50 protein-coding genes, 1 tRNA gene and 1 other RNA gene (2 of these 52 running past the window's edge) are annotated in these 55673 nt (G+C 70.4%); 31 read left to right on the top strand and 21 right to left on the bottom strand.

Translation table 11 applies throughout. The features are described from left to right. Together HHL10_RS04355 and HHL10_RS04350 are read left to right on the top strand one after the other, a co-directional pair. Positions 1 to 25: the final stretch of an FKBP-type peptidyl-prolyl cis-trans isomerase gene (locus tag HHL10_RS04355; RefSeq protein WP_169159117.1), read on the top strand. Its footprint begins 506 nt before the window's first position; only the last 25 of its 531 coding nucleotides appear in the window; its start codon lies beyond the left edge, outside the window; the stop codon is at positions 23 to 25. A gap of 16 nt (positions 26 to 41) precedes the next feature. Then, positions 42 to 668 carry a LysE family translocator gene (locus tag HHL10_RS04350; protein ID WP_169159116.1) on the top strand — a complete coding sequence of 209 codons (627 nt, stop codon included), beginning with the start codon at positions 42 to 44 and terminating at the stop codon, positions 666 to 668. A gap of 70 nt (positions 669 to 738) precedes the next feature. Here HHL10_RS04350 and HHL10_RS04345 read toward each other — a convergent pair whose 3' ends face one another. From HHL10_RS04345 to coaBC, 4 genes are all read right to left on the bottom strand, one after another. Next, positions 739 to 3843, bottom strand: a complete 3105-nt coding sequence (locus tag HHL10_RS04345; RefSeq protein WP_169159115.1) for an efflux RND transporter permease subunit — start codon at positions 3841 to 3843, stop codon at positions 739 to 741. An 8-nt stretch (positions 3844 to 3851) separates the two neighbouring features. Then, entirely contained in the window at positions 3852 to 5183 is a 1332-nt protein-coding gene (locus tag HHL10_RS04340) for an efflux RND transporter periplasmic adaptor subunit (RefSeq protein WP_169159114.1), read from the bottom strand. A 137-nt stretch (positions 5184 to 5320) separates the two neighbouring features. Continuing rightward, entirely contained in the window at positions 5321 to 5782 is a 462-nt protein-coding gene (gene dut / locus HHL10_RS04335) for a dUTP diphosphatase (RefSeq protein ID WP_169159113.1), read from the bottom strand. Positions 5783 to 5952: 170 nt separating this feature from the next. After that, a complete protein-coding gene (gene coaBC, locus HHL10_RS04330; protein WP_169159112.1) occupies positions 5953 to 7182 on the bottom strand; it encodes a bifunctional phosphopantothenoylcysteine decarboxylase/phosphopantothenate--cysteine ligase CoaBC in 1230 nt (409 codons plus the stop codon). A gap of 93 nt (positions 7183 to 7275) precedes the next feature. Between coaBC and HHL10_RS04325 the strand changes: the two genes are divergently transcribed. After that, positions 7276 to 8052: a ChaN family lipoprotein gene (locus HHL10_RS04325; protein WP_169159111.1), complete on the top strand. Its 777-nt coding sequence runs from the start codon at positions 7276 to 7278 to the stop codon at positions 8050 to 8052. A gap of 198 nt (positions 8053 to 8250) precedes the next feature. Here the strand turns inward: HHL10_RS04325 and alaS are convergent, their stop codons facing one another. Next, positions 8251 to 10878 carry an alanine--tRNA ligase gene (alaS, locus tag HHL10_RS04320; RefSeq protein ID WP_169159110.1) on the bottom strand — a complete coding sequence of 876 codons (2628 nt, stop codon included), beginning with the start codon at positions 10876 to 10878 and terminating at the stop codon, positions 8251 to 8253. Positions 10879 to 11118: 240 nt separating this feature from the next. Between alaS and HHL10_RS04315 the strand changes: the two genes are divergently transcribed. Together HHL10_RS04315 and HHL10_RS04310 are read left to right on the top strand one after the other, a co-directional pair. Continuing rightward, entirely contained in the window at positions 11119 to 12606 is a 1488-nt protein-coding gene (locus tag HHL10_RS04315; RefSeq protein WP_169159109.1) for an NAD-dependent succinate-semialdehyde dehydrogenase, read from the top strand. An 85-nt stretch (positions 12607 to 12691) separates the two neighbouring features. Further along, complete coding sequence (locus HHL10_RS04310; RefSeq protein ID WP_169159108.1) at positions 12692 to 13606, top strand: aspartyl/asparaginyl beta-hydroxylase domain-containing protein; 915 nt, start codon at positions 12692 to 12694, stop codon at positions 13604 to 13606. A 100-nt stretch (positions 13607 to 13706) separates the two neighbouring features. Here HHL10_RS04310 and HHL10_RS04305 read toward each other — a convergent pair whose 3' ends face one another. Then, positions 13707 to 14612, bottom strand: coding sequence for a GGDEF domain-containing protein (locus tag HHL10_RS04305; RefSeq protein WP_169159107.1), 906 nt, complete (start codon positions 14610 to 14612; stop codon positions 13707 to 13709). Between the two features lie 87 nt (positions 14613 to 14699). Further along, positions 14700 to 14774: transfer RNA gene (locus HHL10_RS04300), tRNA-Gly, on the bottom strand. A 147-nt stretch (positions 14775 to 14921) separates the two neighbouring features. Between HHL10_RS04300 and trmB the strand changes: the two genes are divergently transcribed. Continuing rightward, entirely contained in the window at positions 14922 to 15635 is a 714-nt protein-coding gene (gene trmB / locus HHL10_RS04295; protein ID WP_169159106.1) for a tRNA (guanosine(46)-N7)-methyltransferase TrmB, read from the top strand. An 8-nt stretch (positions 15636 to 15643) separates the two neighbouring features. Here trmB and HHL10_RS04290 read toward each other — a convergent pair whose 3' ends face one another. The 3 genes from HHL10_RS04290 to HHL10_RS04280 all read right to left on the bottom strand — a co-directional run bounded on the left by HHL10_RS04290 (position 15644) and on the right by HHL10_RS04280 (position 17879). Continuing rightward, entirely contained in the window at positions 15644 to 16321 is a 678-nt protein-coding gene (locus HHL10_RS04290; RefSeq protein WP_169159105.1) for a glutathione S-transferase family protein, read from the bottom strand. 62 nt (positions 16322 to 16383) lie between these two features. Continuing rightward, a complete protein-coding gene (locus HHL10_RS04285; RefSeq protein WP_169159104.1) occupies positions 16384 to 17241 on the bottom strand; it encodes an undecaprenyl-diphosphate phosphatase in 858 nt (285 codons plus the stop codon). A gap of 77 nt (positions 17242 to 17318) precedes the next feature. Further along, complete coding sequence (locus tag HHL10_RS04280) at positions 17319 to 17879, bottom strand: hypothetical protein (RefSeq protein WP_169159103.1); 561 nt, start codon at positions 17877 to 17879, stop codon at positions 17319 to 17321. Positions 17880 to 17991: 112 nt separating this feature from the next. Here HHL10_RS04280 and HHL10_RS04275 point away from each other — a divergent pair, with 112 nt between their 5' ends. The 3 genes from HHL10_RS04275 (at position 17992) to HHL10_RS04265 (ending at position 20394) form a co-directional block, all read left to right on the top strand. After that, positions 17992 to 18657 (top strand): protein-L-isoaspartate O-methyltransferase family protein, encoded by a 666-nt coding sequence (locus tag HHL10_RS04275; RefSeq protein ID WP_169159102.1) that lies wholly within the window; start codon positions 17992 to 17994, stop codon positions 18655 to 18657. After that, a complete protein-coding gene (locus tag HHL10_RS04270; RefSeq protein WP_205832905.1) occupies positions 18657 to 18992 on the top strand; it encodes a rhodanese-like domain-containing protein in 336 nt (111 codons plus the stop codon). The genes HHL10_RS04275 and HHL10_RS04270 overlap by 1 nt, the downstream gene beginning before the upstream one ends. A gap of 64 nt (positions 18993 to 19056) precedes the next feature. Beyond that, on the top strand, positions 19057 to 20394 hold the full coding sequence (locus HHL10_RS04265; protein WP_169159101.1) for a TolC family outer membrane protein: 1338 nt from the start codon (positions 19057 to 19059) through the stop codon (positions 20392 to 20394). A 180-nt stretch (positions 20395 to 20574) separates the two neighbouring features. Here HHL10_RS04265 and HHL10_RS04260 read toward each other — a convergent pair whose 3' ends face one another. Together HHL10_RS04260 and HHL10_RS04255 are read right to left on the bottom strand one after the other, a co-directional pair. Beyond that, positions 20575 to 21861: a 3-deoxy-D-manno-octulosonic acid transferase gene (locus HHL10_RS04260; protein ID WP_310734519.1), complete on the bottom strand. Its 1287-nt coding sequence runs from the start codon at positions 21859 to 21861 to the stop codon at positions 20575 to 20577. Positions 21862 to 21878: 17 nt separating this feature from the next. Further along, on the bottom strand, positions 21879 to 23267 hold the full coding sequence (locus HHL10_RS04255) for a phosphomannomutase/phosphoglucomutase (RefSeq protein ID WP_169159100.1): 1389 nt from the start codon (positions 23265 to 23267) through the stop codon (positions 21879 to 21881). 253 nt (positions 23268 to 23520) lie between these two features. On the opposite strand from HHL10_RS04255, the gene HHL10_RS04250 reads away from it, so the two are divergent. Continuing rightward, positions 23521 to 24423, top strand: a complete 903-nt coding sequence (locus tag HHL10_RS04250; RefSeq protein ID WP_169159099.1) for a DMT family transporter — start codon at positions 23521 to 23523, stop codon at positions 24421 to 24423. Positions 24424 to 24503: 80 nt separating this feature from the next. Here HHL10_RS04250 and HHL10_RS04245 read toward each other — a convergent pair whose 3' ends face one another. Beyond that, a complete protein-coding gene (locus HHL10_RS04245; protein WP_169159098.1) occupies positions 24504 to 24644 on the bottom strand; it encodes a hypothetical protein in 141 nt (46 codons plus the stop codon). Positions 24645 to 24754: 110 nt separating this feature from the next. Here HHL10_RS04245 and HHL10_RS04240 point away from each other — a divergent pair, with 110 nt between their 5' ends. Further along, positions 24755 to 25459: an SGNH/GDSL hydrolase family protein gene (locus HHL10_RS04240; RefSeq protein ID WP_169159097.1), complete on the top strand. Its 705-nt coding sequence runs from the start codon at positions 24755 to 24757 to the stop codon at positions 25457 to 25459. Positions 25460 to 25558: 99 nt separating this feature from the next. Next, the gene (locus HHL10_RS04235) at positions 25559 to 26263 is read left to right on the top strand and encodes a class I SAM-dependent methyltransferase (RefSeq protein WP_169159096.1); all 705 of its coding nucleotides are present in this window, start codon (positions 25559 to 25561) and stop codon (positions 26261 to 26263) included. Between the two features lie 109 nt (positions 26264 to 26372). On the opposite strand, the gene HHL10_RS04230 is transcribed toward HHL10_RS04235, so the two are convergent. After that, positions 26373 to 26882 (bottom strand): DUF2231 domain-containing protein, encoded by a 510-nt coding sequence (locus HHL10_RS04230; RefSeq protein WP_169159095.1) that lies wholly within the window; start codon positions 26880 to 26882, stop codon positions 26373 to 26375. A gap of 241 nt (positions 26883 to 27123) precedes the next feature. Here HHL10_RS04230 and HHL10_RS04225 point away from each other — a divergent pair, with 241 nt between their 5' ends. Further along, positions 27124 to 27807 carry a L,D-transpeptidase family protein gene (locus HHL10_RS04225; RefSeq protein WP_205832904.1) on the top strand — a complete coding sequence of 228 codons (684 nt, stop codon included), beginning with the start codon at positions 27124 to 27126 and terminating at the stop codon, positions 27805 to 27807. A 114-nt stretch (positions 27808 to 27921) separates the two neighbouring features. On the opposite strand, the gene HHL10_RS04220 is transcribed toward HHL10_RS04225, so the two are convergent. Both HHL10_RS04220 and HHL10_RS04215 read right to left on the bottom strand, forming a co-directional pair. Further along, a complete protein-coding gene (locus HHL10_RS04220; RefSeq protein ID WP_169159094.1) occupies positions 27922 to 28440 on the bottom strand; it encodes a hypothetical protein in 519 nt (172 codons plus the stop codon). A 153-nt stretch (positions 28441 to 28593) separates the two neighbouring features. Continuing rightward, positions 28594 to 28977, bottom strand: a complete 384-nt coding sequence (locus HHL10_RS04215) for a cupin domain-containing protein (protein ID WP_169159093.1) — start codon at positions 28975 to 28977, stop codon at positions 28594 to 28596. 143 nt (positions 28978 to 29120) lie between these two features. Between HHL10_RS04215 and HHL10_RS04210 the strand changes: the two genes are divergently transcribed. After that, the gene (locus HHL10_RS04210; RefSeq protein WP_169159092.1) at positions 29121 to 29900 is read left to right on the top strand and encodes an SDR family oxidoreductase; all 780 of its coding nucleotides are present in this window, start codon (positions 29121 to 29123) and stop codon (positions 29898 to 29900) included. A 99-nt stretch (positions 29901 to 29999) separates the two neighbouring features. Here the strand turns inward: HHL10_RS04210 and ssrA are convergent. From ssrA to ompA, 4 genes are all read right to left on the bottom strand, one after another. After that, positions 30000 to 30359, bottom strand: a transfer-messenger RNA (tmRNA) gene (ssrA, locus tag HHL10_RS04205). A gap of 21 nt (positions 30360 to 30380) precedes the next feature. Then, entirely contained in the window at positions 30381 to 31046 is a 666-nt protein-coding gene (gene gph, locus HHL10_RS04200; protein ID WP_169159091.1) for a phosphoglycolate phosphatase, read from the bottom strand. A 57-nt stretch (positions 31047 to 31103) separates the two neighbouring features. Then, the gene (ubiG, locus tag HHL10_RS04195) at positions 31104 to 31805 is read right to left on the bottom strand and encodes a bifunctional 2-polyprenyl-6-hydroxyphenol methylase/3-demethylubiquinol 3-O-methyltransferase UbiG (protein WP_169159090.1); all 702 of its coding nucleotides are present in this window, start codon (positions 31803 to 31805) and stop codon (positions 31104 to 31106) included. A gap of 77 nt (positions 31806 to 31882) precedes the next feature. Beyond that, complete coding sequence (gene ompA / locus HHL10_RS04190; RefSeq protein WP_169159089.1) at positions 31883 to 32527, bottom strand: outer membrane protein OmpA; 645 nt, start codon at positions 32525 to 32527, stop codon at positions 31883 to 31885. A gap of 275 nt (positions 32528 to 32802) precedes the next feature. Between ompA and gyrA the strand changes: the two genes are divergently transcribed. From gyrA to HHL10_RS04105, 17 genes are all read left to right on the top strand, one after another. Further along, on the top strand, positions 32803 to 35469 hold the full coding sequence (gyrA, locus tag HHL10_RS04185) for a DNA gyrase subunit A (protein WP_169159088.1): 2667 nt from the start codon (positions 32803 to 32805) through the stop codon (positions 35467 to 35469). Then, on the top strand, positions 35469 to 36023 hold the full coding sequence (locus tag HHL10_RS04180) for a DUF2059 domain-containing protein (protein ID WP_169159087.1): 555 nt from the start codon (positions 35469 to 35471) through the stop codon (positions 36021 to 36023). Before gyrA ends, HHL10_RS04180 begins: the two co-directional genes overlap by 1 nt. Positions 36024 to 36030: 7 nt before the next feature. After that, positions 36031 to 37131 carry a 3-phosphoserine/phosphohydroxythreonine transaminase gene (gene serC, locus HHL10_RS04175; RefSeq protein WP_169159086.1) on the top strand — a complete coding sequence of 367 codons (1101 nt, stop codon included), beginning with the start codon at positions 36031 to 36033 and terminating at the stop codon, positions 37129 to 37131. Further along, positions 37124 to 38224 carry a prephenate dehydratase gene (gene pheA, locus HHL10_RS04170; RefSeq protein WP_205832903.1) on the top strand — a complete coding sequence of 367 codons (1101 nt, stop codon included), beginning with the start codon at positions 37124 to 37126 and terminating at the stop codon, positions 38222 to 38224. The genes serC and pheA overlap by 8 nt, the downstream gene beginning before the upstream one ends. A 1-nt stretch (position 38225) precedes the next feature. Continuing rightward, positions 38226 to 39110 (top strand): prephenate dehydrogenase, encoded by an 885-nt coding sequence (locus HHL10_RS04165; protein ID WP_169159085.1) that lies wholly within the window; start codon positions 38226 to 38228, stop codon positions 39108 to 39110. A gap of 52 nt (positions 39111 to 39162) precedes the next feature. Further along, the gene (locus HHL10_RS04160) at positions 39163 to 41208 is read left to right on the top strand and encodes a bifunctional 3-phosphoshikimate 1-carboxyvinyltransferase/cytidylate kinase (protein WP_169159084.1); all 2046 of its coding nucleotides are present in this window, start codon (positions 39163 to 39165) and stop codon (positions 41206 to 41208) included. 171 nt (positions 41209 to 41379) lie between these two features. Next, complete coding sequence (gene rpsA / locus HHL10_RS04155; protein ID WP_205832902.1) at positions 41380 to 43095, top strand: 30S ribosomal protein S1; 1716 nt, start codon at positions 41380 to 41382, stop codon at positions 43093 to 43095. Between the two features lie 21 nt (positions 43096 to 43116). Continuing rightward, positions 43117 to 43437: an integration host factor subunit beta gene (locus tag HHL10_RS04150; RefSeq protein ID WP_169159083.1), complete on the top strand. Its 321-nt coding sequence runs from the start codon at positions 43117 to 43119 to the stop codon at positions 43435 to 43437. Between the two features lie 142 nt (positions 43438 to 43579). Then, positions 43580 to 43891 carry a LapA family protein gene (locus HHL10_RS04145; RefSeq protein ID WP_169159082.1) on the top strand — a complete coding sequence of 104 codons (312 nt, stop codon included), beginning with the start codon at positions 43580 to 43582 and terminating at the stop codon, positions 43889 to 43891. 2 nt (positions 43892 to 43893) lie between these two features. Beyond that, positions 43894 to 45039, top strand: a complete 1146-nt coding sequence (gene lapB, locus HHL10_RS04140) for a lipopolysaccharide assembly protein LapB (RefSeq protein WP_169159081.1) — start codon at positions 43894 to 43896, stop codon at positions 45037 to 45039. A 33-nt stretch (positions 45040 to 45072) separates the two neighbouring features. Further along, positions 45073 to 45804 (top strand): glycosyltransferase, encoded by a 732-nt coding sequence (locus HHL10_RS04135; protein WP_169159080.1) that lies wholly within the window; start codon positions 45073 to 45075, stop codon positions 45802 to 45804. Next, positions 45801 to 46955, top strand: coding sequence for a glycosyltransferase (locus tag HHL10_RS04130; RefSeq protein ID WP_235971071.1), 1155 nt, complete (start codon positions 45801 to 45803; stop codon positions 46953 to 46955). Before HHL10_RS04135 ends, HHL10_RS04130 begins: the two co-directional genes overlap by 4 nt. Beyond that, entirely contained in the window at positions 46952 to 47692 is a 741-nt protein-coding gene (locus HHL10_RS04125) for a glycosyltransferase family 25 protein (protein ID WP_169159079.1), read from the top strand. Before HHL10_RS04130 ends, HHL10_RS04125 begins: the two co-directional genes overlap by 4 nt. 103 nt (positions 47693 to 47795) lie before the next feature. Then, complete coding sequence (locus tag HHL10_RS04120) at positions 47796 to 48560, top strand: hypothetical protein (RefSeq protein WP_205832901.1); 765 nt, start codon at positions 47796 to 47798, stop codon at positions 48558 to 48560. A 646-nt stretch (positions 48561 to 49206) separates the two neighbouring features. Further along, positions 49207 to 51237, top strand: coding sequence for a glycosyltransferase (locus tag HHL10_RS04115; protein WP_169159077.1), 2031 nt, complete (start codon positions 49207 to 49209; stop codon positions 51235 to 51237). Between the two features lie 263 nt (positions 51238 to 51500). Beyond that, positions 51501 to 53585, top strand: coding sequence for a glycosyltransferase (locus HHL10_RS04110; RefSeq protein ID WP_169159076.1), 2085 nt, complete (start codon positions 51501 to 51503; stop codon positions 53583 to 53585). Positions 53586 to 53654: 69 nt separating this feature from the next. Further along, positions 53655 to 54665 (top strand): acyltransferase family protein, encoded by a 1011-nt coding sequence (locus tag HHL10_RS04105; protein ID WP_169159075.1) that lies wholly within the window; start codon positions 53655 to 53657, stop codon positions 54663 to 54665. A gap of 48 nt (positions 54666 to 54713) precedes the next feature. Here the strand turns inward: HHL10_RS04105 and msbA are convergent, their stop codons facing one another. Beyond that, positions 54714 to 55673, bottom strand: the 3' portion of a protein-coding gene (gene msbA, locus HHL10_RS04100) for a lipid A export permease/ATP-binding protein MsbA (protein ID WP_169159074.1). It continues 780 nt past the right edge of the window; 960 of the gene's 1740 nt are visible here — the last part of the coding sequence; the start codon falls outside the window, past its right edge; the stop codon is at positions 54714 to 54716.

The following is a 55673-nucleotide window of genomic DNA, read 5'->3' as shown; positions in this document are numbered from 1 at the left end:
ACCGCGCGACGAGACGCTGCACTGAGCGGCGCGAGCCCGCGATGGGTGAAGGCATCCAGTGGGGCCTGTTCCTGGCCGCGTGCCTGGCGCTGGCCTGCACGCCGGGGCCGGACATGATCTACGTGGTCTCGCGCGCCCTGGCCCAGGGGCGCAAGGCCGCGCTGATCTCCGCCGCCGGGCTGTCGCTGGGGCTGGCGGCGCACACGCTGTTCGCGGCCTTCGGCGTGTCGGTGCTGCTCCAGAGCTCGGAGCTGGCTTTCACGGCGCTGAAGGTGGCGGGCGCCTGCTACCTGCTGTGGATGGGCATCCAGATGTGGCGCGCGGCGCCGCGCATCGACATCCACGCCGCCGGCGACCGGCTCGACCCGAAGGCGCTGTTCCTGCAGGGCTCGCTGTCGGCCCTGCTGAACCCCAAGCTGGCGCTCTTCTTCCTGGCCTTCCTACCGCAGTTCGTGCCCGCCGAGAGCGCCTCTGCGGCGCTGGACACCGTGCTGCTGGGCCTGGCCTTCAGCGTGATCGGCATCGGCGTGCAGGGCATCGCCGGCTGGGTGGCGGGCTCGCTGACCCAGGCGCTGCGCCGCAACGAGCGCGCGGTGTGCAGCGCCTTCCGCTTCAGCGGCGCGCTGATGCTGATCCTGGGCCTGCGGCTGCTGGTGGCGCCGCGCTGAACAAGTCCCGCTGACAACGAAAACGCCGGCCCAGGAGCCGGCGTTTCTCATTGAGGGCGTCCCGGAGCGTTCACGCCGCCGTCGTCCCCGGCGCCCGCTCTCCCTGCTCCGGCGCCGTGATCGGCCCCTTGCCGCTGAAGCGGTCCAGCGCCAGGTAGATCACCGGCGTGATGTAGAGCGTCACCGCCTGCGAGAACAGCAGGCCGCCCACCACGGCCAGGCCCAGCGGCTGGCGCAGCTCGGCGCCGGCGCCGATGCCCGCGGCGATGGGCAGCGCGCCCACCAGCGCCGCCAGCGTGGTCATCATGATCGGCCGGAAGCGCAGGATGCAGGCCTCGCGGATCGCCTGCAGCGGCGCCATGCCCTGCTCGCGCTGCGCCTCCAGCGCGAAGTCGATCATCATGATCGCGTTCTTCTTGACGATGCCGATCAGCAGCAGGATGCCGATGGTGGCGATCAGCGTCAGGTCCTGCCCGAAGAACTTCAGCATCAGCAGCGCGCCCACCGCCGCCGAGGGCAGGCCGGCCAGGATCGTCAGCGGGTGGACGTAGCTCTCGTAGAGCACGCCCAGCAGCACGTAGATCACCAGCAGCGCCGCCACGATCAGGATCGCCTGGCTGCCCTGCGAGCTCTTGAACACCGCCGCGTCGCCGCCGTAGCGCGTGATGATCGACTCCGGCATGCCCAGCGCCGCGCGGTACTGCTCCAGCCGCTCGGTGGCGTCGCCCAGCGCCGCGCCGGGCGCGAGGTTGAAGGACACCGTCACCGCCTGCAGCTGGCCGACGTGGTTGATGGCGATCGGCCCCACCGTGCGCGACACGGTGGCAAAGGCCGACAGCGGCACCAGCCCGCCGTTGGACGAGCGCACGTAGATGCGCGAGAGGTCGCCCTCGTCCTGCTTGGCCTCGGGCGCCGCTTCCATGATCACCTGGTAGCTGTCGGCGCTGGTGTAGATGGTGGACACCTGCCGCTCGCCGAAGGCGCTGTACAGCGCGGTGCGCACCGCGTCGATGGACACGCCCAGGGTGTTGGCGCGGTCGCGGTCGATGGACAGCGAGGCCTGCAGCCCGCGCAGCTGCGCATCGCTGGTGACGTCGCGGAACAGCGCGTCGGCGCGCAGCTTCTCCTGCAGCTTCGCGGCCCAGTCGTTGAGCTCGCCGGCCTGCACGCTCTGCAGGATGTACTGGTACTGCGCCTTGCTGGAGCGGCCGCCGAGCTGCAGGTTCTGCACCGGGCGCATGAACACGTTGATGCCCGCCACCGCGCGCACCTTGCGCCGCAGCCCGTCCACCACCTCCTTCATCGGCCGGCGCTCGCCGCGCGGCTTGAGGTTGATGAACATGCGCCCGGTGTTGCTGGCGTTGCTGCCGCCCAGGAAGGAGTTGACGCTCAGCACGTTGGGATCGTCGCGGATGATGCCCGCCACCCGGTCCTGCAGCTGCACCATGGCGGGGAAGGAGATGTCCTCCGCGGCCTCGGTGCTGATGCTGATCTGGCCGATGTCCTCCTCGGGGAAGAAGCCCTTGGGGATGGTGATGAACAGCCAGGCCGTGGCGGCGAAGGTGCCCAGCGCCACCAGCATCACCACGCCGCGGTGGCGCAGCGCGGCGTCCAGCGTGCGGGTGTAGACGCGCAGCACCGCGTCGAAGCCGCGCTCGAAGCTGCGCACCACCAGCCCGGGCGGCTTCTTGTGCGCCTCGTCGCTGAGGAAGCGGCTGGCCATCATCGGCACCAGCGTCAGCGACACGAAGGCCGACACCACGATCGCCAGCGACACCACCACGGCGAACTCGTGGAACAGCAGCCCGATGACGCCCGGCATGAAGAACACGGGGATGAACACCGCGATCAGCGAGGTGGAGATGGAGATGATGGTGAAGCCCACCTCGCGCGAGCCGCGCAGCGCCGCCTGGAACGGCGGCACGCCCTCCTCCACGTGCCGGATGATGTTCTCCAGCATGACGATGGCGTCGTCCACCACCAGGCCCACCGCCAGCGTCAGGCCCAGCAGCGAGATGTTGTCCATCGAGTAGCCCAGGCCCCACAGCAGCGACACCGCGCCCAGCAGCGACACCGGCAGCGACAGCGAGGGGATGACGGTGGCAATGAAGCGGCGCAGGAACAGGAAGATCACCAGCACCACCAGCACGACGGTGCCCAGCAGCGTGAGGTTGACGTCGTGCAGCGCCTCGCGGATCGACACCGAGCGGTCATTGACGAGGTTGACCTTGACCGACTGCGGCAGCTGTTCCTGGAAGGTGGGCAGCGCCGCGCGCACCGAGTCCACCACGCGCACGGTGTTGGCGTCGGGCTGGCGCTGGATGGCCAGCGTGATGGAGCGCTCGCCGTTGAAGCTGGCGTAGGTGCGCAGCGTCTCGTAGCTGTCCTCGACCTGCGCCACGTCGCGCAGCCGCACCGGGTTGCCGTTGCGGGCGGCGACGATCACTTCCGCGAACTCCGCCGCGTTGCGCAGCTGGCGGTTGGCCTGCAGGGTGAGCGTCTGGCTGGGCCCTTCCAGCGTGCCCACGGGCGTGTTGGCGTTGGCCGCGCGCAAGGCGCCCGCCACCTCGTCCAGGCCGATGTTGCGCGAGGCGAGCTGGTCGGGCAGCACGCGCACCCGCACCGCGAAGCGCTTCTGGCCGTAGATGTTGACCTGCGCCACGCCCGGCAGCGTCGAGAGGTTGGGCGCGATCAGGTGCTCGGCGTAGTCGTTGAGCTCGGAGAGGCTCATGGCCGGCGAGGTCAGCGACAGCAGCAGCACCGGGGCGTCGGCCGGGTTGACCTTGCGGTACGAGGGCGGCTGCGTCATGTCCTGCGGCAGCTGGCGCTGCGCGCGCAGCAGCGCGGCCTGCACGTCCACCGCCGCGGCGTCGATGTCGCGGCCCTCGTCGAACTCCAGCGTCACCGAGGTGCTGCCGAGCTGGCTGGTGGAGCTGATGACGGCCAGGCCCGGGATGGTCTGGAACTGCTTCTCCAGCGGCAGCGCCACCGAGGTGGCCATGGTCTCGGGGCTGGCGCCGGGCAGCGAGGCCGAGACGTTGATGACCGGCGTGTTGTAGCTGGGCAGCGCCGCCACCGGGATGCGGCCGTAGGCCAGCACGCCGGCCACGATGATGGCCAGGTTGAGCAGCACCGTCATCACCGGACGGCGGATGAACAGTTCCGACAGGTTCATCGCAGCGCCTATTCCTTCGAAGCCGCCGTGGCCACTGTCACGCCCTGGCCCGGCGCCGCCGCACCACTGCCGTTGCCCGGGCCGGCGCCGCTGCCCGCCCCGCCGCCGCTGCCGGCACCGTTGCCGCCACCCTGGCCGGCGCCGCCGCCGGGCTGGCCGCCCTGGCCGCCGGCACCGCCGCTGCCCGCGGCCGCGCCGCCGGAGCGCTCGGCCACGCTGGCGCCGGGACGCAGGTTCTGCTTGCCCTCCACCACCACGCGCTCGCCGGGGCGCACGCCCTCGACCACGGCCTCGGTGCCGGCCGAGTGCAGGACCTGCACCTGCCGCTGCGCCGCCTTGTTGTCGGCCTCGACCACGAACAGCGTGGGCCCGCGCGGGCTCTGGATCAGCGCGGCCTGCGGCACCACCACCACGCCCTGCAGCGTGCGCACGGTCAGGCTCACGTCCACGAAGGCGCCGGGCCACAGCGCCCGCTGCGGGTTGTCGAACACGGCCTTGACGCGCACCGTGCCCGAGGCCAGATCGACGGCGTTGTCCACGAAGTCCAGCCGGCCTGCCAGCGGCTTGCGGCCCTCGGGCAGCACCGCCTGCACCTGGCCACCGCCGCTGCCCAGCAGCTGCAGCAGCGCGGGCAGCTCACGCTGCGGCAGGTTGAAGGACACGGCGATGGGATCGATCTGCGTGAGCGTGAGCAGCGCCGCTCCGGTGGGCGACACGGAGCTGCCGGGATAGACGCTGATGGCGCCGATGCGCCCGTCCCCCGGCGCCGCGATGCGGCTGTAGGACAGCGCCACGCGCGAGGCCTCCAGCGCGGCGCGGTCGGCCGCCACCAGCGCCGCCTGCGCCTCGGCCTGTGCCCGTGCCGTGTCCACCGCGCCCTGCGACACAAAGCCCTTCTCCAGCAGTTCCAGGCTGCGCGCGAGCTGGCGCTGGGCGTCGGCGGCGGAGGCCTGGTCGCGCAGCAGCTGCGCCTGGGCGCGCGCGACGTTGGCCTCCTCGGTGCGGGCGTCCAGCGTGAACAGCAGCTCGCCGCGCTTGACGTTCTGGCCCTCGCGCACATGCACCTGGCTGACCACGCTGGCGATCTGCGGCTTCACCTCGACGCTGCGCAGCGCCGTGACGGTGCCGGGCGCCTGCAGCTGCACCGGCACGTCGCGCTGCTGCGCCGCCACGCTGGTGATGCTCACCGCCGGCGCCGAGGCCGCGCTGGCGGGCGCGCCGGCGGCGGCGACCTGCGCCCCCGCGGGCGCCTCCCGGCGGCTGCTGTTGAACCACCAGGCACCGGCCAGGCCGGCAACGACAAGGACCGCCGCGAGGGCAGCCGCTCTGGGCTTGGACATGGATCGCAACGGTCCGTGGGAAGAGAAGAAATTGCCGGTTTGCGAGGCTGTCAGCAAGCCGACAGCCCGGGTCGGCGTGGGTGTTTATCGGCCGGCCGGTCGGTGGATTCAAGCGCCCGCGCCGTGCCGCCGGCCGCTCAGGCCCGACCGGTGGAACCGAAGCCGCCCTCGCCGCGCTGCGAGGCGCCGAACTCCTCGACGCGGCGGAACCGGGCCTGCACCACCGGCACGATCACCATCTGCGCGATGCGCTCCATCGGCTGCACGGTGAAGGACTCCTTGCCGCGGTTCCAGCAGCTCACCATCAGCGGGCCCTGGTAGTCGGCGTCGATGAGGCCGACCAGGTTGCCCAGCACCAAGCCGTGCTTATGGCCCAGGCCGGAGCGCGGCAGCAGCATGGCGCACAGGCCCGGATCGCCGATGTGGATGGCGATGCCGGTGGGAATCAGTGCCGCGTCGCCCGGCGCCAGCACCAGCGGCGCGTCCACGCAGGCGCGCAGGTCCAGCCCGGCGCTGCCCGGCGTGGCGTAGCGGGGGGCAAGCTCGTCATAGCGCTCGGCCACGCGGGGGTCGAGGATCTTCAGGTCGATGGTGGTCATTCGGGTTCTGAATCAAGGAAAGACTTCGTCATGCCCGTATAGGCGGGCATCCACGATCACCGAAGCGCGGCCCAGGAGCGAGATTCCGGGGCCGACATCACGGCATGCGTGGATGCCCGCCTGCGCGGGCATGACGGGGAAACGTTGTGGCGCTGGCGCGGCGACAGCCGTCAGCCTCGGGCTGCGAGCCGCCCCGCGATCTCCCGCACCAGCTCCTGCGCCAGCGCGCGCTTGGAGGCGCAGGGCACTTCGCGCTCGCCCTGGGCGTCCACCAGCAGCAGCGCGTTGTCGTCGCGGCCGAAGGTCGCCGGGCCCAGGTTGCCCACCACCAGCGGCACATTCTTGCGCTGGAGTTTTTCTCGCGCGTGTCTGGCCAGGTCGTGGCTCTCGGCGGCGAAGCCCACGCAATAGGGCGCGTCGGGCAGCCGCGCCACCGCGGCCAGGATGTCGGGGTTCTCGACCAGTTCCAGCACCGGCACGGCACGGTCGGCCTGCTTCTTGATCTTGGCGTCCGAGGTGCCCGCCGGGCGCCAGTCCGCCACCGCGGCGGTGGCGACGAAGACGTCGTGCTGGGCGGCCAGCGGCAGCACCGCGTCGAACATCTGCTGCGCGGTGCGCACGTCGATGCGGCGCACGCCGGCCGGCGTGTCCAGGTGCACCGGGCCGGCCACCAGCGTGACCTGCGCCCCCGCTTCCTGAGCGGCGCGGGCCATGGCGAAACCCATCTTGCCGCTGGAGAGGTTGGTCAACCCGCGCACCGGGTCGATGGGCTCGAAGGTCGGGCCGGCGGTGATCAGCAGGCGCCGGCCTTGCAGCAACTTCGGCTGGAAGAAGGCAATGAGCGCGTCGCGCAACTCGACCGCTTCGAGCATGCGCCCGTCGCCGACCTCGCCGCAGGCCTGGTCGCCATGGGCCGGGCCCAGCAGCACCGCGCCGTCGGCCGCCACCTGCGCCGCGTTGCGCTGCGTGGCCGGGTGCGCCCACATCTCGCGGTTCATGGCCGGGGCCAGCAGCAGCGGCACGCGCTCGTGGCCGGAGGCGAAGGGCCGCGCCAGGCACAGCAGGCTCAGCAGCTCGTCGGCGCGGCCCTGGGCCAGCTGGGCGATGAGGTCGGCGCTGGCCGGGGCGATGAGGATGGCGTCGGCCTCGCGGCTGAGGTTGATGTGCGCCATGTTGTTGGGCTCGCGCGCGTCCCACTGGTCGCGCACCACCGGGCGTCCGGAGAGGGCCTGCATCGTCACCGCGGTGATGAACTGCTCGGCCGCGGGCGTCATCACCACCTGCACCGTGGCGCCGGCGCGGGTGAGCTCGCGCACCAGCTCGGCAGACTTGTAGCAGGCGATGCCGCCGGAGAGGCCGAGCACGATATGCCGGCCGGCGAGATCGGGGGATTGCTTCATAAGGCGCGCACTCTAGCAGGGGCATGCCGCTCGCTATGCTGGGCCGATGCCGGCCCTTTTCCCGCTGAAAAGCTCTTCCCTGGAGAGGCTTTGATGAAGCTGCTGCTGCGCCTGTCCCCGCTCTTCCTGTCGCTGGCCGCCTGCGCCGGCATGCCGCCGCCGCAGGCGCGCGTGCTGCTCTACGGCGAGCAGCACGACCAACCCGACCAGCAGCGCCAGGTGGCGCAGGCGGTGCGCGACCTGGCCGCGCAGCAGCGCCTGGCCGCCGTGGTGCTGGAGATGGCCGAGCAGGGCGGCAGCACGGCGCGGCTTGCCGCCGGTGCCGACGAGGCCGCCGTGCAGGAGGCATTGCGCTGGAGCGCCGCGGCCTGGCCCTGGGACAGCTACAAGGACGTGGTGATGGCGGCCGTGCGCGCCGAGGTGCCGGTGCTGGGCGGCAACCTGCCGCGCAGCGGCATGCGTGCAGCGATGCAGGACGAGGCGCTGGACGGCCTGCTGCCCGCGGCCGTCAATGACCAGCTCAAGACCGCCATCCGCGAGGGCCACTGCGGGCTGCTGCCCGCCGAGCACGAGGGCGGCATGCTGCGCATCCAGCTCGCGCGCGACCAGAGCATGGCGCGCGCCGTGGCGCAGGCCGCGCACGACGCCTCGCCCGGGCAGCAGGTGCTGCTGCTCTCCGGCGCGCAGCACGCGGCGCGCGACCGCGGCGTGCCGCTGCACCTGCAGCGCCTGGGCTTCAAGGCCGACGAGCTGTTCGTGACCATGTTCGGCGCGAGCGACGGCGCCCTGCCCTCCGACCGGCTGCTGCCGGCGACCCACTCGCCCGGGCCGGACCCGTGTGAACCGTTGCGCAAGAGGCAGAAGGATTGAGGGTGCGCCTTCTGGACGACCGGAAAAGCCTCTCCCAACAAAAAACCCGTCCGCACCAGCGAGACGGGTTTTTTCATGCAGCGACCTGATGGGGTGTCACCCGTTCAGGCGCGACGCATTGTTCACTAGTAGTTCACAGCCCACTCACTTGAGGCATCCGAGTGAGAGGACTGTTGCACTGCAGCCAACAATCCCGGCTTACAGCCGCTCGGCCACCCAGCCCTGCACCGAGGCCAGGGCCTGGGGCAGCCGGGCGGCGTCGCTGCCGCCGGCCATGGCCATGTCGGGCTTGCCGCCGCCCTTGCCGCCCACCTGCTGGGCCACGAAGTTCACCAGCTCGCCGGCCTTGACCTTGGCAATGGCGTCGGCCGTCACGCCTGCGGCCAGCTGCACCTTGGCGCCCTCGACCGCCGCCAGCACGATGGCCGCGCTCTTGAGCTTGTCCTTGAGCTTGTCCATGGTGTCGCGCAGCGTCTTGGCGTCGGCGCCGTCCAGCGTCGCGGCCAGCACCTTCAGGCCCTTCACTTCCACGGCGCGCGCCAGGAGCTCGTCGCCCTGCGAGGAGGCGAGCCGGCCCTTGAGCGCGGCGATTTCCTTCTCCAGCGTGCGCACCTGGTCCAGCACCTGGGTCAGGCGCGGCGCCACGTCGGCGGGCGTCACCTTCAGCGTGCCGGCCACGGTGCCGACCGTGGACTCCAGCGACTGCAGGTAGGCCAGCGCGCCCTCGCCCGTGACGGCCTCGACGCGGCGGATGCCCGCGGCCACGCCACCCTCGGCCACGATCTTGAACAGGCCGATGTCGCCGGTGCGCTGCACGTGCGTGCCGCCGCACAGCTCCTTGGTGGAGCCGATGGTCAGCACCCGCACCTGCTCGCCGTACTTCTCGCCGAACAGCATCATCGCGCCCGACTTCTGCGCGTCCTCCAGCGCCATCACGGTGGCGTCGGTGGCGTGGTTGGCCAGGATCTCGGCGTTGACGATGGCCTCGACCTTGCGGATCTGCTCCGCCGTCACCGGCGCGTTGTGGGTGAAGTCGAAGCGCGTGCGCTCGGCGTTGACCAGCGAACCCTTCTGCTGCACGTGCGCGCCCAGCACCTCGCGCAGCGCCTTGTGCATCAGGTGCGTGGCGCTGTGGTTGCGCATGGTGCGCGCGCGCTGCTCGGCGTCCACGCGGGCGGTGAACACGTCGCCCACTTCCACCTCGCCCTCGACGATGCGGCCGTGGTGGCCGAAGACGGCGGCCTGGATCTTGAGCGTGTCCTCCACCAGCACATGCGCGCGCAGGTTGCGCAGCTCGCCGCGGTCGCCGACCTGGCCGCCGCTCTCGGCATAGAAGGGCGTGTGGTCCAGCACCACCACCACGTCGTCACCGGCCACGGCGCGGTTCACGGGCGTGCCGTCCACGTACAGCGCCACCACCTTGCTCTGCTCGGTCAGCAGCGCCTCGTAGCCGCGGAACGTGGTGTCCGCACCGCTGTACTCCAGGCCCTGCGCCATCTTGAACTTGCCCGCGGCACGGGCCTGCTCGCGCTGGCGCGCCATGGCGGCGTTGAAGCCGGCCTCGTCCACGCTCACGCCGCGCTCGCGGCAGACATCGGCGGTGAGGTCCAGCGGGAAGCCGTAGGTGTCGTGCAGCTTGAAGGCCAGCTCGCCGTCGAGCACCGCGGGCTTCTGGGCCAGCGCGGCTTCCAGGATCTCCATGCCGTTGGCGATGGTCTGGAAGAAGCGCTCCTCCTCCTGGCGCAGCACCTCGGTCACGCGCAGCTGGGCCTGGCGCAGCTCGGGATAGGCGTCGCCCATCTGGAACACCAGCTCCTCCACCAGCTTGTGGAAGAACGGGGTGCGCGCGCCGAGCTTGTAGCCGTGACGGATGGCGCGGCGCGTGATGCGGCGCAGCACGTAGCCGCGGCCGGCGTTGCCGGGGATCACGCCGTCGGTCACCGTGAAGGCGCAGGCGCGGATGTGATCGGCGATCACCTTCAGCGAGGGCGACTCCGGGTCGCAGTTGCCCGCGCCGGCGGCGTCCACGATCTGCTTGGCCGCCTTGAGCAGGCTCACGAACAGGTCGATCTCGTAGTTGGAGTGCACGTGCTGCAGCACCGCCGCGATGCGCTCCAGGCCCATGCCGGTATCGACGCTGGGCTTGGGGAGCTTGTGCATCACGCCCGCCTCGTCGCGGTTGAACTGCATGAACACGTTGTTCCAGATCTCGATGTAGCGGTCGCCGTCTTCATCGGGCGACCCCGGCGGGCCGCCGGCGACCTCGGGGCCGTGGTCGTAGAAGATCTCGGTGCACGGGCCGCAGGGGCCGGTGTCGCCCATCATCCAGAAGTTGTCCGAGGCGTAGCGCGCGCCCTTGTTGTCGCCGATGCGCACGATGCGCTCGGCCGGCACGCCCACCGTCTTGTTCCAGATCTCGTAGGCCTCGTCGTCCTCGGCGTACACCGTCACCCAGAGCTTGTCCTCGGGCAGCTTGAACACCTTGGTCAGCAGCTCCCAGGCGTAGCTGATGGCGTCGCGCTTGAAGTAGTCGCCGAAGCTGAAGTTGCCCAGCATCTCGAAGAAGGTGTGGTGCCGCGCGGTGTAGCCCACGTTGTCGAGGTCGTTGTGCTTGCCGCCGGCGCGGATGCACTTCTGGGCCGTGGTGGCGCGGGTGTAGGGCCGCTTGTCGAAGCCCAGGAACACGTCCTTGAACTGGTTCATCCCCGCGTTGGTGAACAGCAGCGTGGGATCGTCGCCGGGCACCACCGGGCTCGACGCCACGATGGTGTGACCCTTGGACTCGAAGAACTTCAGGAACGACTGGCGGATTTCGGCGGCTTTCATCCGGTGCTTTCTGGTCAGCGGGCGACTCTGCCCGGGACATGCGTGCGTTGTGGCGGCCCCCGTCGGAAGCCGCCGCCCCGGCCGGCGCCGGCGACCGGCTGCGGGTCGCCAAGTGCTTGATTCGGCTGGTATTTCGAGGAACCGGCAATTATAGGTCGGCGCTATCGGCCCTTGGCCGGCGCGGCGGACGGGCCGCGGGGCGCGCCTATCATGTTTGTCCCATTGCGCACAACCGCCGCCATGAACGACAACACCCCCCTGCAAGCCCTCCAGGACCCCAGCCTGCTCAAGACCGACGCGCTCATCAACGGCCAGTGGATCGTCGGCGAGGCGCGCTTCGAGGTGCTCGATCCCGCCACCGGCCGCGCGCTGGCCAGCGTGCCGAATCTGGGCGCGGCCGAGACGCTGTCAGCGATCCAGGCCGCCGAGCGCGCCTGGCCGGCTTGGCGCGCCAAGACCGCCAAGGAGCGCGCCGCCATCCTCATGCGCTGGTACCAGCTGCTGCAGCAGCACGCCGAGGACCTGGCCCGGCTGATGACCGCCGAGCAGGGCAAGCCGCTGACGGAGGCGCGCGGCGAGGTCACCTACGGCGCCAGCTTCATCGAGTGGTTCGCGGAAGAGGCCAAGCGCGTGTACGGCGAGACGGTGCCCACCACCGACAACGGCAAGCGCTACCTGGTGCTCAAGCAGCCCGTGGGCGTGTGCGCGGCCATCACGCCCTGGAACTTCCCGATCGCCATGATCACGCGCAAGGTCGCGCCCGCCCTGGCCGCCGGTTGCCCGGTGGTGATCAAGCCGGCCGAGGCCACGCCGCTGTCGGCGCTGGCGGTGGCCGAGCTGGCGCAGCGCGCGGGCATGCCCGCGGGCGTGCTCAACGTCATCACCGCCGACGCGCAGCGCTCCATCGAGGTCGGCCAGGTGCTGTGCGACAGCGACGTGGTGCGCCACCTCTCCTTCACCGGCTCCACCGAGGTCGGCCGCATCCTGATGAAGCAGTGCGCGCCGACCATCAAGAAGCTCAGCCTGGAGCTGGGCGGCAATGCGCCCTTCATCGTCTTCGACGACGCCGACCTGGACAGCGCCGTCGAGGGCGCGCTGGCCAGCAAGTACCGCAACGCCGGCCAGACCTGCGTCTGCGCCAACCGGCTGTACGTGCAGGACGGCGTCTACGACGCCTTCGTCGCCAGGCTGGCCGAGCGCGCCGGGCAGCTCAAGGTGGGCAACGGCTTCGAGCCCGGCGTGCAGGTGGGCCCGCTGATCGAGCCCGCGGCGCTGGAGAAGGTGGAGGCGCATGTGGCCGACGCGCAGGCCAAGGGCGCGCGGCTGCTGGCCGGGGGCACGCGCGTGGCGGGCCTGGGCAGCGAGCTGTACTACGCGCCCACGGTGCTGGCCGACGTCACCAGCGAGATGCTGTGCACGCGCGAGGAGACCTTCGGCCCCGTGGCGCCGGTGCAGCGCTTCGGCACCGAGGCCGAGGCCATCGAGCTGGCCAACGCCACCGAGTTCGGCCTGGCGAGCTACTTCTACAGCCGTGACATCGGCCGCATCTTCCGCGTCGGCGAGGCGCTGGAGTACGGCATGGTGGGCGTCAACACCGGCATCATCTCGACCGCCGAGGTGCCCTTCGGCGGGGTCAAGCAATCCGGCCTGGGCCGCGAGGGCTCGCGCCACGGCATCGAGGATTACATCGAGCTCAAGTACCTCTGCCTGGGCGACATCCAGAAGTAATCCGGCCCGTCTTCGGGCCCGCTCCGGGCGGCGCGGCAACCGGCTTGGGCCGGGGCGCGCCGCCCTTTCGTTTGACAACAACGTCATGAACCTGGCTCTTGAACCGCGGCACTGGGTGCTGCTCGTCTTCGTCGCCTCGGCGCTGTACGCGCACTTCCGCGGCCGTGTGCGTTTCAGCCTGGTGCGCGCGCTGCTGGACTTCACGGTGCTGATCGCGCCGGTGAATGCGCTGATCTACCTGTTCTCGCGCACGCCGCGCAGCCCGTACCTGCCGCTGCGGGACTTTCCGGAGCTGAAGGTCCTCACCGACAACTGGCAGCAGATCCGCGAGGAGGCGCTGCGGCTCAACGACGAGGGCTTCATCCGCGCCGCCGCCGGCCACACCGACATCGGCTTCAACAGTTTCTTCCGCACCGGCTGGAAGCGCTTCTACCTGAGCTGGTACGGGCAGGACCTGGAGTCGGCGCAGCGGCTGTGTCCGACCACGGTGGGGCTGCTCAAGGGCATCCCGTCGGTGAAGGCGGCGATGTTCGCCTCGCTGCCGCCGGGGGCCACGCTGGTGCGGCACCGTGACCCCTACGCCGGCTCGCTGCGCTACCACCTGGGCCTGGCCACGCCCAACGACCCGGACTGCTTCATCGAGGTGGACGGCCAGCGCTACCACTGGCGCGACGGCGAGGCGGTGATGTTCGACGAGACCTACATCCACCACGCCGCCAACACCACGCAGCAGCAGCGCGTGATCCTGTTCTGCGACGTGGAGCGCCCGCTGTGGACGGCGCCGGTACGCTGGTTCAACCGCCTCTTCGCGCGCCACGTCATGGCCGCTGCCGCGACGCAGAACGTGCCCGGCGAGCCCGTGGGCGCGCTCAACCGTTTCTTCCAGGGCTTCTACGCCGCGCGCAAGAAGGCCAAGGATCTCAAGGCGCGCAGCCGCACCACCTACTACGCGGGCAAGTGGGCGCTGATCCTGGCCGCGCTGTGGGCGCTGTTCTGGTGAGCGGCTGCACGCCGCATTCGTGACGAGGGCCGCGACAGCGGCCCTTTCTCATTGCGGTGCGGCGTCAACGATGCCGCCTGTGGTGGCCACGGCGGCGGGCTCACTCCTCGTCGTTGGCGGCCGGCACGGCACCGCGCTCGGTGAAGTTGGCGAAGCCGGCACGGCCCAGCGCGGGCGCCACGGCGGCCAGCGACACCGAGCGGCGCAGCAGCTCGTTGGCGTCGCGGCCGTCCTCCGGGCACAGGCTCACGCCCACGGCCACGCCCACCGCCACGGCCTGCCCCTGCAGGCTGAACGGGCGCTGCAGCGCCGCGCAGAGCTTGTCGGCCACCTTGCGCGCGTCGCCCGGCGCGTCGATCCAGGCCAGCAGCACGGCGAAGCTGTCGGCGCCGATGGAGGCGACCACGTCGCTGGCGCGCAGCCCCGCGCGCAGCCGTACCGCCACCTTGCGCCGCAGCACATGGCCCGACTCGCCGCCCAGCCGCGCCTGCACGCTGGCGAAGCCCTCCACGCGCACGGCCAGCAGCGCCATCGGCGCGGGCTCGCGCTCGCGCAGCGCCAGCAGGTGGCTGACGTGCTCGATGAGCTGGGTGTGGTTGGGCAGTCCGGTGGCCATGTCGGTGGCCCAGGCCCCGCGCGCGGCCTGCTCCAGCCGCTTGCGTTCGATGCCCAGGCGCAGCGCGCGCGCCACCTCGGCCGGCGGCGCCTGCAGCGGCAGCAGGTCCTGCACGCCGCGCCCCAGCAGCGCCAGGCCCTGGGCCGGCTGATCCAGCGTGGCCACCAGCGCGCAGTCCAGCACCGTGGCCGACAGCGCCGGCCAGTGCAGCAGCGCGCGCAGCGCCGGCCCATCGGGCAGCGCCACCCACAGCGCATCGGCCGAACGCTGCTGCTGCAGCACCGCCGCGGCGTCGAGGTCGGCGCAGGAGCGGACGTCGAATTCGCCCCAGCCCGCGGCCTCCAGCCCGGCAGGGTCGGCACCGACGACGATCAGGCGGCAGGGATTCATGGCGGCTCCGGACGCGGACATGGCAGGCATGGTACGTCGGGCGCACAAGCGATCAGGGCCGCACGCGGCGGCCCTGAGCTGGAATGTTGGAGCGGGCGAAGGGAGTCGAACCCTCGTCTTTGGCTTGGGAAGCCAAGGTAATAGCCGTTATACGACGCCCGCGAAGCTGCTCATTATAAGCACTCGAATTGGGGCTTTCGCCGCGCCAAGCGGCTCTTTCTGCCCTGCGGCGGACGGGCGCGGCACACGCGGCACAATGCGGCCCCTTTTGACGCCGCCTCCCGGCGCCCGACTTCCCCGTTTTCCGCCATGACGACCGACGACGCCACCGCCCCGCCGCCGCCCTCTTCTCCCACGCACGAGCGCGCCATCCGCAGCTACGTGCTGCGTGCCGGCCGCATGGGCACGGGCCAGCAGCGCGCGCTGGCCGAACTGGGCCCGCGCTTCGTGCTGCCCTATGCCGACGCGCCGCTGGACCCCGCCGCGGTGTTCGGCCGCCAGGCGCCGCTGGTGCTGGAGATCGGCTTCGGCATGGGCGACGCCACGGCGCAGATCGCCACGACGCTGCCCGACCACGACTTCATCGGCGTGGAGGTCCACACCCCCGGCGTGGGCGCGCTGCTCAAGCGCATCGGCGAGCAGGGCCTGAGCAACCTGCGCATCGTCCAGCACGACGCGGTGCAGGTGCTGCAGCACATGATCGCCCCGGCCTCGCTGGCGGGCATCCACATCTTCTTCCCCGACCCCTGGCACAAGAAGAAGCACAACAAGCGCCGGCTGATCCAGGGCCCGTTCGTGGCGCAGTTGGTCACGCGGCTGGCGCCCGGCGGCTACCTGCACTGCGCCACCGACTGGGAGCCCTACGCCGAGCAGATGCTCGAAGTGCTGTCGGCGGAACCGGCGCTGCAGAACACCGCCGAGGGCTACGCGCCGCGGCCCGACTACCGGCCGCTGACCAAGTTCGAGGCCCGCGGCCTGCGCCTGGGCCACGGCGTGTGGGACCTGGTGTTCAGAAAGCGCTGAGGCCCCGTTCAGCCACGCGAGGCGCGGTACGGCTCCTCGAAGTCCAGGAAGTCTTGTTCGGCCAGCGCGTCGCGCACCCAGTCCGCGACGCCGGGCGCGGTCCACACCCGCGCCATGTAGTCGGCGATGTCCTGCGGCACCGGCAGCGCGTAGGTCTGCAGCCGGCTCACCACCGGCGCGTAGTAGGCGTCGGCCGCCGAGAACTCGCCGAACAGGAAGGGCCCGCCGCTGGCCTGCAGCGCGTCGCGCCACAGCCCGACGATGCGGTCCAGGTCGCGCCGCACGCCCTCCTCGGCCAGCACGCGCTGGCCCACCTCGGGCAGCCGGGCCTCGATGTTCATCCCGCAGTTGCCGCGCAGCGCCGTGAAGCCCGAGTGCATCTCGGCGCAGATGGAACGTGCCCGTGCCCGGGCCTTCACGTCGCGCGGCCAGATCGCGTGCTGAGTGAAACGCTCGGCCACGTATTCGGTGATGGCCAGCGTGTCCCACACCGCGAGGTCGCCATCGAGCAGCACCGGCACCTTGCCCGCGGGCGTGACGGCGGCAAGCCGCCGGTAGAAGTCCGAGCCGGGCGCGAAGTCCAGGCGCAGCTTCACCTCCTCGAAGGGGATGCCGAAGTGCTTCAGCAGCACCCAGGGCCGCATCGACCACGAGGAGTAGTTCTTGTTGCCGATCACCAGACGCATGCGAGGCTCCTTCTCTTCTCTGTAGGGGGAAACCGGTGCGCGGGCCGCGGCGCGGTCGCGGCTCAGGCGGCCCACTCCACCCAGCCCGTGTAGGCCGTGAGCAGCACGATGCCGCCGAAGACGATGCGATACCAGGCAAAGGGAATGAAGTCGTGGCTGGAGACGTAGCGGATGAGCCAGCGGATGCACAGCAGCGCGCTGACGAAGGCCACCGCGGTGCCCACGGCGAAGAGCGGCAGGTCGTGCAGGAACAGCGCGTCGCGCTGCTTCCATACCGAGTACGCGCCCGCGCCCATCAGCGTCGGGATGCCCAGGTAGAAGCTGAACTCGGTGGCCGCCTTGCGCGAGAAGCCCAGCAGCATCGCGCCCATGATGGTGGCGCCCGAGCGGCTGGTGCCCGGGATCAGCGCCAGGCACTGCAGCAGCCCGACCTTGAGCGCGTCCAGCCCGCTCATCTGGTCCACCGTCTCCACGCGCGCCACGCGCTGCCCTTCCATGTCGGCCTGGCCGTAGCGGGCGCGGTGGATGCGCTCGACCCACAGGATCAGCAGCCCACCCACCACGAAGGCCAGCGCCACCGGCACCGGATGGAACAGGTGGCTCTTGATGAGCTTGCCCAGCGCCAGGCCGAACACCACCGCGGGCAGGAAGCCCACGAACACGTTGAGCGCGAAACGGCGTGCCACCGGGTCGTGCCCCAGGCCGCGCACCGTGCCCAGCAGCCGCTGGCGGTACTCCCACACCACGGCCAGCATGGCGCCGGTCTGGATGGCGATGTCGAAGACCTTGGCCGTCTCGCCCTGGAAGTCCAGCAGCGAGGCGGTGAGGATGAGGTGCCCGGTGGAGGAGATGGGCAGGAACTCCGTGAGGCCCTCGACCACGCCCATCACGGCGGCTTTCAACAGCAGCATCCAGTCCAAGACAGCTCCACGCAGCACAAAGCCCGGGATCATACCCAGCGCCCGTGGCGCGTCCGCAACGGTTGCGCCGGCAGCGGTCAGCGCGGCGCCAGGGGCGTGAAGCGCGCCACGAGGCCTTGCTCCGTGACCTCGATCGGGCCCACCGTGAGGCCGGCGCGCTGCAGCCGCCGGTGCTGCTCCTCGGGCATCTGCCACAGCGTGAAGCCTTCGAGCAGCTGCTCGGCCAGCAGCCGGCCCAGGCGCTGGCCCTGCGCCGAGAGCGCGCGCGGCGCGGTGTCGAGCTCCAGCCGTTGCACCGTCACCTGCGACAGGCGCAGCGTGGCGTCCGAGGGCTCCCAGCGCAGGCCGGTGTCGAAGCCGATGCGCCCGGCGTACTGGCTGTCGAAGAGCCGGTCGCGCAGCCCCAGCGCGAAGTCGCAGGCCAGGCGGTTGCTCTGGGGCAGCAGCGCCACGCGCGGCGCGCTCAGCGTGAGCTCCAGCACCTCCAGCACGCGCTGCGTGCGCGGGAAGCGCCGCGCCAGCCGCTCGTCGAGCTCGGCCTGCGTCAGCGTGAGCTGCGAGGGCAGCCCCAGCCCGGCGCAGCCCGCCAGGCCCAGGAACGGAAAACTCAGCAGCAGGCGGCGTCGGGCGGTGTTCATCCGGAAATTCTAGGCATCGCGCCGATGCGCCTGCCGCGCCTGCGCAAGCCCCACGCCATGGGGCCCGCCTAGAATCCGCGCCGTCGATTCACGCCGTCTAACCCACACAACCATGAACGTCGAACAAGCCCGCTTCAACATGATCGAGCAGCAGATCCGCCCCTGGGACGTGCTGGACCCGGACGTGCTCTCTCTGCTGGCGGTGATGAAGCGCGAGGACTTCGTGCCCGCCTCGCAACACGCCCTGGCCTTCGTGGACATGATGGTGCCGCTGCGCGAGGGCGGCGCCGCCGGCCAGTGCATGCTCGAACCCAAGCAGGAGGCGCGGCTGCTGCAGGAGCTGCGGCTGCAGCGCCACGAAAAGGTGCTGGAAGTGGGCGCCGGCTCGGGCTACATGGCCGCGCTGCTGGCGCACCGCGCGCAGCAGGTGATCACGCTGGAGCTGGTGCCCGAGCTGGTGGCGCTGGCCAAGGCCAACCTGCAGCGCGCCGGCATCATGAACGTCACCGTGCGCCAGGCCGACGGCTCGCAGGGCCTGCCCGCTGAGGCGCCCTTCGACGCCATCGTGCTGTCGGGCTCGGTGGCTTCGGTGCCGCAGGCGCTGCTGGAGCAGCTCAAGATCGGCGGCCGGCTCATCGCCATCGTGGGCGAGGAGCCGGTGATGCGCGCCACGCTGTTCACGCGCACCGGCGAGCGCGAGTTCGGCCAGGTCGTGCTGTTCGACACCCTGGCACCGCGCCTGCTCAAGTTCCCCGAGCCGACCCGCTTCTCCTTCTGATGAACCGCCTGCGCGTGACCGAGCTGCAGGACTTCCTGCAGGCCCACGCCGCCCAGCCGCCGGTGCTGCTGGACGTGCGCGAGCCCTGGGAGCTGCAGCGCGCGGCACTGCGGCTGCCCGGCACACGGGCGCTGGACATCCCGATGCAAGAGCTGCCCGCGCGGCTCAACGAGCTGCCCGACGACGCGCCCATCGTGTGCCTGTGCCACCACGGCGTGCGCAGCGCCCATGTCGCGGCCTACTTGGCGCGCGCGGGCTTCGACGAGGTCTGGGACGTGATCGGCGGCATCGACGCCTGGTCGCAGGAGATCGACCCCACCCTGCCGCGCTACTGAGCGCTTTTCTTTTCCGTGCCGGCCGCCCGCCCTTCGGGTGGCTGCCGAACGCGACACCCACGCCATGCCGTCCCCGATCAAACTCCGCCGCCTGGCCGGCCTGCTGCTGGCGCTGGCCGGTGCGGCGCAAGCGCAGGGCCTGACCGAGCTGTACCAGGCCGCCCGCGGCTTCGACGCCACCTACCTCAGCGCGCGCGCGCTGGCCGAGTCGGCGCCCTACCGCGCCGCCCAGAGCAAGGCGCTCAACCGGCCCAACGTGGCGCTGGCCGGCAGCGCCACCCGCACCGACGGCAGCGTGAGCAATGGCGCGTTCGACCGCTCGCGCGATGCCAACACCAAGCAGCTCGCGCTCAACGCCCGCCAGCCGCTGTTCAACCGCGCCAACGACGCCACCATCGCCCAGGCCGAGCAGAGCCTGCAGGCCTCGCTGGCCGAGCTGCAGGTGGCTGAGCAGGACCTGCTCGTGCGCGTGGCGCAGGCGTACTTCGACGTGCTGGGGGCGCAGGACACCCTCACCACCACGCGCGCGAGCAAGCAGGCCATCGCCGAGCAGCTGGCCTCGGCCAAGCGCAACTTCGAGGTCGGCACCGCCACCATCACCGACACGCGCGAGGCGCAGGCGCGCTTCGACCTGGCCACGGCGCAGGAGATCGCCGCCGACAACGACCTGCGCACCAAGCGCAACGCGCTGGACCAGCTCGTGGGCCGCAGCGGCGTGGAGCCGCTGCCGCTGCGCCAGCCGGTGCGCCTGCCGCAGGAACTCGCGCCCGAGCGCATCGAGCCGTGGCTGGAGGCCAGCCGCACGCAGCATCCGCAGGTGCAGCGCGCACAGGCTGCACTGGAGATCGCGCGGCTGGAAACCGACAAGGCCCGCGCCGGCGCCCTGCCCACCGTGGAGCTGGTGGGCGCGGTCTCGCGCAGCAACAGCAACGGCGCCAGCGTGGTGGGCACCAGCAGCGACGGCACCACGCAGACCCGCAGCATCGGCGTGCAGCTCAACCTGCCGCTGTACGCCGGGGGCTCGATCCAGAACCGCGTCGAGGAGACGCTGCGCCTGGAAGAGCGGGCCCGCAACGACCTCGAAGCCGCGCAGCGCGCCGTGGCGCTGCAGACGCGCCAGCTCTGGAGCGCCGTGTTGTCGGGCCGGGCCCAGGTCGGCGCACTGGAGGCCGCCGAGAGCTCCAGCCGCCTGGCGCTGGAAGCCACGCAGCTGGGCTACCGCGTGGGCGTGCGCGTGAACCTGGACGTGCTCAACGCCCAGACCCAGCTCTACACCACGCAGCGCGACCTCGCGCGCGCCCGCTACGACCTGCTGGTAGGCGCGCTGAAGATGCGCCAGGCCGCCGGCCTGCTGGAGCCCGGCGACCTGCAGCCGGTGGAAGGGATGCTCGGTGCCCAGTGAGGCAGCCTGCGCGGGACGGATGGGGCCGCCACCGCAGCTCTCACCCGCGCCGCGATTGTTTCCTACAAGTTGACTTCCGGCTCATACCGAATCGCTCATTGAGTTCGTTGTCGCACCGGGGTTGACAATGCGGGCCTTGGGATGCGACGCGGTGGCGCCGCAGCCCAAGCCCTTGCCTTCTCAGAGCACCGCTGGCAGCAGCCCGACGATGCGCTCGGCCATGCGCTCGGTGGCGCCGCGGTGGCGGCTGGCGAAGGTCAGCGCGCGATCGACCCAGCCGTTGCGCTGCGGGTCGATGGCCAGCGTGGCGGCGTAGACCACGCCCTGGCGGATGTCCGCGGCGCGCATGGCTGCGCGCGCCTGCACCGCCAGCTCAGCGGCCTCGGCGAAGTTGAAGGTGTGCGGCCCCAGCACCAGCGGGCAGCCGCAGGCCGCGGCTTCAATGAGGTTCTGCCCGCCCAGCGGCTCGAAGCTGCCGCCCAGCAGCCCGGCGTCGGCGCAGGCGTAGTACAGCGCCATCTCGCCGATGGAGTCGCCCAGCCACACGTCGGCACGCGCCGCCTCCTCGGGTGGGTCGCCCTCGCCCCAGCTGCTGCGGCGCACGCCGCTGAAGCCGGCCTGCGCCACCAGGCCCGCCACCTCGTCGAAGCGCTGCGGATGGCGCGGCACCAGCAGCAGCAGCGGCCGCGGCTGCGGCAGCTCGCGCCAGGCCGCCAGCAGCGGCGCCTCCTCGTTCTCGCGCGTGCTGGCGGCCAGCACCACCGGGCGCTGCAGCCGCGCGCGCCAGCGCTGCCCGCGCTCTAGCAGCGCCTTGGGCGGGGTGATGTCGAACTTCAGGTTGCCGCAGACCTCGACGAAGGGCGCGCCCATGTCGCGCAGGCGCTGCGCATCGTCCTGCGTCTGCGCCAGCACGCGCAGGAAGCGCTCGGCCGCCGGGCGCAGCAGCCAGGCGAAGCGCTCGCCCTGGCGCAGGCTCTTGGGGCTCAGCCGCGCGTTGGCCAGCACCAGGGGCACCTGCTCCCGGGCGGCGATGTGCACCAGGTTGGGCCAGACCTCGGTTTCCATCAGCACGCCCATGACCGGGCGGTGGTGGCGCAGGAAGCGGCGCACGGCACCGGGCGTGTCGTAGGGCAGCCAGGTGTGCACGTCGCCGGGGCGCAGCAGCGCGTGGCCAGCGCTCCAGCCGGTGGCGGTGGAGGTGGTCAGCAGCAAGCGCAGGTCCGGGCGCTGCGCGCGCAGCGCCGCCACCAGCGGCGCGGCGGCGCGGGTCTCGCCCAGCGACACCGCGTGCAGCCACAGCAGCCGCCGCGGCTGCGGCGCGGGGTACTCGTAGCGGCCCAGCCGCTCACCCAGGCGCTCGCGGTAGGCGGGCTCCATGCGGCCGCGGCGCCACAGGCGCAGCAGGTAGGCCGGCGTCAGCGTCCACAACAGCGCGCCATAACCCCAGCGCGCAAGCGCCTGCACCACCGCAGCGGCTCCGCGGCTCAGTGCGCCGCCGCGGCGATGCGGGCCTCGGGCTTGACGGCGCGCAGCGCGGCCATGAAATCGGCCTCGATGCGCTCCAGCGCCTCAGGCGTGTGGCCCTCGAAGCGCATCACCAGCACCGGCGTGGTATTGGAGGCGCGGATCAGGCCGAAGCCGTCGGCGTAGTCGGCGCGCAGCCCGTCGATGGTGACGAGCTCGCTGCCCGGGAACTGCGCCGTCTCGCGCAGCTTCTCGATCAGCGCATGCGGCTCGCCCTCCTCGCAGGCGACGTTGAGCTCGGGCGTGTTGAAGCTCTGCGGCAGCGCGTTGAGCACGGCGCTGGGGTCGGCCTCGCGCGAGAGGATCTCCAGCAGCCGCGCGGCGGTGTACATGCCGTCGTCGAAGCCGTACCAGCGCTCGGCAAAGAAGATGTGGCCGCTCATCTCGCCGGCGATGGGCGCGCCCGTCTCTTTGAGCTTGGCCTTGACCAGCGAGTGCCCGGTCTTCCACATCAGCGGCTGGCCGCCGGCCGCGCGCACCGCCTCGGTCAGGCGCTGGCTGCACTTGACGTCGTAGATGATCTGCGCGCCCGGCTGGCGCGAGAGGATGTCGCGCGCGAACAGCATGAGCTGGCGGTCGGGGTAGATGATCTGGCCGTCGCGCGTGACCACGCCCAGGCGGTCGCCGTCGCCGTCGAAGGCCAGGCCCAGCTCGGCCTCGGTGGCGTTGACGACCTTGATCAGGTCGGCCAGGTTCTCGGGCTTGCTGGGGTCCGGGTGGTGGTTGGGGAAGTCGCCGTCCACGCGGCTGTAGAGGTCGATGACCTCGCAGCCCAGCGCGCGCAGGATGGTCGGGGCGCTGGCGCCGGGGATGCCGTTGCCGCAGTCCACCACGATCTTCATCGGGCGCGCGAGCTTGCAGTCGCTGACGATGCGGTGCGTGTACTCGGGGACGATGTCCATGGCGCCGATGCGGCCCTGGCCCTGGACGTAGTCCTCGGCCTCCATGCGCCGGCGCAGGCCCTGGATCTCGTCGCCGTAGATGGCGCGCCCGGCCAGCACCATCTTGAAGCCGTTGTAGTCCTTGGGGTTGTGGCTGCCCGTGACCTGGATGCCGCTGTGGCAGCCGTACTGGCCGCGCGTGGCGGCCACGTAATAGAGCATGGGGGTGGTGACGGCGCCCAGGTCCACCACGTCCAGCCCCGTGGAGGCCAGGCCGCGCATCAGCGCCGCCGCCAGGCCCGGGCCGGAGACGCGGCCGTCGCGGCCCACCACCACGGCGCGCTCGCCGGCATTGATCGCCTCGGTACCGAAGGCGCGGCCGAGGTGCTCGGCAAAGGTTTCGTCGATGCTCTGTCCCACGACACCGCGGATGTCGTAGGCCTTGAACGCGGAAGCGGCTGTCTGCATGGATGTCCTCCTGGCGGGGGATTGTAGGCAGCCACTGCGGCCGTCCCGCGGGTTGGCAACGGGCCCGCGGCGCGCCGTCCCGCCCCGGGGGACGGCGCCCGCGCCCTGCCTATGATCCCGCGATGAATAGCTTGTCGTTCCCTGCTCAACCTGGCCGGCGCCCCGCCGTGCCGGCCACCATCCCAGACGCCGCACCGGACCCGGCCTCCCCCATCGGGGTGAGCGCCGCGCCGCGGCGCTCGGGAGCGGCGGCATGAAGGGACGCGACCGGCTGGAGCTCATCGTCCTGGCCGCGCTGTGGGGCGGCTCCTTCCTGTTCATGCGGCTGGCCGCGCCGGCCTTCGGCGCCTCGGGGCTGGCGGCGGTGCGGGTGGCCGTGGCCACTGCGGTGCTGCTGCCGCTGCTGGGGCTGACCCAGCCCGGCGCCCTGGCGGCCTGCCGCGGGCGCTGGGGCGCGCTGACGGTGGTGGGCCTGCTCAACTCGGCGCTGCCCTTCCTGTGCTACAGCTTCGCGGCGCAGTCCATCAGTGCCGGGCTGGCGTCGATCTTCAACGCCACCACGCCGCTGTGGGGCGCGCTGGTGGCATGGATCTGGTTCCGGGAGCGGCTGGACGGGCCGCGCCTGCTGGGCCTGGCCCTGGGCTTTGCCGGCGTGCTGGGGCTGGCCTGGGACAAGGCCAGCTTCAAGGCCGGCGCGCAGGACACGGGGCTGGCGGTGCTGGCCTGCCTGGCCGCCACGCTGATGTACGGCGTGGCCGCCAACGCCACGCGGCGCTGGCTCACGGGCGTGCCGGCGCTGGCGCTGGCCACCGGCAGCCAGGGCGTGGCCACGCTGGCCCTGGCACTGCCCGCGGCGCTGGCCTGGCCGGCGCAGCCGGCGGGCCTCACCGCCTGGAGCGCCGCGCTGGCGCTGGGCGTGCTGAGCACCGGCGTGGCCTACGTGCTGTATTTCCGGCTCATCGCGCGCGTCGGCCCAGCCCGGGCCACGACGGTGACGTACCTGATCCCGCTGTTCGCGGTGCTGTGGGGCTTCCTGGCGCTGCAGGAGGCGCTGACGCTGTCGATGCTGCTGGGCGGCGCCGTCATCCTGCTGGGCACCAGCCTGGCCACGGGCTGGTGGCGGCCCTTCGGCACCGCCGCGAAACCCAGCGCCTGAGCCCGGTACCTTCCCTGCCCCCAAACGCACCAACCCGCCGCGGCGGGTCGGACCCAAGGGGAAAGGGAGAAAAGGGCGACCTACTTCTGCTGCTGCTTGCGCTGCTGGCTCTTCTGGTCCTGCTGCTTGCGGCTGGAGCTGGACTGGTCCTGCTGCTTGTTCTGCGACTGCTTGCCCTGGCCTTGCTGCTGCTGGCTGGAGCTGCCCTTCTGCTGGTTCATGGCCTGCCTCTTTGGGGAATCGGCGACATTGCCGACACGTGCAGCGGGCAATCCCAATGCCCGCGAACCGGGGGGTGGCAGCGAGGCATGCCGCCTGCCGCAAGCCGCGCATGCATCCCTTCCGGAACGCCCGGCGCCGCTGGCTGTGCGCGGCCTCAACCGCGCTGCTGGCCCCGGTGGCGCGTGGCGCGCAGCCGCCCTTCACGCTGCTGACCTTTGGCGACTCCATCCTCGACTGCGGCCGCTACAACGCCCATGGCGTGCACCCGGGCGCCCTGCTGGTGCGCAATGACGATGCGCTGTTTCCCGAGTTCAAGGGCCGCGACCTGCAGCACCGCCGCGGCGCGGCGCGGCTGGACCACCGCGCGGTGGACGGCGCCACGGTGGCAGGCCTGCAGGCGCAGGCGCGCGGGCTGCGCCCGCCCAAGGAGCCCGCGGCCGCGCTGCTGACCGTGGGCGGCAACGACCTGCTGCGCGGCCTGGCCGGCGACGGCGGCGCGGGGCTGCGCGCCTTCGAGGCCGCGCTGGCGGAGTTCCTGCGCACCCTGCCGGTGCGCCCGGTGCTGCTGGGCACGGTGTACGACCCGACCTTCGGCGACGACACGCGCAACTTCCTGGGCGTGCCCGCGGCGCTGGCCCGCGCCAACCACCGGCGCGTCAACGACATCCTCGGCACGCTGGCCGCGCGCCACGGCCGCCTGGTGGACCTGCATGCGCATTTCCTGCGCGGCGATCCCTCCTGGTTCGTGCGCACCATCGAGCCCAGCCTCGTGGGCGCCTCCGAAGTGCGACGCGCCTTCTGGGCCGCCCTGTGAACCGGTGGCCGGACGGCGCCAGGCATGGGCACCCCGGTTGCACGCCGCCCCACTCACCGCGAAGACTCCCCATACAACCCCCCAGGAGGCCCGACGCCCATGAGCTCCACGCCCCAAGCCGCCCGGCGCGGCAAGCAAGCTCCCTCCCGACACGACGGCGCGGTGCCCCCCGCGCCGCTGGCGGCCCTGCCCGAACAGAGCGTGGTGCGGACCTACGACCGCTTCTCCTCGCTCTACGACCTGGTGTTCGGCCGCGTGCTGGAGCCCGGGCGCCGCGCCATGGCGCAGGCCGCCGCCGCGCTGCAGCCCGCCTCGGTGCTGGAAGTGGGCGTGGGCACCGGGCTGACGCTGGCCAGCTATCCGCAGCACACCCGCGTGGTGGGCGTGGACCTGTCGGCCGAGATGCTGGAGCGCGCGCGCCAGCGCGCCGCGGCGCTGCCCGGGCGCGACATCGCGCTGCACCTGATGAACGCCGAGGCCATGGACTTCGAGGACGACAGCTTCGACTGCGTCACCATGCCCTACGTGCTGTCGGTGACGCCGCAACCGTCGCGCCTGGTGGCCGAGGTGCGGCGCGTGTGCCGCCCCGGCGGCACCATCCTCGTCGTCAACCACTTCAGCGGCAGCCGTTTCTGGTGGCTCATGGAGCGCGCCGTGCGCTCGATGGCGCAGCGCGTGGGCTTCCGCTCCGACTTCGGCTTCGAGGAGAACATCCTCGTGCACGACTGGCAGCTGCAGGCCGTGCAGTCGGTCAACCTGTTCGGGCTGTCGCGCCTGGTGGTGCTGCGCAACACCAAGGGCTGAGCCGCCGTGCCCCGGCGGCTGCAGGGCGCTGGTAATTTCTTCAGCAACCGTCTTGCAAGGCTCCCGGGGCCAGGCCCGGGAGAAGCCCCTGGCGGCTTCGCGCGAACCTTCAGCGGCCGCGCAGCGGCGCGTGGTCGTGGGCCGTGCCGGAGTCGCGCAGTGAGCTCGCGGCATTGAGCCCGGCGTTGTCCGAGACGCCCACACCCAGCCGGCTCACCAGCTCGCCGCCGAGCCAGGCCGTCACCAGCGCCAGCGCCCCGGCGGCAAAGGACAGCACGAAGGCGCCGGACTCGGGCGCCTCGGGCGTGCCGTGGCGCAGCAGCCAGCTGCCCAGGAAGATTCCCATCACCACCAGGTTGCCCACGCCGTGCAGCAGCCCGATGCGCTTGGCGCGCGTGCCCGAGGGAATGGCCAGCCAGTCGATGGTGCCGAAGGGCGCGGCCACCAGCCCCGTGACCAGGCCCACGGAGATCAGGCAATAGGACACGAAGGCCATCGTGCCGTTGCCGCCGACCAGGTAGATCAGGTCGAACAGCAGGGCCGTGGCCAGCAGGCCCAGCGGGAAGGCAATGAGCTGCTGGTGCACGGGATGGCCCAGCAGGCGGGCGCGGCTTTCCATGACGAGACTCCTTCGGCGCCGGGGCGCCGTGCAAACGGGCGTGGAACCAAAACCACCGGCAGAGCGCACGGCAAGGCTTGCGGTAAAGGCCTGGCCAGCCAGGCCGGTGGGCTGCGCATCGCGTCGCAATCGGGATGCCGGCCCCGGCCCGGTGGCGGGCTTCCCCAGGGCATGGCCCGGGCATGGGCTCGGGAACCAACCTTGCCGTGGCAGCCGTATCGACATGACGGGAGTACGGAGCATGAGGAAGCTGAGCGGGCGCCTGGCGACCCTGCTGGCGGGTGCGGTGCTGGCCGGTGCAGCCTGGGCCGCGCCACGGGCGGATTTCGGCACCGAGCGCGTCTCGACGGCGGCACGCACCGTGGCCGACTGGGTGGTGACCTCGGGCGACGCGGCGCAGCGGCCCTTCCTGATCGTGGACAAGCGCCAGGCCCGGCTTTACGTGTTCGAGCCCGGCGGGCTGCTGCGCGGCGCCGCGCCGGTACTGCTGGGCTTGGCGCGCGGCGACGACACGGTGCCGGGCATCGGCGAGCGGCCGCTGGCGCAGGTCAAGCCGCACGAGCGCACCACGCCGGCCGGGCGCTTCGAAGGCGAGATCGGCCGCAACCTGCGCGGCGAGGACGTGCTGTGGGTGGACTACGACGCCGCGGTGTCCATGCACCGCGTGCTCACCACCAACCCGGTCGAGCGCCGGCTGCAGCGCCTGGCCAGCCCGGGCGTGGCCGACAACCGCATCTCCTATGGCTGCATCAACGTGCCCACGAAGTTCTTCGAGACCGTGCTGATGCCGGTGAGCCGCGCCGGCCAGCCGCCGGTGGTGTACGTGCTGCCCGACGTGCGCCCGTTGCGCGAGGTGTTCCTGCGCATGCCGGCGGCCCGGTCGGCACTGGCCCAGGGCTCGGACGGCGCCCGGCGCCTGCGCTGAGCCGGGCGGCCATCGGGCCCTCGGCGCCACCCCACAGGGCAAAGGGACCGCGCGCGGCGGTCCCTTTGTCGCTTGTGCCCGGGGCCCGGCGGGCCCGGGATCAATGCCGGGGGTTCAGTTGCGATCGGCGCGCGGGGTGCGCGTGCCGGTGCCGTAGCTGCCGCCCGACGAGCCGGTGCTGCCGGACATGCCGGTGCTGCCCGAGGAGCCCGTGCCACCGGTGCCGCTGCCCATGCTGCTGCCCGTCGTGCCCGTCGTGCCCGACGCGTTGTTGCCCATGGTGCCCGGGGTGGTGCCCATGTTGCCGGAGGTGTTGTCGCCGGTGACCCCGGTGCTGCTGGAGCCCGTGCCCGACCCCGAGCCCATGCTGCCGGAGCTGGAGGTACCCGCGCCGGTGGTGGAGCCGGTCGAGCCGCTGGTGCCCGTGCTGCCGGCGCCCGCGCCGGTGACGCTGGGGCTGGTGGCGGTGTTGGGACCGCTCGGCGGCGGTGCGCCGACGGAGGTCGCGCCCGTGCCGGTGCTGCTGGGGCTGCTGCCGGTAGCGCCTGAGCTGGACGACTGCGCGTGGACGACGCCGACGGCCGCGACCGCGGAGATGGCTGCGGCCAGAAGGCTCTTGCGAAGGATGCTCATGTGATGGACTCCTGTGTGACGCCGACGCCGACGTCCGGCGGTGCGGAGCGTGTCGCTCCGCACCATCGGACGTCCCGTCTTGGCGCAACGGAGTTGGCAACGCACGTGCCCGGTGCACGGCGCTGCGGCTCCCGCCCTGTCGGCCGCTCCCGCTCAGGCGCGCACGAACAGCGTCACCAGCGGCTCGTCGCCGAGGGCGCGGCTGCGGTGGCCGTGCAGCGCCGGGTCGAACACCGTGCCCTCGGGCAGCGTGTCGGCCGAGTAGAAATGTTCGCCCGGGCCGAAGACGCGGCTGCTGCCGTCCTGCAGCCCGATCTCCATGCGCCCGCGCAGCACGAACAGCCACTGCGGATGGCCGGTGCAGTGGAAATCGCTCTGGAAGCCCACCGGGCTCTGGCGCAGTTGCAGCGCGGCGGCGGGCAGCAGCGCGGACAGCCGCGCCGCGGGCGTGCCCTCGCTCAGCGGAATCTGGACCTCGCGAAAGCGCGCGCGGCCGTCGGTGTCGGTGAAGAGTTGGACTTGGGTGAAGGTGCTCATGGCGCCGATTGTGGCCGTGCGCCGCTCCCCGGCCGGAGCCCCCTGGACCCTGCTGCATACTGCCGCCCCACCCCGGCGGCCGGGGCCCGTCGATGGCGGCGCCCGCGGCCGGCCCGTTGCTTCACCAGCCTTTCACGAAACTCATGAACAGCACTTCTCCCCACGACAAGGTCGCGCTCGTCACCGGCGCGGGCAGCGGCATCGGCAAGGCCTGCGCGCAGGCGCTGCTGCGCGACGGCTGGCGCGTGGTGCTGGCCGGACGGCGGCTGCAGCCGCTGCAGGACGCCATCGCCGAGGCGGGCGATCCGTGGGGCGACATCGGCACGCGCGCCCTGGCCGTGAGCGCGGACGTCGCCGACGCCGTGGCTGTTGAGCAGCTCTTCGACACACTGCAGCAGCGCTTCGGGCGGCTGGACCTGCTGTTCAACAACGCTGGCGTCTTCACCGCGCCCACGCCGCTGGAGGAGCTGTCGCCGGCGCAGTGGCGCTCGGCGCTGGACGTGAACCTGAGCGGCCCCTTGCTGTGCACGCAGCAGGCCTTCCGGCTGATGAAGCGGCAGGCGCCGCGCGGCGGGCGGATCATCAACAACGGCTCGATCTCGGCGCATGTGCCGCGGCCGCTGTCCTCGCCCTACACCATCACCAAGCACGCCATCAGCGGCCTCACGCGCGCGGCGGCGCTGGAGGGGCGCGCCTTCGACATCGCGGTGGGGCAGATCGACATCGGCAACGTCGCCACCGACATGACCGAGCTGATGGCCCAGGGCGCGATGCAGGCCGACGGCAGCGTGCGCCCCGAGCCGCGCATGCGCATGGACGCCGTGGTCAGCAGCTTCATGGCCATGGCACGGCTGCCGCTGGAAGCCAACGTGCTGACCATGACCGTGATGGCCACCGGCATGCCCTACGTGGGCCGGGGCTGAACGGACCCCGCAGCCCGCGCGCGCACGAAAGCCACGGCCACGCGCAGTGGCAGGCATAAAGAAAAAAGCCCTGCCGGGGAGGCAGGGCTTTTTCGGGATTGGTGGAGCCGGGGGGAATTGAACCCCCGTCCGCAAGCCATCACCGGACAGTTCTACATGCTTAGCTGGCTGATTTGAGTCTCGCCTCGCAGGTCGCGCAGCAGCACGCTACCTGCGAAGCCAGTCACTTGATCTCGCTACCGACCGAGTGACCCGGTCAGCAACCAGCCGATGTGAATGACCTCTCAGCCCTTGCGGGCCCGGCCCATCGGCCTGCCGTTGAGAGGCTCACCGGTGTTAAGCGGCGAGAGCGAAACGTTCGTCGTTCGCAGTTACTTTGTTCCAGTGGATTTACGAGCGAACTGGTGCTCGGCATGCCCTGCGCCGGATCCGCACCCACGTCGAAACCGGGTCGGCCCCTTTGCAAAGGAAGCTGGGATTTTAAGGCAGTCCCAGCCAGTTCAAGAGGTCAAAGGGCTTTTTCAGCACGACATCGGCGCCCCAGTCGTCAATGGGCTCGCGTTCGCCCAAATAGCCCCAGGCAGCCGCCAGCGTGCGCATGCCGGCGCTGCGGCCGGCCTGCACGTCGCGCAGATCGTCGCCGACGTAGATGCAGTTCTGCGGCGCCACGCCAATGCGGCGCGCCGCCTCCAGCAGCGGCTCGGGATGGGGCTTCGAATGCGGCGTGGTGTCGCCGCAGATCACCGCCGCGGCACGTTCATGCAGCGCCAGCCCCTGCACCACGGGCAGGGTGAAGCGCTCGTGCTTGTTGGTGACGATGCCCCAGGGCAGCGCCGCACGCTCCAGCGCCTGCAGCACGGGCACCATGTCCGCGAAGACGGCGGTGCGCTGCAACAGGCCCTGGGCGTAGCGCTGCAGGAACTCGTCACGCAGCGCCTCGAAATCGGTATCGCCCGGACTGACGGCGAAGGCCGCGTGCACCATGCCGCGCGCGCCGCTGCCCACCATGGGACGCAGCCGCTCGTAGGGCAGCGCGGACAGGCCGCGCGCCGCGCGCATGGCGTTGGCCGCGCCGGCCAGGTCGGGGGCGCTGTCGATGAGCGTGCCGTCGAGATCGAAGAGCACGCAACGAATGGAAGCGGTCATGGGCAGCCTCGTGGAGAGCATGGCGCCGCGGGCGGCAGGGCCCGCAGCCTGCGGCGTTCAGGCCGGCTTGCGCAGGGCGAAGAGGTAGTTGACGCTGGTGTCGTGCGTCAATGCGTAGCGGCGTGTGAAGGGGTTGTATTCCAGCCCGCGCGTGCGCTGCAGATCCAGCCCGGCATCGCGGCACCAGCGCGCGAGCTCGCTGGGACGGATGAACTTCTCGTACTCGTGCGTGCCGCGCGGCAGGAGGTTGAGCACGTACTCCGCGCCCACGATGGCGAACAGGAAGGCCTTGGGATTGCGGTTGAGCGTGGAGAAGAACAGCCAGCCGCCAGGCTTGACCAGCGTGGCGCAGGCGCGCACCACGGACTCCGGCGCGGGCACATGCTCCAGCATCTCCATGCAGGTCACCACGTCGTAGCGCGCCGGCTGCTCCGCCGCCAGCGCCTCCACGGCCACTTCACGGTAGTCCACGTTGTGCACGCCGGACTCCAGCGCATGCAGCTGCGCGACCTTCAGCGGCTTGGTGGCCAGATCGATGCCCAGCACCTGCGCGCCGCGCTGGGCCATGGCTTCGGCCAGGATGCCGCCGCCGCAGCCCACGTCAAGGACCTGCTTGTTGGCCAGCGGCACCAGCGACTCGATCCACTGCAGCCGCAGCGGGTTGATCTGGTGCAGGGGACGGAATTCGCTGTCAGGGTCCCACCAGCGGTGGGCGAGCTCGCTGAACTTGGCCAGCTCCTGGGGGTCGGCGTTGATCATGGCGCCCATCGTAGCCCTTCAGAAAAGCACAAACCCCGCCGGGGCGGGGTTTGCGACTCGACGGTCCGTGGACCGGATTACTTGGCGCGCGTGCCGACCACTTCGATCTCGACGCGGCGGTTCTTGGCGCGGCCTTCCGCGGTCTTGTTGTCGGCCACGGGCTGCTTCTCGCCCTTGCCTTCGGTGTAGACGCGGTTCTTTTCGACGCCCTTGCTCACCAGGTAGGCCTTGACGGCTTCGGCGCGGCGCACCGACAGGCGCTGGTTGTAGGCATCGGTGCCGACCGAGTCGGTGTGGCCGACGGCGATGATGACTTCCAGGTTCACGCCACCGGTCTTGGACACCAGGTCGTCGAGCTTGGCGCGGGCTTCGGGCTTGAGCACGGCCTTGTCGAAGTCGAAGAACGCGTCAGCGGCGTAGGTGACCTTCTCGCTCACCGGGGCCGGCGGCACGGCCGGGGCGGCCGGAGCCGGCGTGGGCGCCGGGGCCGGCGTGGTGACCGGAGCCGGAGCGGCGACCGGCTTCAGGGCGCCATCGCACTCCTGGGCCGCGGTGGCCGGCGTCCAGGAAGAGTCGCGCCAGCACAGTTCGTTGGTGCCGTTCTTGACCACCGTGCCATCCGTGGCACGCCAGTTGTCGACCGTCTGGGCAAAGGCGCTCGACAGCGGGGCAGCAAGCGCGGCGGATGCAAACAGCACCGCCACGGCGTTCAGTTTCTTCATTGATTCTCCTCTCAAGGAAAGCCGCAGGACTCTGCGAAACGTCCGAATCGGAAGCAAGAAAACCCGGCAAACACCCGGTCTCGCGAGCGATCACCACCGACGACCCATTGTGCCATCGGGGGCTTCTTGACCTGCCCATTTTGGCCCGGGCGCCCCAGCGCGGCGGCTCACCCTGTTGCGCCGGTGCTACAGGCCGCGCGGCTTAGAATCCTCGATCCGCTGCTTTCGCGGAGCCGGCCTTGCGCCCGCGCGCCTGCTGCCGCGCCCGTCGCCTCATGACCCAGTTCGCCAAGGAAACCCTGCCCATCAGCCTCGAAGAGGAGATGCGGCGCTCGTATCTCGATTACGCCATGAGCGTGATCGTGGGCCGCGCCCTGCCCGATGCGCGCGACGGCCTCAAGCCCGTGCACCGGCGTGTGCTCTACGCCATGCACGAGCTCAACAACGACTGGAACCGCCCGTACAAGAAGTCCGCCCGCATCGTCGGCGACGTCATCGGTAAGTACCACCCGCACGGCGACAGCGCCGTGTACGACACCATCGTGCGCATGGCCCAGGACTTCTCCCTGCGCCACATGCTGGTGGACGGGCAAGGCAACTTCGGCTCGGTCGACGGCGACAACGCCGCGGCCATGCGCTACACCGAGATCCGCCTCTCCAAGATCGCCCACGAGATGCTGGCCGACATCGACAAGGAAACCGTCGATTTCGGCCCCAACTACGACGGCTCCGAGAAGGAGCCGCTGGTGCTGCCCACGCGGCTGCCCAACCTGCTGGTCAACGGCAGCGCCGGCATCGCCGTGGGCATGGCCACCAACATCCCGCCGCACAACCTCAACGAGGTGGTGGACGCCTGCGCGCACCTGCTGGCGCACCCGCACGCCACGCTCGACGAGCTCATGGAGATCATCCCGGCGCCGGACTTTCCCACCGCCGGCATCATCTACGGCCTCTCCGGCGTGCGCGAGGGTTACCGCAGCGGCCGCGGCAAGGTGGTGATGCGTGCGCGCTGCCACTTCGAGGACATCGGCAAGAACGGCGAGCGCCAGGCCATCGTCGTCGACGAGATTCCTTACCAGGTCAACAAGAAGACGCTGCTGGAGCGCATCGCCGAGCTCGTCAACGAGAAGAAGCTCGAAGGCATCAGCCACATCCAGGACGAGTCCGACAAGTCCGGCATGCGCGTGGTGATCGAGCTCAAGCGCGGCGAGGTGCCGGAGGTCGTGCTCAACAACCTCTACAAGCAGACCCAGCTGCAGGACAGTTTCGGCATCAACATGGTCGCCCTGGTGGACGGCCAGCCCAAGCTGTGCAACCTCAAGCAGCTGCTGGAGATCTTCCTGGAGCACCGGCGCGAGGTCGTCACGCGGCGCACCGTGTACGAGCTGCGCCGCGCGCGCGAGCGCGGCCACGTGCTCGAAGGCCTGGCCGTGGCGCTGGCCAACATCGACGACTTCATCGCCATCATCAAGGCCGCGCCCACGCCGCCGCTGGCGCGCACGGAGCTGATGGCGCGCAGCTGGGACTCGTCGCTGGTGCGCGAGATGCTCGTGCGCGCCCAGGCCGACACGCCCGGCGGACGCGAGGCCTTCCGCCCCGAAGGCCTGCCTCTGCACTACGGGCTGCAGCCCGACGGCCTGTACCGGCTCTCCGACGAGCAGGCCGGCGAGATCCTGCAGATGCGGCTGCAGCGCCTCACGGGGCTGGAGCAGGACAAGATCATCGGCGAGTACCGCGACGTGATGGCCACCATCGCCGACCTGCTCGACATCCTGGCCAAGCCCGAGCGCGTGACGGCCATCATCGGCGGCGAGCTCAAGGCGCTGCGCGAGGAGTTCGGCCAGACCAAGGTCGGCGCGCGGCGCAGCACCATCGAGCACAACGTGCAGGAGCTCGGCACCGAGGACCTGATCACGCCCACCGACATGGTCGTGACGCTCTCGCACACGGGCTACATCAAGAGCCAGCCGCTGGCCGAGTACCGCGCCCAGCGCCGCGGCGGCCGCGGCAAGCAGGCGGCGCAGACCAAGGAAGACGACTGGATCGACCAGCTCTTCATCGCCAACACGCACGACTGGATCCTGTGCTTCTCCAACCGCGGGCGCGTGTACTGGCTCAAGGTCTACGAGGTGCCGCAGGGCGGGCGCGCCTCGCGCGGCAAGCCCATCGTCAACATGTTCCCGCTGCAGCCCGACGAGAAGATCACCGTCGTGCTGCCGCTCACGGGCGAGTTCCGCACCTTCCCCGGCGACCACTACGTGTTCATGGCCACCGCGCTGGGCACGGTCAAGAAGACGCCGCTGGACGAGTTCAGCAACCCGCGCAAGGCCGGCATCATCGCCGTCACGCTCGACGAGGGCGACTACCTGGTGGGCGCGGCGCTGACCGACGGCCAGCACGACGTGATGCTGTTCTCCGACGGCGGCAAGGCGGTGCGCTTCCCCGAGGACGACCTGCGTCCCATGGGCCGCGCCGCGCGCGGCAACCGCGGCATGAACCTGGAGCCGGGGCAGAGCGTGATCGCGATGCTGGTGGCCGAGGACGAGTCGCAGAGCGTGCTCACCGCCACCGAGAACGGCTACGGCAAGCGCACGCCCATCACCGAGTACACGCGCCATGGCCGCGGCACCAAGGGGATGATTGCCATCCAGCAGAGCGAGCGCAACGGCAAGGTCGTGGCCGCCACGCTGGTGCGCGAGGCCGACGAGATCATGCTCATCACCGACCGCGGCGTGCTGGTGCGCACCCGCGTGTCCGAGATCCGCGAGATGGGCCGCGCCACGCAGGGCGTGACGCTGATCGCGCTGGACGACGGCGCCCGCCTGGGCGGGCTGCAGCGCATCGTCGAGAACGATGCCAACGTGGACAGCACCGCGCCTGTCGAGGCCGGCGACGAGAACGACAACCCGGCCGCGCCCAAGGCCGGCGAGGAGAACAGCTGATGTGGAAATCGATCGCGCTGGCCGCGGCGCTGGCCGTGGCCGGCAGCGCCCATGCCCAGACCAAGAGCGAGCTGGTGCAGAAGGCGGTGCAGCTGCAGCTGCAGGGCGCCGAAGGCGTGGGCCGTGCCATCGCGCTGCAGACCGCCAACCAGCTGCTGCAGGCCGTCATCCCGGCGCTGCAGGCCGCCCCGGCCGACAAGCGCGAAGCCGCCGCCAAGGACATCCAGGCCGAGGTGCGCAAGTTCCATGACGAGATCGAGCCGACGCTGCGCAAGCGCGCCGCCGAGCTCGCGCCCTCGACGCTGGGCGCCATCCTGGACTCGCGCTTCAGCGAGGACGAGCTCAAGACCATCATTGCCTGGATGGAATCGCCGGTGTCGAAGAAGTTCGAGCAGGCGACGCCCGAGATGCAGCAGGCCCTGACGCAAAAGCTGGTGACCGAGACCAAGTCCACCGTCGATCCGCGCATCAAGACCCTGGAAGGCAAGATCCGCAAGCGGCTGGAAACCGCCGGCGTGAGCCTGCCGCCCTCGGCCAGCGCCCCCAAGAAGTAAGCCAGCGATGAAGCAGCGTCCCTACAACTTCTCCGCCGGCCCCGCGGCGCTGCCGGCCGAGGTGCTGGAGCAGGCCGCCGCCGAGATGCTGGACTGGCATGGCAGCGGCATGGGCGTGATGGAGATGAGCCATCGCGGCAAGGAATTCATCGCCATCGCCCACCAGGCCGAGGCCGACCTGCGCCGGCTGCTGGCGGTGCCGCCGAACTTCCACATCCTGTTCATGCAGGGCGGCGGCCTGGCCGAGAACGCCATCGTGCCGCTGAACCTCTCGGGCGGCGCCGCGGCGGACTTCGTCGTCACCGGCAGCTGGTCGCAGAAGTCGTTCAAGGAGGCGAAGAAGTACTGCGACGCGCAGCTCGCCGCCGCCAACACCGCCGCCGACGGCAGCCACACCACCCTGCCCGACCCGGCGACCTGGAGGCTGCGCCGCGAGGCGCGCTACCTGCACCTCTGCAGCAACGAGACCATTCACGGCATCGAGTTCCACGAGCTGCCCGACCTGAAAAGCCTGGGCAGCGACGCGCCGCTGGTGGTGGACTGCTCCTCGCACATCCTCTCGCGCGCCATCGACTGGTCGCGCGTGGGGCTGGCCTTCGCCGGCGCGCAGAAGAACATCGGCCCGGCCGGGCTGACCATCGTCATGGTGCGCGAGGACCTGGTCGGCCACGCGCTGCCGGTGTGCCCCTCGGCCTTCGACTACAAGACCGTGGCCGAGCACGGCTCGATGTTCAACACGCCGCCGACCTACGCCATCTACATCGCCGGGCTGGTGTTCCAGTGGCTGCTGCGCCAGGGCGGCGTGGCGGAGATGGAGCGGCGCGCCGTCCAGAAGGCCGAGCTGCTCTACGGCGCCATCGACGCCTCGGGCTTCTACAGCAACAAGGTCGAGCGCAGCTGCCGCTCGCGCATGAACGTGCCCTTCTTCATGCCCGACGAGCGGCTGTACGCCCCGTTCCTCGAAGGCGCGGTGGCGCGCGGGCTGCTGCAGCTCAAGGGCCACAAGTCCGTGGGCGGCCTGCGCGCCTCCATTTACAACGCCATGCCGCTCGAAGGCGTGCAGGCGCTGGTGTCCTACATGACCGAGTTCCAGGCCCGCCATGGCTGACGCTTCCCTGCCCCAAGACCTGCCCGGGCTGCGCGCCCACATCGACGCGGTGGACCGCGAGCTGCTGGCCCTGATCAACCGCCGCGCCGCGCTGGCGCAGGCCGTGGGCGAGATCAAGAAGAAGGAAGGCTCGCCGGTGTTCCGCCCCGAGCGCGAGCAGCAGGTGATCGAGGGCCTCAAGGCCGTCAACCCGGGCCCGCTCAAGAACGAGAGCCTGGCCCCGATCTGGCGCGAGGTGATGGCGGCTTGCCGCGCGCTGGAAACGCCCACGCGCGTGGCCTTCCTGGGCCCGGCGGGCACCTTCACCGAGGAAGCCGCGCTCAACTACTTCGGCAGCACCATCGTGCGCGTGCCCTGCGCCAGCATCGACGAGGTGTTCCGCGCCACCAGCGCCGGCTCGGCCGACTTCGGCGTGGTGCCGGTGGAGAACTCCACCGAGGGTGCCGTGGCGCGCACCATGGACCTGTTCCTCACCACGCCGCTGACCATCGTCGGCGAGACCAGCCTGCTGGTGCGCCACAACCTGCTGCGCCTGCGCGAGGAGCTGGACGGCATCCAGGCCGTGTGCGCGCACCCGCAGGCGCTGGCGCAGTGTCACGAATGGCTGTCGCGGCACCTGCCGGGCGTGGAGCGGCGTCCCGTCAGCAGCAATGCCGAGGGCGCGCGCATGGCGGCCCAGGACCCGTCGCTGGCGGCGCTGGCCAGCACGCGCGCGGCCAACGAGTTCGGGCTGCACGTGCTGGCCCCGGGCGTGCAGGACGACCCGCTCAACCGCACCCGCTTCGTGATGGTGGCCGACCCGCAGCGCCAGAGCCTGCCCGCCCCTTCCGGCATGGATTGCACCAGCCTGGTGGTGGCGGTGGCCAACCGTCCCGGCGCGATGGTGGACCTGCTGGTGCCGCTCAAGGAGGCCGGCGTGTCGATGAGCCGCTTCGAGTCGCGCCCGGCGCGCTCGGGCCAGTGGGAGTACTACTTCTACATCGACCTGCAGGGCCACCCCGAGGAGCCCCATGTCGCGCAGGCGCTGCAGGCGCTGCGCGCGCATTGCAGCTTCTTCAAGCTGCTGGGCGGCTACCCGCTGGACCGGCACTGACATGCGCATCGAGCGGCTGGCGCTGGTGGGCTGCGGCCTGATGGGCGGCTCCTTCGCCCTGGCGCTGCGGCGCGCGGGCCTGGTTCACCACGTCGTGAGCTGCGGCCCGGACACCGCCGCGCTGGAGGAAGCCCGCCGCCTGGGCGTGATCGACGAGATCGCGCCCTGCGCCGCGCAGGCGGCGCAGGGCGCGGACCTGGTGCTGGTGGCCGTGCCGGTGAAGGCCGCCGAAGGCGTGCTGGCCGAGGTCGCCCCGGTGCTGGGCCCGGACGCGCTGCTGATGGACGTGGGCAGCACCAAGCGCGACGTGGCCGCCTCGGCGCGGCGCGTGCTGGGCGAGCGCCTGGCCCGTTTCGTGCCCGCGCACCCCATCGCCGGCAAGGAAACCGCGGGCGTGGCCCATGCCGACGCTGCGCTCTACGCCGGGCGCCAGGCCATCCTCACGCCGCTGCCCGAGAACCCGCCGGCCCTGGTGCAGCGCGCCGCGGCGCTGTGGGAGGCCATCGGCGCACGCGTGCGCTGCATGCGCCCCGAGGCGCATGACGCCGCCTTCGCCGCCGTGAGCCACCTGCCCCACTTGCTGGCCTACGCCTTCTTCGACGGTGTCGCGCAGCAGCCCGAAGGGGCGGATTTCCTGGCCCTGGCCGGCCCGGGCTTCCGCGACTTCACGCGCATCGCCGCCAGCGACCCGGCGGTGTGGCGCGACATCCTGCTCACCAACCGCGACGAGGTGCTGCGCCAGGCCCGGCAGTTCCGCCAGGCGCTCGACGGCTTCGAGCAGCTGCTGCGCTCGGGCGATGCCGTGGCGCTGGAAGACCACATCCGCCAAGTGGCGCACGCGCGTGCGCGCTGGCACCTGGGCGCGCCGCCCTCACCCTCCCGCTGAAACACCTTGGCGCGCCGTGTCGCCGCGGCGCGCAACTGACGCGATCCGCCGCATGTACGACATCCCCTTCCTCGACCTGCCCCCGCTCACCGGTGCCGCCGGCACCGTGCGCCTGCCGGGCTCCAAGAGCATCTCCAACCGCGTGCTGCTGCTGGCCGGCCTGTGCGAGGGCCAGACCCTGGTGCACGACCTGCTGGACTCGGACGACACCCGCGTGATGCTGGAGGCGCTGCGCCGCCTGGGCTGCGGCGTGGAGGCGGATGCGAAGGGCCCGCTGCGCGTCACCGGCCTGGGCGGCCGGCTGCGCGAGCACGCGGCCGAGTTGTTCCTGGGCAACGCCGGCACGGCGATGCGCCCGCTCACCGCGGCGCTGGCGCTGCTGGCGGCCACGCAGGGCGGCAGCTTCGAGCTCTCGGGCGTGCCGCGCATGCACGAGCGCCCCATCGGCGACCTGGTGGACGCGCTGCGGCAGCTGGGCTGCGGCGTGGACTACCTGGGCCAGGACGGCTACCCGCCGCTGCGCCTCAAGGGCAGCGCCGGCGGCCGGGCGCACACCGCCGCGCCCATCCGCGTGCGCGGCGACGTCTCCAGCCAGTTCCTCACCGCGCTGCTGCTGGCGCTGCCGCTGGTGAGCCAGGACGCACCCGTCACGGTCGAGGTGCAGGGCGAGCTGATCTCCAAGCCCTACATCGACATCACGCTCAAGCTGCTGGCGCGCTTCGGCATCGCCGTGCAGCGCGAGGGCTGGGAGCGCTTCACCATCCCGCAGGGCAGCGCCTACCGCTCGCCGGGCGAGATCTACGTCGAGGGCGACGCCTCCTCGGCCTCGTACTTCGTGGCGCTGGGCGCGATCGCGGCCACCGACAAGCCGGTGCGCATCGAGGGCGTGGGCAGCGAGTCGATCCAGGGCGACGTGGCCTTCGTGGACGCCGCGCGCGCCATGGGCGCGCGGGTGACGCTGGAACCCAACGCCATCGAGGTGCAGCGCGGGCAATGGCCGCTGCGCGCGATCGAACTGGACTGCAACCACATTCCCGACGCGGCCATGACGCTGGCGGTGATGGCGCTGTACGCGCGCGGCAGCACGCGGCTGACCAACATCGCCAGCTGGCGCGTCAAGGAGACCGACCGCATCGCCGCCATGGCCGCGGAGCTGCGCAAGGTGGGCGCTACGGTGGTGGAAGGCGCCGACTTCATCGAGGTCACGCCGCCGGCACTGTCGGGCTGGCGGCCCGCGGCGATCCACACCTACGACGACCACCGCATGGCGATGTGCCTGTCGCTGGCGGCCTTCAACCCGCTGGCCGACGCGGAGCCGCCGGTGCCGGTGCGCATCCTCGACCCGAGGTGCGTGGGCAAGACCTTCCCGGACTATTTCGAGACGCTGTTCCAGCTTGCCGGCACCGAACGCGCGCTGGTGCCGGTGATCACCATCGACGGCCCCACCGCCTCGGGCAAGGGCACGCTGGCGAGCTCGGTGGCGCGGGCGCTGGGCTACCACACGCTGGACTCGGGCTCGCTCTACCGCGTCACGGCGCTGGCGGCGCTCGCCCGCGGCGTGGACACCACCGACGGGCCGGCCATGGCCGCGCTGGCACGCGGGCTGAACCTGCGCTTCGAGGGCGAGCGGCTGTGGCTGGACGGCCAGGACGTCAGCGGCGAGCTGCGCCGCGAGGAGGTCGGCACCACGGCCTCGCGCATCTCGGCGCTGCCCGAGCTGCGCGCCGCGCTGTACGCGGTGCAGCTGGCGTTCCGGCGCGCGCCGGGGCTGGTGGCCGACGGGCGCGACATGGGCACCGTCATCTTCCCGGACGCGCCGCTGAAGGTCTTTTTGACCGCCAGTCCGGCCATGCGCGCCGAGCGCCGGTATAAGCAATTGATTTCAAAAGGAATTTCTGCTAGTATCGACGAGCTCCGGGCCGACCTGGAGGCGCGTGACGAGCGGGATCGCAACCGCCAGATCGCGCCGCTGAAGCCGGCCGAGGACGCGCTGCTGCTGGACAACTCGGCGCAGACGGTGGAGGCCTCGACCGCCATCGTGCTGCAGTGGTGGGCACAGCGCGGACCGTTCGCGGACGGCGGCACGCCGCAGTCCTGACGACACCGGAGCACCCGGGCCCGCTGGCCCGCTGCCTTCGCACCGCCTGGGCAGTTTCCCCGCACCGCAAGGCGCGCCGGGGCAGCGGATTCGCAACCTAACCCCGCAACGGCAGTTGCAAGCAAACGCCGGCACCGCTTCCGACGCGGCCCCCGGCCAGGAAACACCCACATGATGGATACCCAAACCGCCACCCAGGGCGGCGAGTCTTTTGCCGCCCTGTTCGAAGAAAGCCTGCAGCAGCGCGACATGCGCGCCGGCGAGGTGATCTCTGCCGAAGTGGTGCGCATCGAGCACAACTTCGTGGTGGTCAATGCCGGCCTCAAGTCCGAGGCCTACGTTCCCATCGAAGAATTCAAGAACGACCAGGGCGAGGTCGAAGTGCAGGTCGGCGACTTCGTGTCGGTGGCCATCGACGCCCTGGAAAACGGCTACGGCGACACGATCCTGTCGCGTGACAAGGCCAAGCGCCTGGCCTCGTGGCTGTCGCTGGAAAACGCCCTGGAGTCCGGCGAGTTCGTCACCGGCACCGTCTCCGGCAAGGTCAAGGGCGGCCTGACCGTGCTGGTCAACGGCATCCGCGCCTTCCTGCCCGGCTCGCTCATCGACACCCGCCCCGTCAAGGACCTGACTCCTTACGAGGGCAAGACGATGGAGTTCAAGGTCATCAAGCTCGACCGCAAGCGCAACAACGTGGTGCTGAGCCGCCGCGCGGTGGTCGAAGCCTCGATGGGCGAAGAGCGCGCCAAGCTGCTGGAGACGCTGACCGAGGGCGCCATCGTCCACGGCGTGGTGAAGAACATCACCGAGTACGGTGCCTTCGTGGACCTGGGCGGCATCGACGGCCTGCTGCACATCACCGACATGGCCTGGCGCCGTGTGCGTCACCCGAGCGAAGTGGTCCAGGTGGGCCAGGAGCTCGACGCCAAGGTGCTGAAGTTCGACGCCGAGAAGAACCGCGTCTCGCTGGGCCTGAAGCAGCTGGGCGACGACCCCTGGCACGGCGTGTCGCGCCGCTACCCGGCCGGCACCCGCCTGTTCGGCAAGGTCACCAACATCGCCGACTACGGCGCGTTCGTGGAGATCGAGCCGGGCATCGAAGGCCTGGTGCACGTCTCCGAGATGGACTGGACCAACAAGAACGTCGCTCCCGCCAAGGTCGTGTCCCTGGGCGAGGAAGTCGAAGTCATGGTCCTGGAGATCGACGAGGATAAGCGCCGCATCTCTCTGGGCATGAAGCAGTGCAAGCCCAACCCCTGGGAAGAGTTCGCCGAGACCGTCAAGCGCGGCGACAAGGTCAAGGGCCCCGTCAAGTCGATCACCGACTTCGGCGTGTTCGTCGGCCTGGCGCAGGGCATCGACGGCCTGGTGCACCTCTCCGACCTGTCCTGGAACGAGCCCGGCGAAGCCGCCGTGCGCAACTTCAAGAAGGGCCAGGAAGTCGAGGCCGTGGTGCTGGCCGTGGACGTGGAGCGCGAGCGCATCAGCCTGGGCATCAAGCAGCTCGACGGCGACCCGTTCGCCACCTTCACCACGCTCAATGACCGCGGCTCGCTGGTCAGCGGCAAGGTGAAGACGGTCGACCCGCGCGGCGCCGAGATCCAGCTGACCGAGGACGTGACGGGCTACCTGCGCGCTTCCGAGATCAGCCGCGACCGCGTCGAGGACGCGCGCAACGTGCTCAAGGAAGGCGACGACGTCAACGCCATGATCATCAACATCGACCGCAAGACGCGTTCGATCCAGCTGTCGATCAAGGCCAAGGACAACGTCGAGCAGCAGGAAGCCATGCAGCGCCTGTCGCAGAGCAACGAGCGCGAAACCGCCGGCACGACCAGCCTGGGCGCCCTGCTGCGCGCCAAGCTGGACAACCGCGACAACGGCTGAGACTGAAGGCGCCCGACGGTCATGACCCGTTCCGACCTCGTGGCCGAGCTGGCCGAGCGCTTCGGCCAGCTCACCCACCGCGACACCGAGTTCGCGGTCAAGACCATCCTCGACGCGATGTCCGACGCCCTGGCGCGCGGGCACCGCATCGAGATCCGGGGCTTTGGCAGCTTCTCGATCAACCGGCGCCCGCCGCGCATGGGGCGCAATCCCCGCAGCGGCGAGCCGGTGCTGATCCCCGAGAAGCTGGTGCCGCATTTCAAGCCCGGCAAGGCGCTGCGCGAGGCGGTGGACGCCAACGTCCCCGTCGCGCCGGAGCCCGCCGAGCTCGCGGCCGGCTGATCCAGGCCCGGCCCCGGTCCGGTCCCTCATTCGCACCAGCGGCGCCTTCGGGCGCCGTTTGCTTTTGGGCACCGCGCCGGCCCGGCACGGGCCTGCCGCGGCGCAAAGGCCGCCCGTGAGCGCTCGCTAGAATCGCCCGCCCATGCGCCTCCTCGTCTGGCTCCTGCGGGCCTTCCTCTTCTTCGCGCTTTTCGCGTTCGCCCTCAACAACCGCCACACCGCCACCGTGCACTGGTTCTTCGGCCAGGCCTGGCACGCGCCGCTGGTCATCGTGGTGCTGGCGGCCTTTGCCGCGGGCTGCGCCGTGGGCGTGCTGGCCATGGTGCCGTCCTGGTGGCACCACCGGCGCCAAGCCACGCGCCAGACCGACACCGCCACGCCCGCCGCGGCCGCCACCCCGGTGTCGGGCGTGGCCGAGCCGATCCCCGAACACCCGCCGCGCGAGGGACTCTGAACATGGTGCTCGACCCCCTGTGGCTGCTGCTGGCGCTGCCGGTGGCCTTCGCGCTGGGCTGGCTGGCCTCGCGGCTGGAAATGCGGCAATGGGTGCGCGAGCAGCGCGACGCGCCCAAGGCCTATTTCAAGGGCCTGAACCTGCTGCTCAACGAGCAGCAGGACAAGGCCATCGACGCCTTCGTCGAGGCGGTGCAGGACGACCCGCACAGCGCCGATCTGCATTTCGCCCTGGGCAACCTGTTCCGCCGCCGCGGCGAGTTCGAGCGCGCCGTGCGCGTGCACCAGCACCTGCTGCGCCGCGGCGACCTCTCCACCGGCGAGCGCGAGCGCGCACAGCACGCGCTGGCGCAGGACTTCATGAAGGCGGGCCTGTTCGACCGCGCCGAGGAGGCCTTCCGCGCGCTGGAGGGCACGCCCTTCGACACGGAGGCCCGGCTGGCGCTGCTGACGCTGCACGAGCGCTCGCGCGACTGGCGCGCCGCCGCCGAGGTGGCGGCGCGGCTGGAGAAGAGCGGCATCGGCTCCTTCGCCACGCGCATCGGGCACTACTGGTGCGAGGTGGCGCAGGAGGCCGACGCCCGCGGCGATGCCGAGGGCGCGCAGGCCGCGCTGCAGCGCGCGCGCGAGGTGGCGCCGACGGCGCCGCGGCCCTGGCTGCTGGAAGGCGAGCGGCACCTGCGCGCCGGCCGCGTGGCCCAGGCGCTGCAGGCCTGGGACGAGCTGCGCGCCCGCCATCCCGGCACCTTCCCGCTGGTGGCCGCGGCCTACGCCCAGGCGGCGCTGACGGCCGGACAGCGCGCCCATGCGCGCGAGCAGCTGGAGCTGGTCTACGCCCAGCAGCCCGACACCAACCTGCTGGCCGCGCTGCGCAAGCTCGACACGCCCGAGCAGGCCGCGCAGCGGCTGCTGGACCACCTGCGCCAGCAGCCGGCGCTGTCGGTGGCGGCGCAGGTGCTGGAGCTGCCGCCGGCCGACTGGGCCGAGGACACCCGGCCGCAGCTGCAGGCCAGCGTCGCGCGCGCGGCGCAGCCGATGCAGCGCTACCGCTGCGCCGCCTGCGGCTTCGAGGCCCGCAACTATTTCTGGCAATGCCCCGGCTGCCAGGGCTGGGACACCTACCCGCCGCGGCGCATCGAAGATCTTTGACACGCCTGCCTTTTTCCACGAACTACTACAACCATGAGCCAGCAGCGCGTCATCCTGTGCATGAAATGGGGCACCAAGTACGGCCCCGAGTACGTCAACCGCCTCTACGCCATGGTGCGCCGGTACCTGCGCGGGGACTTCAGCTTCGTCTGCCTTACAGATGACGGCGCGGGCGTCAGGCCCGAGGTGCGCTGCCTGCCCATCCCGGACCTGGCGCTGCCCGCCAGCATTCCCGAGCGCGGCTGGAAGAAGCTCACCACCTTCGAGGCTGACCTGCACGGTCTGCGCGGGACGGCGCTGTTTCTGGACCTGGACGTGGTCATCGTGGACGACATCACGCCCTTTTTCGAGCTGCCGGGCCGGTTCCTGATCATTCACGACTGGAAGCGGCCCTGGCGCGTCACCGGCAACTCCTCCGTCTACCGCTTCGAGCTTGGCGCGCATGCGGACGTGCTGGCGCAGTTCCGCGCTCGGCCCGAGGAGGCGCGCGCCAACTTCCGCAACGAGCAGGCTTTTCTCTCCGACGTGCTGCACAAGCAGGGCAAGCTGGACTACTGGCCGGCGCCCTGGTGCGCGAGCTGGAAGTACCACTGCATTCCGCGCTTTCCCACCAACTACTGGCGCGAGCCGGCCATACCGGCAGGGGCGCGCATTCTCATCTTCCATGGCGTGATGAACCCGCCCGACGCGCTGGCCGGCCGCAGCAACGGCAACTGGCGCTACGCCCGGCCGGCCCCGTGGATTGCCAAGTACTGGACCCAATGAGCGCGCTGCCGCAGGACATGGGCGCACCCGCAGCATCTCCGGCGCGCCCGCTGCGCGTCATTCATTTCGTCACCGGCGGCTTCTCCGGCGCCACGCAGGTGGCGCTGGACCTGGTGCGCGCGGCGCTTGACGGCGGCACCCAAGCGCCGCTGCTGGCGTTGAGGCGCAAGCGGCAAACGCCGCTGGCACGCGTGGCGCAGCTGCAGCGCGAGGGCGTCCCGGTGCGGTTGGTGCCGGGCTGGTCGCATGCCGCCACGGTCTGGTCGCTGGCGCGGCTGTGCCGCGAGTTAGAGCCCGACGTGCTGGTCTGTCATGGCTTCAGCGACCACCTGTGGGGCCGCTACGCGGGCCTGCTGGCCGGCGTGCCGGTGCTGGTGCACGTGGAGCACAACTCGCGCGAGCGCTACACGCGCTGGCGTCTGGCGCAGGCGCACTGGCTGGCGCGGCGCACGGCGGCCATCGTCGGCTGCTCCGAAGGCGTGCGCCGCCAGCTCCTGGCGCTGGGCTTTCCCGCCGAGCGCACGCTGGCCATCAGCAATGGCATCCGCACCGCGCCCTTTGCCGATGCCGAGCTCCATCCCTACGCAGCGCGCACGCCGGGCATCGTCATGGCGGCCCGCTTCGCGCGTCAGAAGGACCATCCGACGCTGCTGCGCGCGCTGGCGTTGCTGCGCCAGCGCGGCCTGTGCCCGCCGCTGCTGCTGGCCGGACAGGGCAGCCGGCGCCACCTGCAGACGGCCCAGGCGCTGGCGCAGGAGCTGGGCGTGCAGGACCAGGTGCGCTTCCTGGGCCACTGCCCCGACGTGCCCGGGCTGCTGATGAGCCATCAGATCTGCGTGCTGAGCTCGCACTACGAGGGCATGCCGCTGTCGCTGGTGGAGGGCATGGCTGCCGGCTGCGCCGTGGTGGGCAGCGCCGTGCCGGGCATCCAGGAGCTGATCGAAGACGGCGTCACGGGCCGGCTGGTGGCGCATGCCGACGCCCCGGCCCTGGCCGACGCCCTTGAGCAATTGCTGCGCGACCCGGCCGCGGCCGCGGCCCTGGCGCGCCGGGCTCGTGAAGAGGTGATGCACCGTTATCGCCTTGAGGACATGACCGGCGCCTACGAGCGCCTGCTGCTGTCGCTGCGCCCGGCAGCCCCGACCCGATGAGCACCGCCCCCCTGCCCGTTTACGTCATCAACATGCCCTCGGCGGTGCAGCGGCGCCGCCGCATGCAGGCCGAGCTGCAGGCCGCGGGCATCAGGCCCGAGTGGGTCAATGCGGTGGTGGGCCGCGAGCTCGCGCCGCAGGCGCTGGCCCGGCTGTACGCGCCCGATCTGAACCGGCGCTGCTTCTTCCGCCCGCTGACGCCCGGCGAGATCGGCTGCTACGCCAGCCATCTCAAGATCTGGCAACTGATGGTGCAGCGCGGCCAGCCTTGCGCGCTGGTGCTGGAAGACGACGTGTCACCCGGCGCCGAACTGCCCGTGGTCCTGGAGGCGCTGGCACGGCGCAGCGACGAATGGGACATGGTCAAGCTCGTCGGCCGCGAGCGTGAGGCTCCCCGGCAGCGCTGGCCCCTGGTGGCCGGCGTGGACCTGGTGCGCTACCGCCGCGTGCCCAGCCTGACGGGTGCCTATGCCATCAGCCTGGAAGGTGCTCGCAAGCTCACGCGGCACCTGCCGCCCTTTGGCCGGCCGGTGGACGTGGATCTGCGCCACCATTGGGAGCATGGACTGCGCCTGTTCGGCGCCTTGCCCTACCCGGTGCAGCTCAACGAGGAGAGCTTCACCTCGACCATCGGCGTCAATCACCGCGGCCTGAGCTGGCTCCAGCGCCTGCGCAAGTGGCGCTACCAGCTCGAATACTCCTGGAACAACTTTCTCGCCGGCCGTCAGCCGCTGTGACCGCCTGCTCTCTGGTGTCGTTTGCATGTCCGAAGTACCGCCCGCGCCCGTCGCCCACCCTGTGGTCCTCTTTTCGTGGGACGGCAGCAGCCCGCCATTGCGGATGCTGCATCTCGACGCCGTGCCCGAGTTCGAGCTCATGCTGTTCGACTACTCGGGCCGCGTCACCGCGGCCGAGCAGCGGGTGGGCAAGCTGCGCTGCCGCGTGCTCTCGGGTGCCACGGAGTGCAAGGGCGAGATCTACAGCGCGCTGGCACGACACCTGGGAGAACGCGCCGAGCCGCCCGAGTACGTCGCCCTGATCGACGACGACGTGGTACTGACCGTGAGCGGCATCAACTACGCGCTGCACCTGGCGCGCTGCATCGGGATCGACTGCTTCTCGCCCGCTCTGAGCCACGACAGCGAGTACACCCACCGCTGGACGCTGCGCCTGCCCAACCGGCTGTTCCACGCCACCGACTGGGTTGAGGTCATGATGCCCTTCTACCGCGGTGCGCTGTTCCTGGCCGGCGCGCCGTACTACGAAGGCAACGTCTCGTCCTGGGGCATCGACAAGTACCTCATGCCCACGCTGCAGCAGCTTCTGGGCACGGAGCGCACCGTGATCGTCGATGCCGTCATGGCCACCCACACGCGGCCCATCACCAGCGGCATGAAGGTGTACCGCAACGGACTGACGGCCGAGCAGGAGAAGCAGCACATGAAGCAGCTCTGCCTGGAGCTGATCGAACAGCGCCGTCCCGAGCTGATGCAGGGCGAGTGGTTCAAGCGCATCTTCAGGCAGCGCCACAGCCGCACGCTGGGGCAGCGCGTGCTGCTGGGTATCGGCCGGCCGATCCGGCGCTGGCTGGAGCGCAGTACCTGAGGCACGGGCCACGAATTCTTGTAGGCAGCGCCAGCCGGTCTGGCAGAAGCCGACGGGCCAACAAAGCGCTGGAGCACCAGGAAGCCCTGCAGAAGCGTTCCGCACCCTGAAGGCGCTCAATGCGAAAAAGCCCACGGCGGGGTGCCGTTTACACTGGAGGCCGCACGCGCCTGCCCGGCCGGTGGTACACGGCAACGCGCTTCCCACGTCAACCTCTGTCGTTTTCGCCCCCGCGTGCGTCGCTGCGGGCAGCAGCACGAGCGTGACGCCAAGGGCCTCTCACGGAATCGGATCTCGAAGTCCAACGCCTCTCCACGCGCCTCCCTCCCCCGCTTGATACCTGCTGTTCCGCTCAGCGCTCTCAGGCCGTTTCTCAGCGGGCCGGGTCGATCATGGTGTTGCAAGCCCCACGGCAGCTCGCTCGTTTTCAATACCGTTCTTTATGAAAAGTTTCCGCACGGCCCCCAAGCATCACGAGCCCTCTCGGCTGAACCACCTGAAGACAGCGGCTGCCGCGAGAGGTCACAGGCTGCAGGTGGCACGCAGGCCCCAGAACACCTCGTGGCTCGATGGCGTACGGCGCTCAGCCCACGCCTTGTTCCAGGACTTAGTGCTCCGAGTCCGCATTGCGAACCGGGCTCGCTTGATGCGTCGCCGCGCCAAGCAGGGGCGCACAGCTTCGCCGTTGGTTGTGCAGGTGTCGCGTTTGGACTTGCCAGTGCCGAAGAACGCGCGCATCGATCCCCTCATGATCAGGCTGGCGACCACCGAGACTCCTGAGGTCTCCATCATCATCCCGGCTTACGGCAAGGCGGATATGACCTTGCGCTGTCTGGCTTCGCTGCACTTGGCTGCCCCGGACGTGCCCTATGAGGTCATCGTGGTGGAGGATGCTTCGGGCGAGGCTGGCGCCGAGCGCCCGGGACTGGTGCCAGGCGTGCGCTTCATCGCCAACGAGCAGAACCTGGGCTTTCTGCGCAGTTGCAACGCGGCGGCACGGATGGCGCGCGGACGCTATCTGTTGCTGCTCAACAACGACACGCAGGTCTTACCCGGCGCCGTGGAGGCCCTGCGGCACACCTTCGACATTTATTCCGATGCCGGCCTCGTGGGCTCCAAGCTGGTGTACCCCGATGGCCGTCTGCAAGAGGCCGGTGGCATCGTCTGGAGCGACGGCTCGGCGCGCAACCATGGCCGCTTCGGCGATCGCCTTGCACCCGAGTACAACTACCTGCGCGAGACAGATTACGTGTCAGGTGCTTCGATCATGGTCGATGCCGCGCTGTGGCGGCAGCTCGGCGGCTTCGACGAGCGTTTCTGCCCGGCCTACTACGAGGACACCGACTTGGCGATGCAGATTCACCAAGCCGGTCGCCTGGTGATCTACCAGCCCGCCTCGACGGTGGTCCACTTGGAAGGCGTTTCCAGCGGCACCGACACGAGCGCGGGCGTCAAGCGCTTCCAGGACATCAACGCTGAGAAGTTCCTCGACAAATGGCGCGAGGTACTGCAGCGCGATCACTACGCCAACAGCCCGCACAACATCTTCCCGGCCTGCAACCGCGCCCGTCACCAGCCTATCGTGCTGGTCACCAACGACATGGTGGTGCAGCCCGATGTTGATGCCGGCTCCAGGGCCATCGCACAGTCGATGGAGGCACTGCTGGCCATGGGCTGCGTGATCAAGTTCTGGCCGGAGAACCCGTTCGAGTTCAGCCAGTATGCCGAGCAGCTGCGTCAACAGGGCATCGAAGTCATCGCCGGGGCGCGCCGTCCTGCCTTCAAGGCGTGGATTCAGGCGCATGGACGCCACATCGATCACGCCATCCTGCACCGGCCCGAGCAGACGGCCGTGTTCCTGCCACTGGTACGCCAGCACGCACCCCAGGCGCACATCGTGTACTACGGCCATGACCTACACTACCAGCGCATCCAGGCGCAGGCCGAGCTGCAAGGCAGCGCACAGTTGAAAGCGGCTGCAGCCCAGCATCACGCCATCGAGGTCAAGATCTGGAAGAGCGCCGATGTCTCGGTGTACTTCTCGCAAGAGGAAGTCGACACCGTGCAGGCGCAGTGTCCACAAGCCAACGTGCGGGCCGTGCAGGCCTATTGCTTCGATGAAGTGGTGGTGCCGCAGCGCCCCATCGCCAGCCGACAGCTCATCTTCGTGGCCGGCTTCGGTCATCCGCCCAACGTCGATGCCGCACGATGGCTGGTCAAGGAAGTGATGCCCAAGGTATGGGCGCGGGAACCGGACGTGCAGCTCAGCCTGGTGGGCTCCAAGCCCACGGCCGAAGTCCAGGCTCTGGCTTCGGCGCAGGTGGCGGTGACCGGCTGGGTCAGTGACGAACAGCTCGCCGAGCTCTACACCCGCAGCCGCGCCGCCGTGGTGCCGCTGCGTTTTGGCGCGGGCGTCAAGCACAAAGTGGTGGAAGCCATGTCACGTGGCGTGCCCTTGGTCACGACCTCCGTGGGTGCGCAAGGCCTGCCCGGCCTAGAACACGCCAGTGCCATCGCTGACGAGGCCGACGCGCTCGCACAGCACATCGTGACACTGCTGCGCGACGACGCTGCGTGGATGAGGCTGGTGGAGCGTGCCGCCGCCTACATTCACGACCATTTCTCGCGTGCCAGCCTGCAAGATCAAATGCTGCGGCTGCTCCACACGGCACACTGACCCGAAAACATCACAGGCAGCGCCTGTGGCTAAGGTCATGGGCCCGCGTTCTCCACGGCACCCAGGAAGGCCTTGCAGGTACACGCTGCCGAGACTCATAGCAACAGCCCCGACGGCGACGCAAAGCTCACATGAAGGAAAACCGCAACCCGGTACGGCTCCGACCGCGCGCAGCTGTCACCGTTCGACACCAAGGATCTGTGTCTACTGCCGCGCGCAAGCAGCCCTGGTTGAAATCGGCCCGGACCTCTGCAGCCAAGAACATGCGCGACCTTGTGCACTGGGTTCGCATCAAGAACCGCTCGCGCGTGATCCGCAGGCGCATGAAGCGCGGTGATTACGTCATCGTGACGCCCCCCACGCCTCCATCGATGCTGGAGCTGCCAGTCTTGGAAAGCGCCCGCATTAACCCGGCAACGCTCGGATTGGCTACCAGTGAAGCACCGGACGTGTCGATCATCATCCCTGCCTACGGCAAGGTGGACGTGACGCTGCGCTGCTTGGCCGCGCTGCACCGTTTCCCGCCGACCATGCCTTACGAGGTGATCGTGGTGGAGGACGCCTCGGGCGAGGCTGACGCCGAGCGCGTCGGCTTGGTGCCCGGGGTGCGTTTTGTCGTCAACAAGCAGAACCTGGGTTTTTTGCGCAGTTGCAACGCCGCCGCACAGATGGCGCGCGGGCGCTACTTGCTGCTGCTGAACAACGACACGCAGGTCATGGCCGAAGCGGTGGACGCGCTGCGCCGAACTTTCGATGCCCACCCCCAGGCCGGCCTCGTAGGTTCCAAGCTGATCTACCCTGATGGACGGCTGCAGGAAGCCGGCGGCATCGTCTGGAGCGATGGCTCGGGCCGTAACCACGGCCGCATGGGCAACCGCTTCGCCCGCGAGTACAACTACCTGCGCGAGACGGACTATGTCTCCGGCGCCTCGATCATGGTCGAGGCAGCGCTGTGGCGGCAGCTCGGTGGCTTCGACGAGCGCTTCTGCCCGGCCTACTACGAGGACACCGACTTGGCGATGCAGATCCGCCAAGCCGGCCGCCTGGTGATCTACCAGCCCGCCTCGACGGTGGTGCACCTTGAGGGCGTTTCCAACGGCACCGATGCCAACCCGGGCATCAAGCGTTATCAGTACGTCAACGCCGGAAAGTTCCTCGACAAATGGCGCGAGGTGCTCAAGCGCGACCATTTCCCCGACAGCCCGGACAACATCGCCTTGGCGGCCGACCGTGCCCGCCATCGACCTATCGTGCTGGTGACCAACGACTTGGTCGTACAGCCTGACGTCGATGCCGGATCGCGCGCCATCATGCAGTCGCTGGAGGCCCTGGTGTCGCTGGGCTGTGTGGTCAAGTACTGGCCCGAGAACTCGAATGATTTCGGGCACTACGCCGAGACGATGCGCCTGAGCGGCATCGATGTGATCACAGGCCCGCAACGCAGCGATTTCGGCAGCTGGGTCCAGCGCTATGGCACCCACCTGAGCTACGTCATCATGCACCGCCCGCATGTCACGGCTCATTTCCTGTCGCTGGTGCGCCAGTACGCACCCCAGGCGCATGTCATCTACTACGGCCATGATCTGCACTACCAGCGCGTGCGGGCACAGGCCAAAGTGCAGGACGACATCGGCATGCGCAAGGCCGCAGCGGAGCTCCACGAAGTGGAGGCCGGCATCTGGCAGCGCGTGGACGTATCGGTGTACTTCTCGCAAGAAGAAGTGGACTCGGTCCGTTCCCAATGCCCATGGGTCCAGGCACAGGCCGTGCAGGCCTATTGCTTCGATGAAGTGGTGGTGCCGCAGCGCCCCATCGCCAGCCGACAGCTCATCTTCGTGGCCGGCTTCGGTCATCCGCCCAACGTCGATGCCGCGCGATGGCTGGTCAAGGAAGTGATGCCCATGGTGTGGGCGCAGGAGCCGGACGTGCAGCTCGGCTTGGTGGGCTCCAAGCCCACACCGGAAGTTTTGGCCTTGCAATCGAAGCAGGTGGAGGTCACCGGCTGGGTCAGCGACGAGCGATTGGCCGAGCTCTATGCCGCCAGCCGTGTCGCCGTCGTACCGCTGCGCTTCGGAGCGGGTGTAAAGCACAAGGTAGTGGAAGCCTTGTCCCAGGGCGTGCCGCTGGTCACGACCTCGGTCGGTGCACAGGGCCTGCCGGGCCTGGAAAAGGCCTGCGCCATCGCCGACGAGGCACAGGCTCTGGCCCAGCACATCGTGACGCTGCTGCGCGACGAGGCCGCATGGATGGACCAGGCACGCGGAGCAGCCGCCTACATTCATGAGCATTTCTCGCGCAGCAGCATGCAGCGCCAGTTGGCCGAACTGCTGCAGGCTGCGGCGGATTGAGCGCCACGCCATCGGTCCCGTTGCCGCTGGCCGGGTGAGGCTGAGGAAGCCGCTTTTCAAGGAATATTCATGCGTCTTGGTTTAGGCGGTTGGCGGTTTTTTCTCGCATTCCTCGTCGCGATATCGCATCTCTACAAGGACATGATCCATGGACCAGCCGCCTATGCGGTCTGGGGGTTCTTTGTCCTGAGCGGTTACCTGATGACCTTCGTGCTGACCACGAAGTACGGCTTCGACCGTAAAGGCCTCAAGAGCTACGCCTTTAACCGTTTCCTGAGGATCTACCCCGGCTACATCGTGGTGCTGGTCCTGGGCGTGATCACGCTCACGGCTCTGCGAGCCGCGCAGGTCGATCCGGCACGGCTCAATCCCCAGTTCAACATGCCCCAGACGGCCGGGCAGTGGCTCAGCAATATCGCCATGGTCCCGTTCGTGTCCCTACCGGCCTTGCCCGTACCAGTGGCAGGCGCGTTGTTTGTCGAGGTATGGGTGTATGCGCTGATGCCGTTGTTTGCCCGCAGCCGGCACGCGGCCATCCTGGCGCTGCTGGTGGCCTTGGCAGCCAATCAGCAGTTCGGGTTTGGGGTCCAGACGTTTGCGGTGCGCTATTCCGGTTTCGGCACCTGCCTAGTGGCTTTTGCGGCGGGTTCGGTGGTGTGCCATTACCGAGCAGCCCTGGCCCGCTATGCGGCGCCGGTGCTCAGTGTCGTCATCTGGTGCCTGCACGGCCTGTACTGGCTGCATGACAGCAGTTGGCCCTGGAACTGCGGCATTCTCGTGTCGGTGCCCCTGTCGGCCTGGGTGGTCGTGTCGCTGGCCGAGATCAGGACCGGCACCTTTGACCGGTGGCTCGGCGACCTGTCCTACCCCATGTACCTGCTGCACACGACTGTGGGCGCTTGGTTCCTGTCCGGGTACGGCTATGACCGCCCACTGAGCTTTTTCGCCGTGTCGTTCGCGGTGACGCTGCTGCTGTCTTGGCTGATGGTCGTGTTGATGGACCGCCCGCTGCACGGCAAGAAGGTCAATCCCGTGAAGGCGCCCGACGACGAGAAGCTGGCGCAACCGCTTCACACTTGACCGGCCGCCTGCGGTCCCGTGGGAAACCGGGACCTACCCTGTAACGCGTCAAGCGGCCTGCTGGGCCTGCACCATCGCCGCGTAGCGCCCGTGCTGTACCAGCAGCTCGGCATGAGTTCCCTGCTCCACAACGCGTCCGTTCTCCATCACGCAAATGGCATCGGCATTGCGGATGGTGCTCAGCCGGTGGGCGATGACGATCATCGTCTTCTGGCCCTGCCACTGCTCCAGCGCCTGCTGGATGGCGCGCTCGCTCTCGGTGTCCAGCGCCGAGGTGGCCTCGTCCAGGATCCACACCGGTGCGTCCTTGTAGAGCGCGCGGGCGATGGCCAGGCGCTGGCGCTGGCCGCCCGAAAGCCGGCTGCCGTTGACGCCGATGGGCGTCTGCAGCCCTTCGGGCAGGCTGCGCACGAAGTCCCACAGCGCCGCGGCGCGCAGGCAGGTTTCCACCCGCGCGGCGTCGAAGGGCTGGGCATAGACGACGTTGGCCGCGATGGAACCGTCAAAGAGCACGATCTCCTGCGACACCACGGCGAACTGCCGTCGCAGCGAGGCCTTGGTCAGCTCCTGCACCGGCACGCCGTCGAGCAGCAGCTGCCCTGACTCCGGCTGGGCAAAGCCCAGCAGTGCGTTGACGACACTGGTCTTGCCCGCGCCCGAGCTGCCCACCAGCGCCACCGTGGTACCGGGTTGCACCGTCAACGACAGCGCCTTGAGCGCCGGCTGCTCGGTGCCGGGATAGCGCACCGTCACGTCCTCGAACGTGATTGTCCCCTGCGCCCGCTCCAGCGTGCGCTGTCCCAGGTCGGGTTCCGGCGGTGAGTCCATGAGTTCGAAGCTCGCACGCGCACCGATCAAGGCGCCCACGATGGATTGGGACACGTCGGTAAGCGGCCGTGTCTTGGACACCAGTAGCAGCAGTGCCGCCACGTAGGCGGCGAACTCACCCACCGTGGCGCCTTGCTGCTGTGCCTGGTAGAGCGCCAGCGTCACGATGGCGGCCACGCC

Origin of the sequence: Azohydromonas caseinilytica (assembly GCF_012927045.1) — a bacterium.
Classification (GTDB): Bacteria; Pseudomonadota; Gammaproteobacteria; order Burkholderiales; family Burkholderiaceae_C; genus Azohydromonas; species Azohydromonas caseinilytica.
This window is presented reverse-complemented; position numbering and strand designations above follow the sequence as displayed.

Coding starts and splice junctions, on each gene's coding strand:
- HHL10_RS04350 (WP_169159116.1), top strand. CDS start 42: ATGGGTGAAGGCATCCAGTGGGGCCTGTTCCTGGCCGCGTGCCTGGCG.
- HHL10_RS04345 (WP_169159115.1), bottom strand. CDS start 3,843: ATGAACCTGTCGGAACTGTTCATCCGCCGTCCGGTGATGACGGTGCTG.
- HHL10_RS04340 (WP_169159114.1), bottom strand. CDS start 5,183: ATGTCCAAGCCCAGAGCGGCTGCCCTCGCGGCGGTCCTTGTCGTTGCC.
- dut (WP_169159113.1), bottom strand. CDS start 5,782: ATGACCACCATCGACCTGAAGATCCTCGACCCCCGCGTGGCCGAGCGC.
- coaBC (WP_169159112.1), bottom strand. CDS start 7,182: ATGAAGCAATCCCCCGATCTCGCCGGCCGGCATATCGTGCTCGGCCTC.
- HHL10_RS04325 (WP_169159111.1), top strand. CDS start 7,276: ATGAAGCTGCTGCTGCGCCTGTCCCCGCTCTTCCTGTCGCTGGCCGCC.
- alaS (WP_169159110.1), bottom strand. CDS start 10,878: ATGAAAGCCGCCGAAATCCGCCAGTCGTTCCTGAAGTTCTTCGAGTCC.
- HHL10_RS04315 (WP_169159109.1), top strand. CDS start 11,119: ATGAACGACAACACCCCCCTGCAAGCCCTCCAGGACCCCAGCCTGCTC.
- HHL10_RS04310 (WP_169159108.1), top strand. CDS start 12,692: ATGAACCTGGCTCTTGAACCGCGGCACTGGGTGCTGCTCGTCTTCGTC.
- HHL10_RS04305 (WP_169159107.1), bottom strand. CDS start 14,612: ATGAATCCCTGCCGCCTGATCGTCGTCGGTGCCGACCCTGCCGGGCTG.
- trmB (WP_169159106.1), top strand. CDS start 14,922: ATGACGACCGACGACGCCACCGCCCCGCCGCCGCCCTCTTCTCCCACG.
- HHL10_RS04290 (WP_169159105.1), bottom strand. CDS start 16,321: ATGCGTCTGGTGATCGGCAACAAGAACTACTCCTCGTGGTCGATGCGG.
- HHL10_RS04280 (WP_169159103.1), bottom strand. CDS start 17,879: ATGAACACCGCCCGACGCCGCCTGCTGCTGAGTTTTCCGTTCCTGGGC.
- HHL10_RS04275 (WP_169159102.1), top strand. CDS start 17,992: ATGAACGTCGAACAAGCCCGCTTCAACATGATCGAGCAGCAGATCCGC.
- HHL10_RS04270 (WP_205832905.1), top strand. CDS start 18,657: ATGAACCGCCTGCGCGTGACCGAGCTGCAGGACTTCCTGCAGGCCCAC.
- HHL10_RS04265 (WP_169159101.1), top strand. CDS start 19,057: ATGCCGTCCCCGATCAAACTCCGCCGCCTGGCCGGCCTGCTGCTGGCG.
- HHL10_RS04255 (WP_169159100.1), bottom strand. CDS start 23,267: ATGCAGACAGCCGCTTCCGCGTTCAAGGCCTACGACATCCGCGGTGTC.
- HHL10_RS04250 (WP_169159099.1), top strand. CDS start 23,521: ATGAAGGGACGCGACCGGCTGGAGCTCATCGTCCTGGCCGCGCTGTGG.
- HHL10_RS04245 (WP_169159098.1), bottom strand. CDS start 24,644: ATGAACCAGCAGAAGGGCAGCTCCAGCCAGCAGCAGCAAGGCCAGGGC.
- HHL10_RS04240 (WP_169159097.1), top strand. CDS start 24,755: ATGCATCCCTTCCGGAACGCCCGGCGCCGCTGGCTGTGCGCGGCCTCA.
- HHL10_RS04235 (WP_169159096.1), top strand. CDS start 25,559: ATGAGCTCCACGCCCCAAGCCGCCCGGCGCGGCAAGCAAGCTCCCTCC.
- HHL10_RS04230 (WP_169159095.1), bottom strand. CDS start 26,882: ATGGAAAGCCGCGCCCGCCTGCTGGGCCATCCCGTGCACCAGCAGCTC.
- HHL10_RS04225 (WP_205832904.1), top strand. CDS start 27,124: ATGAGGAAGCTGAGCGGGCGCCTGGCGACCCTGCTGGCGGGTGCGGTG.
- HHL10_RS04220 (WP_169159094.1), bottom strand. CDS start 28,440: ATGAGCATCCTTCGCAAGAGCCTTCTGGCCGCAGCCATCTCCGCGGTC.
- HHL10_RS04215 (WP_169159093.1), bottom strand. CDS start 28,977: ATGAGCACCTTCACCCAAGTCCAACTCTTCACCGACACCGACGGCCGC.
- HHL10_RS04210 (WP_169159092.1), top strand. CDS start 29,121: ATGAACAGCACTTCTCCCCACGACAAGGTCGCGCTCGTCACCGGCGCG.
- gph (WP_169159091.1), bottom strand. CDS start 31,046: ATGACCGCTTCCATTCGTTGCGTGCTCTTCGATCTCGACGGCACGCTC.
- ubiG (WP_169159090.1), bottom strand. CDS start 31,805: ATGATCAACGCCGACCCCCAGGAGCTGGCCAAGTTCAGCGAGCTCGCC.
- ompA (WP_169159089.1), bottom strand. CDS start 32,527: ATGAAGAAACTGAACGCCGTGGCGGTGCTGTTTGCATCCGCCGCGCTT.
- gyrA (WP_169159088.1), top strand. CDS start 32,803: ATGACCCAGTTCGCCAAGGAAACCCTGCCCATCAGCCTCGAAGAGGAG.
- HHL10_RS04180 (WP_169159087.1), top strand. CDS start 35,469: ATGTGGAAATCGATCGCGCTGGCCGCGGCGCTGGCCGTGGCCGGCAGC.
- serC (WP_169159086.1), top strand. CDS start 36,031: ATGAAGCAGCGTCCCTACAACTTCTCCGCCGGCCCCGCGGCGCTGCCG.
- pheA (WP_205832903.1), top strand. CDS start 37,124: ATGGCTGACGCTTCCCTGCCCCAAGACCTGCCCGGGCTGCGCGCCCAC.
- HHL10_RS04165 (WP_169159085.1), top strand. CDS start 38,226: ATGCGCATCGAGCGGCTGGCGCTGGTGGGCTGCGGCCTGATGGGCGGC.
- HHL10_RS04160 (WP_169159084.1), top strand. CDS start 39,163: ATGTACGACATCCCCTTCCTCGACCTGCCCCCGCTCACCGGTGCCGCC.
- rpsA (WP_205832902.1), top strand. CDS start 41,380: ATGATGGATACCCAAACCGCCACCCAGGGCGGCGAGTCTTTTGCCGCC.
- HHL10_RS04150 (WP_169159083.1), top strand. CDS start 43,117: ATGACCCGTTCCGACCTCGTGGCCGAGCTGGCCGAGCGCTTCGGCCAG.
- HHL10_RS04145 (WP_169159082.1), top strand. CDS start 43,580: ATGCGCCTCCTCGTCTGGCTCCTGCGGGCCTTCCTCTTCTTCGCGCTT.
- lapB (WP_169159081.1), top strand. CDS start 43,894: ATGGTGCTCGACCCCCTGTGGCTGCTGCTGGCGCTGCCGGTGGCCTTC.
- HHL10_RS04135 (WP_169159080.1), top strand. CDS start 45,073: ATGAGCCAGCAGCGCGTCATCCTGTGCATGAAATGGGGCACCAAGTAC.
- HHL10_RS04130 (WP_235971071.1), top strand. CDS start 45,801: ATGAGCGCGCTGCCGCAGGACATGGGCGCACCCGCAGCATCTCCGGCG.
- HHL10_RS04125 (WP_169159079.1), top strand. CDS start 46,952: ATGAGCACCGCCCCCCTGCCCGTTTACGTCATCAACATGCCCTCGGCG.
- HHL10_RS04120 (WP_205832901.1), top strand. CDS start 47,796: ATGCTGCATCTCGACGCCGTGCCCGAGTTCGAGCTCATGCTGTTCGAC.
- HHL10_RS04115 (WP_169159077.1), top strand. CDS start 49,207: ATGCGTCGCCGCGCCAAGCAGGGGCGCACAGCTTCGCCGTTGGTTGTG.
- HHL10_RS04110 (WP_169159076.1), top strand. CDS start 51,501: ATGCGCGACCTTGTGCACTGGGTTCGCATCAAGAACCGCTCGCGCGTG.
- HHL10_RS04105 (WP_169159075.1), top strand. CDS start 53,655: ATGCGTCTTGGTTTAGGCGGTTGGCGGTTTTTTCTCGCATTCCTCGTC.